The sequence below is a fragment of the Streptomyces sp. NPDC048442 genome (assembly GCF_040651475.1).
In the GTDB taxonomy this organism is placed as follows: domain Bacteria; phylum Actinomycetota; class Actinomycetes; order Streptomycetales; family Streptomycetaceae; genus Streptomyces.
In genome coordinates this window covers 57,672-113,505 of record NZ_JBEZKB010000028.1, presented here as the reverse complement: position 1 = coordinate 113,505, position 55,834 = coordinate 57,672, and the positions used below count along the sequence as shown (strand labels likewise).

At 71.4% G+C, this 55,834-nt stretch carries 54 protein-coding genes, 1 tRNA gene and 5 pseudogenes (1 of these 60 running past the window's edge); 31 read left to right on the top strand and 29 right to left on the bottom strand.

Annotated features, from left to right (window positions below; translation table 11 throughout):
* Window positions 1-579: the 3' portion of an LUD domain-containing protein gene (locus AB0D18_RS32800; RefSeq protein WP_362426894.1), read on the top strand. The gene continues 87 nt to the left of window position 1, outside the view; only the last 579 of its 666 coding nucleotides appear in the window; the start codon falls outside the window, past its left edge; the stop codon is at window positions 577-579.
* A 124-nt stretch (window positions 580-703) separates the two neighbouring features.
* Here AB0D18_RS32800 and AB0D18_RS32795 read toward each other — a convergent pair whose 3' ends face one another.
* Both AB0D18_RS32795 and AB0D18_RS32790 read right to left on the bottom strand, forming a co-directional pair.
* Entirely contained in the window at window positions 704-1,192 is a 489-nt protein-coding gene (locus AB0D18_RS32795) for a DUF309 domain-containing protein (protein ID WP_362426891.1), read from the bottom strand.
* 48 nt (window positions 1,193-1,240) lie between these two features.
* Window positions 1,241-2,578 carry a DUF6777 domain-containing protein gene (locus AB0D18_RS32790; protein WP_362426888.1) on the bottom strand — a complete coding sequence of 446 codons (1,338 nt, stop codon included), beginning with the start codon at window positions 2,576-2,578 and terminating at the stop codon, window positions 1,241-1,243.
* Between the two features lie 164 nt (window positions 2,579-2,742).
* Between AB0D18_RS32790 and AB0D18_RS32785 the strand changes: the two genes are divergently transcribed.
* Entirely contained in the window at window positions 2,743-4,044 is a 1,302-nt protein-coding gene (locus AB0D18_RS32785; protein WP_362426885.1) for a streptophobe family protein, read from the top strand.
* Window positions 4,045-4,056: 12 nt separating this feature from the next.
* Here the strand turns inward: AB0D18_RS32785 and AB0D18_RS32780 are convergent, their stop codons facing one another.
* The 4 genes from AB0D18_RS32780 to AB0D18_RS32765 all read right to left on the bottom strand — a co-directional run bounded on the left by AB0D18_RS32780 (window position 4,057) and on the right by AB0D18_RS32765 (window position 8,536).
* Window positions 4,057-5,073, bottom strand: coding sequence for a serine/threonine-protein kinase (locus AB0D18_RS32780; protein ID WP_362426882.1), 1,017 nt, complete (start codon window positions 5,071-5,073; stop codon window positions 4,057-4,059).
* Window positions 5,073-5,969: a hypothetical protein gene (locus tag AB0D18_RS32775; RefSeq protein ID WP_362426880.1), complete on the bottom strand. Its 897-nt coding sequence runs from the start codon at window positions 5,967-5,969 to the stop codon at window positions 5,073-5,075. Before AB0D18_RS32775 ends, AB0D18_RS32780 begins: the two co-directional genes overlap by 1 nt.
* An 11-nt stretch (window positions 5,970-5,980) precedes the next feature.
* Window positions 5,981-8,347, bottom strand: a complete 2,367-nt coding sequence (locus AB0D18_RS32770; protein ID WP_362426877.1) for an FHA domain-containing protein — start codon at window positions 8,345-8,347, stop codon at window positions 5,981-5,983.
* 115 nt (window positions 8,348-8,462) lie between these two features.
* Window positions 8,463-8,536, bottom strand: a tRNA-Pro gene (locus tag AB0D18_RS32765).
* 263 nt (window positions 8,537-8,799) lie between these two features.
* Between AB0D18_RS32765 and AB0D18_RS32760 the strand changes: the two genes are divergently transcribed.
* Entirely contained in the window at window positions 8,800-10,263 is a 1,464-nt protein-coding gene (locus tag AB0D18_RS32760; protein ID WP_362426925.1) for an aminotransferase class V-fold PLP-dependent enzyme, read from the top strand.
* 28 nt (window positions 10,264-10,291) lie between these two features.
* Here the strand turns inward: AB0D18_RS32760 and AB0D18_RS32755 are convergent, their stop codons facing one another.
* The 4 genes from AB0D18_RS32755 to AB0D18_RS32740 all read right to left on the bottom strand — a co-directional run bounded on the left by AB0D18_RS32755 (window position 10,292) and on the right by AB0D18_RS32740 (window position 14,282).
* Entirely contained in the window at window positions 10,292-11,236 is a 945-nt protein-coding gene (locus AB0D18_RS32755) for an ABC transporter permease (protein ID WP_362426874.1), read from the bottom strand.
* 6 nt (window positions 11,237-11,242) lie between these two features.
* Window positions 11,243-12,013: an ABC transporter ATP-binding protein gene (locus AB0D18_RS32750; protein WP_362426871.1), complete on the bottom strand. Its 771-nt coding sequence runs from the start codon at window positions 12,011-12,013 to the stop codon at window positions 11,243-11,245.
* Between the two features lie 48 nt (window positions 12,014-12,061).
* Entirely contained in the window at window positions 12,062-13,144 is a 1,083-nt protein-coding gene (locus AB0D18_RS32745) for a mechanosensitive ion channel family protein (protein WP_362426868.1), read from the bottom strand.
* A 217-nt stretch (window positions 13,145-13,361) separates the two neighbouring features.
* Complete coding sequence (locus AB0D18_RS32740; protein ID WP_362426865.1) at window positions 13,362-14,282, bottom strand: amidohydrolase family protein; 921 nt, start codon at window positions 14,280-14,282, stop codon at window positions 13,362-13,364.
* A 226-nt stretch (window positions 14,283-14,508) separates the two neighbouring features.
* Between AB0D18_RS32740 and AB0D18_RS32735 the strand changes: the two genes are divergently transcribed.
* Window positions 14,509-15,651, top strand: coding sequence for a serine hydrolase domain-containing protein (locus tag AB0D18_RS32735; protein ID WP_362426862.1), 1,143 nt, complete (start codon window positions 14,509-14,511; stop codon window positions 15,649-15,651).
* On the opposite strand, the gene AB0D18_RS32730 is transcribed toward AB0D18_RS32735, so the two are convergent.
* Together AB0D18_RS32730 and AB0D18_RS32725 are read right to left on the bottom strand one after the other, a co-directional pair.
* Window positions 15,648-16,967, bottom strand: coding sequence for an MFS transporter (locus AB0D18_RS32730; protein WP_362426859.1), 1,320 nt, complete (start codon window positions 16,965-16,967; stop codon window positions 15,648-15,650). The two genes, AB0D18_RS32735 and AB0D18_RS32730, sit on opposite strands and share 4 nt — an antisense overlap.
* On the bottom strand, window positions 16,964-17,608 hold the full coding sequence (locus AB0D18_RS32725; protein WP_362426856.1) for a helix-turn-helix domain-containing protein: 645 nt from the start codon (window positions 17,606-17,608) through the stop codon (window positions 16,964-16,966). The genes AB0D18_RS32730 and AB0D18_RS32725 overlap by 4 nt, the downstream gene beginning before the upstream one ends.
* Before the next feature lie 84 nt (window positions 17,609-17,692).
* Between AB0D18_RS32725 and AB0D18_RS32720 the strand changes: the two genes are divergently transcribed.
* Window positions 17,693-18,283 (top strand): GNAT family N-acetyltransferase, encoded by a 591-nt coding sequence (locus AB0D18_RS32720; RefSeq protein WP_362426853.1) that lies wholly within the window; start codon window positions 17,693-17,695, stop codon window positions 18,281-18,283.
* Between the two features lie 118 nt (window positions 18,284-18,401).
* Window positions 18,402-18,638 (top strand): hypothetical protein, encoded by a 237-nt coding sequence (locus AB0D18_RS32715; RefSeq protein ID WP_362426851.1) that lies wholly within the window; start codon window positions 18,402-18,404, stop codon window positions 18,636-18,638.
* Here AB0D18_RS32715 and AB0D18_RS32710 read toward each other — a convergent pair.
* Window positions 18,596-18,832 (bottom strand): annotated as a pseudogene (locus AB0D18_RS32710) (alpha/beta hydrolase); the annotation flags it as partial. The gene AB0D18_RS32715 and the pseudogene AB0D18_RS32710 sit on opposite strands and share 43 nt — an antisense overlap.
* A gap of 209 nt (window positions 18,833-19,041) precedes the next feature.
* Between AB0D18_RS32710 and AB0D18_RS32705 the strand changes: the two are divergent.
* From AB0D18_RS32705 to AB0D18_RS32690, 4 genes are all read left to right on the top strand, one after another.
* On the top strand, window positions 19,042-19,908 hold the full coding sequence (locus AB0D18_RS32705; protein WP_362426848.1) for a GNAT family N-acetyltransferase: 867 nt from the start codon (window positions 19,042-19,044) through the stop codon (window positions 19,906-19,908).
* A gap of 177 nt (window positions 19,909-20,085) precedes the next feature.
* A complete protein-coding gene (locus AB0D18_RS32700) occupies window positions 20,086-21,339 on the top strand; it encodes a metallophosphoesterase (protein ID WP_362426846.1) in 1,254 nt (417 codons plus the stop codon).
* Complete coding sequence (locus AB0D18_RS32695; RefSeq protein WP_362426843.1) at window positions 21,336-21,521, top strand: hypothetical protein; 186 nt, start codon at window positions 21,336-21,338, stop codon at window positions 21,519-21,521. The genes AB0D18_RS32700 and AB0D18_RS32695 overlap by 4 nt, the downstream gene beginning before the upstream one ends.
* Window positions 21,522-21,596: 75 nt before the next feature.
* Window positions 21,597-22,310: a hypothetical protein gene (locus AB0D18_RS32690; protein ID WP_362426840.1), complete on the top strand. Its 714-nt coding sequence runs from the start codon at window positions 21,597-21,599 to the stop codon at window positions 22,308-22,310.
* Between the two features lie 12 nt (window positions 22,311-22,322).
* On the opposite strand, the gene AB0D18_RS32685 is transcribed toward AB0D18_RS32690, so the two are convergent.
* A complete protein-coding gene (locus tag AB0D18_RS32685) occupies window positions 22,323-22,619 on the bottom strand; it encodes a DUF6355 family natural product biosynthesis protein (RefSeq protein ID WP_362426837.1) in 297 nt (98 codons plus the stop codon).
* Window positions 22,620-22,730: 111 nt separating this feature from the next.
* Window positions 22,731-23,854 (bottom strand): annotated as a pseudogene (locus tag AB0D18_RS32680) (MerR family transcriptional regulator).
* Between the two features lie 103 nt (window positions 23,855-23,957).
* Here AB0D18_RS32680 and AB0D18_RS32675 point away from each other — a divergent pair.
* The gene (locus AB0D18_RS32675) at window positions 23,958-24,827 is read left to right on the top strand and encodes a hypothetical protein (protein WP_362426922.1); all 870 of its coding nucleotides are present in this window, start codon (window positions 23,958-23,960) and stop codon (window positions 24,825-24,827) included.
* Window positions 24,828-24,868: 41 nt separating this feature from the next.
* Here AB0D18_RS32675 and AB0D18_RS32670 read toward each other — a convergent pair whose 3' ends face one another.
* Window positions 24,869-25,540, bottom strand: coding sequence for an HAD-IA family hydrolase (locus AB0D18_RS32670; protein ID WP_362426834.1), 672 nt, complete (start codon window positions 25,538-25,540; stop codon window positions 24,869-24,871).
* A 30-nt stretch (window positions 25,541-25,570) separates the two neighbouring features.
* Window positions 25,571-25,810, bottom strand: a complete 240-nt coding sequence (locus tag AB0D18_RS32665) for an AAA family ATPase (protein ID WP_362426832.1) — start codon at window positions 25,808-25,810, stop codon at window positions 25,571-25,573.
* A gap of 321 nt (window positions 25,811-26,131) precedes the next feature.
* Here AB0D18_RS32665 and cqsA point away from each other — a divergent pair, with 321 nt between their 5' ends.
* The 8 genes and pseudogenes from cqsA to AB0D18_RS32625 form a co-directional block, all read left to right on the top strand.
* A complete protein-coding gene (gene cqsA / locus AB0D18_RS32660) occupies window positions 26,132-27,322 on the top strand; it encodes an alpha-hydroxyketone-type quorum-sensing autoinducer synthase (protein WP_362426829.1) in 1,191 nt (396 codons plus the stop codon).
* 62 nt (window positions 27,323-27,384) lie between these two features.
* On the top strand, window positions 27,385-27,633 hold the full coding sequence (locus AB0D18_RS32655) for a phosphopantetheine-binding protein (RefSeq protein WP_362426826.1): 249 nt from the start codon (window positions 27,385-27,387) through the stop codon (window positions 27,631-27,633).
* Window positions 27,634-27,791: 158 nt separating this feature from the next.
* Window positions 27,792-29,015 (top strand): beta-ketoacyl-[acyl-carrier-protein] synthase family protein, encoded by a 1,224-nt coding sequence (locus AB0D18_RS32650; protein ID WP_362426919.1) that lies wholly within the window; start codon window positions 27,792-27,794, stop codon window positions 29,013-29,015.
* Window positions 29,016-29,041: 26 nt separating this feature from the next.
* Window positions 29,042-30,145 (top strand): beta-ketoacyl synthase N-terminal-like domain-containing protein, encoded by a 1,104-nt coding sequence (locus AB0D18_RS32645; RefSeq protein WP_362426824.1) that lies wholly within the window; start codon window positions 29,042-29,044, stop codon window positions 30,143-30,145.
* Window positions 30,146-30,913 (top strand): 3-oxoacyl-[acyl-carrier-protein] reductase, encoded by a 768-nt coding sequence (gene fabG, locus AB0D18_RS32640; RefSeq protein WP_362426822.1) that lies wholly within the window; start codon window positions 30,146-30,148, stop codon window positions 30,911-30,913.
* Entirely contained in the window at window positions 30,897-32,585 is a 1,689-nt protein-coding gene (locus tag AB0D18_RS32635; RefSeq protein ID WP_362426819.1) for an NAD(P)/FAD-dependent oxidoreductase, read from the top strand. The genes fabG and AB0D18_RS32635 overlap by 17 nt, the downstream gene beginning before the upstream one ends.
* 95 nt (window positions 32,586-32,680) lie before the next feature.
* A complete protein-coding gene (locus AB0D18_RS32630) occupies window positions 32,681-33,184 on the top strand; it encodes a DUF2834 domain-containing protein (RefSeq protein WP_362426817.1) in 504 nt (167 codons plus the stop codon).
* Between the two features lie 469 nt (window positions 33,185-33,653).
* Window positions 33,654-34,196 (top strand): annotated as a pseudogene (locus tag AB0D18_RS32625) (FABP family protein); the annotation flags it as partial.
* Window positions 34,197-34,275: 79 nt separating this feature from the next.
* Here AB0D18_RS32625 and AB0D18_RS32620 read toward each other — a convergent pair.
* The 4 genes and pseudogenes from AB0D18_RS32620 to AB0D18_RS32605 all read right to left on the bottom strand — a co-directional run.
* Window positions 34,276-35,943: a GMC oxidoreductase gene (locus AB0D18_RS32620; RefSeq protein WP_362426814.1), complete on the bottom strand. Its 1,668-nt coding sequence runs from the start codon at window positions 35,941-35,943 to the stop codon at window positions 34,276-34,278.
* A 168-nt stretch (window positions 35,944-36,111) separates the two neighbouring features.
* Entirely contained in the window at window positions 36,112-36,786 is a 675-nt protein-coding gene (locus AB0D18_RS32615; RefSeq protein ID WP_362426811.1) for a maleylpyruvate isomerase N-terminal domain-containing protein, read from the bottom strand.
* Window positions 36,787-36,837: 51 nt separating this feature from the next.
* Window positions 36,838-38,319 (bottom strand): oleate hydratase, encoded by a 1,482-nt coding sequence (locus AB0D18_RS32610; protein WP_362426808.1) that lies wholly within the window; start codon window positions 38,317-38,319, stop codon window positions 36,838-36,840.
* Window positions 38,309-38,770 (bottom strand): annotated as a pseudogene (locus AB0D18_RS32605) (oleate hydratase); the annotation flags it as partial. The pseudogene AB0D18_RS32605 and the gene AB0D18_RS32610, both read right to left, overlap by 11 nt.
* A gap of 227 nt (window positions 38,771-38,997) precedes the next feature.
* Here AB0D18_RS32605 and AB0D18_RS32600 point away from each other — a divergent pair.
* From AB0D18_RS32600 to AB0D18_RS32590, 3 genes are all read left to right on the top strand, one after another.
* Window positions 38,998-39,852 carry an alpha/beta hydrolase gene (locus AB0D18_RS32600; protein ID WP_362426805.1) on the top strand — a complete coding sequence of 285 codons (855 nt, stop codon included), beginning with the start codon at window positions 38,998-39,000 and terminating at the stop codon, window positions 39,850-39,852.
* Between the two features lie 740 nt (window positions 39,853-40,592).
* Entirely contained in the window at window positions 40,593-41,234 is a 642-nt protein-coding gene (locus AB0D18_RS32595; RefSeq protein WP_362426802.1) for a hypothetical protein, read from the top strand.
* Between the two features lie 111 nt (window positions 41,235-41,345).
* A complete protein-coding gene (locus AB0D18_RS32590) occupies window positions 41,346-42,791 on the top strand; it encodes a PepSY domain-containing protein (protein ID WP_362426799.1) in 1,446 nt (481 codons plus the stop codon).
* Window positions 42,792-42,930: 139 nt separating this feature from the next.
* Here the strand turns inward: AB0D18_RS32590 and AB0D18_RS32585 are convergent, their stop codons facing one another.
* The 3 genes from AB0D18_RS32585 to AB0D18_RS32575 form a co-directional block, all read right to left on the bottom strand.
* Entirely contained in the window at window positions 42,931-43,791 is an 861-nt protein-coding gene (locus tag AB0D18_RS32585; protein ID WP_362426796.1) for an aminoglycoside phosphotransferase family protein, read from the bottom strand.
* A 75-nt stretch (window positions 43,792-43,866) separates the two neighbouring features.
* Window positions 43,867-44,322, bottom strand: coding sequence for a VOC family protein (locus AB0D18_RS32580; protein ID WP_362426793.1), 456 nt, complete (start codon window positions 44,320-44,322; stop codon window positions 43,867-43,869).
* A gap of 47 nt (window positions 44,323-44,369) precedes the next feature.
* The gene (locus tag AB0D18_RS32575) at window positions 44,370-45,119 is read right to left on the bottom strand and encodes a TetR/AcrR family transcriptional regulator (RefSeq protein ID WP_362426790.1); all 750 of its coding nucleotides are present in this window, start codon (window positions 45,117-45,119) and stop codon (window positions 44,370-44,372) included.
* Between the two features lie 108 nt (window positions 45,120-45,227).
* Between AB0D18_RS32575 and AB0D18_RS32570 the strand changes: the two genes are divergently transcribed.
* The 5 genes from AB0D18_RS32570 (at window position 45,228) to AB0D18_RS32550 (ending at window position 49,327) form a co-directional block, all read left to right on the top strand.
* Complete coding sequence (locus AB0D18_RS32570; protein ID WP_362426787.1) at window positions 45,228-46,319, top strand: alpha/beta hydrolase; 1,092 nt, start codon at window positions 45,228-45,230, stop codon at window positions 46,317-46,319.
* A 330-nt stretch (window positions 46,320-46,649) separates the two neighbouring features.
* Entirely contained in the window at window positions 46,650-46,976 is a 327-nt protein-coding gene (locus AB0D18_RS32565; protein ID WP_362426784.1) for a nuclear transport factor 2 family protein, read from the top strand.
* A 109-nt stretch (window positions 46,977-47,085) separates the two neighbouring features.
* Complete coding sequence (locus AB0D18_RS32560) at window positions 47,086-47,340, top strand: hypothetical protein (RefSeq protein ID WP_362426781.1); 255 nt, start codon at window positions 47,086-47,088, stop codon at window positions 47,338-47,340.
* A 138-nt stretch (window positions 47,341-47,478) separates the two neighbouring features.
* On the top strand, window positions 47,479-48,414 hold the full coding sequence (locus AB0D18_RS32555) for a phosphotransferase (protein ID WP_362426778.1): 936 nt from the start codon (window positions 47,479-47,481) through the stop codon (window positions 48,412-48,414).
* Between the two features lie 601 nt (window positions 48,415-49,015).
* Window positions 49,016-49,327, top strand: coding sequence for a hypothetical protein (locus tag AB0D18_RS32550; RefSeq protein ID WP_362426775.1), 312 nt, complete (start codon window positions 49,016-49,018; stop codon window positions 49,325-49,327).
* A 244-nt stretch (window positions 49,328-49,571) separates the two neighbouring features.
* Here the strand turns inward: AB0D18_RS32550 and AB0D18_RS32545 are convergent, their stop codons facing one another.
* The gene (locus tag AB0D18_RS32545; RefSeq protein ID WP_362426772.1) at window positions 49,572-50,054 is read right to left on the bottom strand and encodes a MarR family transcriptional regulator; all 483 of its coding nucleotides are present in this window, start codon (window positions 50,052-50,054) and stop codon (window positions 49,572-49,574) included.
* 133 nt (window positions 50,055-50,187) lie between these two features.
* Here AB0D18_RS32545 and AB0D18_RS32540 point away from each other — a divergent pair, with 133 nt between their 5' ends.
* Together AB0D18_RS32540 and AB0D18_RS32535 are read left to right on the top strand one after the other, a co-directional pair.
* Window positions 50,188-50,532: an EthD domain-containing protein gene (locus AB0D18_RS32540; protein ID WP_362426769.1), complete on the top strand. Its 345-nt coding sequence runs from the start codon at window positions 50,188-50,190 to the stop codon at window positions 50,530-50,532.
* Window positions 50,533-50,668: 136 nt separating this feature from the next.
* Window positions 50,669-51,532 (top strand): class III extradiol ring-cleavage dioxygenase, encoded by an 864-nt coding sequence (locus AB0D18_RS32535; RefSeq protein WP_362426766.1) that lies wholly within the window; start codon window positions 50,669-50,671, stop codon window positions 51,530-51,532.
* 147 nt (window positions 51,533-51,679) lie between these two features.
* Here the strand turns inward: AB0D18_RS32535 and AB0D18_RS32530 are convergent, their stop codons facing one another.
* A complete protein-coding gene (locus AB0D18_RS32530; RefSeq protein ID WP_362426763.1) occupies window positions 51,680-52,942 on the bottom strand; it encodes an MFS transporter in 1,263 nt (420 codons plus the stop codon).
* A gap of 101 nt (window positions 52,943-53,043) precedes the next feature.
* Entirely contained in the window at window positions 53,044-53,460 is a 417-nt protein-coding gene (locus AB0D18_RS32525) for a hypothetical protein (protein WP_362426760.1), read from the bottom strand.
* A 427-nt stretch (window positions 53,461-53,887) separates the two neighbouring features.
* Here AB0D18_RS32525 and AB0D18_RS32520 point away from each other — a divergent pair, with 427 nt between their 5' ends.
* Window positions 53,888-54,502: a hypothetical protein gene (locus AB0D18_RS32520; protein ID WP_362426757.1), complete on the top strand. Its 615-nt coding sequence runs from the start codon at window positions 53,888-53,890 to the stop codon at window positions 54,500-54,502.
* 241 nt (window positions 54,503-54,743) lie between these two features.
* Window positions 54,744-54,902, top strand: a pseudogene (locus tag AB0D18_RS32515) (carboxylesterase family protein); the annotation flags it as partial.
* Between the two features lie 238 nt (window positions 54,903-55,140).
* Here AB0D18_RS32515 and AB0D18_RS32510 read toward each other — a convergent pair.
* Window positions 55,141-55,449, bottom strand: coding sequence for a hypothetical protein (locus AB0D18_RS32510; protein WP_362426754.1), 309 nt, complete (start codon window positions 55,447-55,449; stop codon window positions 55,141-55,143).
* 2 nt (window positions 55,450-55,451) lie between these two features.
* Window positions 55,452-55,706 carry a hypothetical protein gene (locus AB0D18_RS32505; protein WP_362426751.1) on the bottom strand — a complete coding sequence of 85 codons (255 nt, stop codon included), beginning with the start codon at window positions 55,704-55,706 and terminating at the stop codon, window positions 55,452-55,454.
* Window positions 55,707-55,834: the final 128 nt, after the last annotated feature.

Here is a 55,834-nt window from a genome sequence, read left to right as displayed (position 1 = left end):
GAGCCCACCCGCGCGTACGCCACCAGTCACACCCCCGACGACCCGGCAACCGTCCTCGACCTCCTCCACGAGAACCTCGCCGACTACCGGGCGGTCGTCCACCGCACCACCGAGGACGGCATCGCCGACCTCCTGAGGAGCCTGCTCGCGAAACGCGGCTCGGCCTCCGTCCTCGTACCGCCGCAGCTGCCCGCGCACTGGCTCTCCGCCGACGGCCCCACCCGGATCCAGGACCGGGCGGACCTCACCGCCGCCGACCTCGACCAGGTCGGGAGCGTCGTCACCGGCTGTGCCCTCGCCATCGCCGAAACCGGCACGATCGTCCTGGACGGCAGCCCCGACCAGGGCCGCCGCCGAATCACCCTCGTTCCCGACCACCACATCTGCGTGGTCCGCGCCCCCTCCCAGGTGGTTGCGTCCCTCCCGCAGGCCATGGGCCGCCTGGACCCGGCCCGCGCGCTGACCTGGATCTCGGGCCCGTCGGCGACCAGCGACATCGAACTGGACCGGGTCGAGGGCGTACACGGCCCGCGCACCCTGGAGGTGGTCCTGCTGACTTCGGCCCCGCCCAGCGGGTGAGGACGTACGGGTGAAGCCGTGCTGGGGACGCACGGGTGAAGCCGTGCCGGGGACGCACGGGTGAAGCCGTGCCGGGGACGAGCGGGTGAGGCCGTGCCGGGGACGAGCGGGTGAAGCCGTGCGGTTACCGCGCCCGGAGTCGGGGGGCCTCCTCGGCGGCGTCCACCGTCCGGGCGCCGGGCACGGCCACCCGGTCGGCCAGCTTCCGCGCCCACCGCACGAGCGCGCCCAGATCCATTCCGTGGACCGTTCCCGTGTGCTCGTACGCGTCGAGGCCCGCCGCCCCCCGTCGCAGCAGCCGCGCCCCGCCCGCCGCATTGCCCCGCGCCGCATGCGTCAGCCCCACCGCCAGCTGCGCCAGGCCCCGCCACAGCGCGGCTTCCTCCTCGGGGCCCGACTTCCACGCGTCCTCGAACACCTCATGTGCGTGGAACGGCATCCCCGAGTCCAGCAGCCGCTGCGCCTCCCGCACGGTCTCCACGGGGGAGCGCACCACACCCTCCGGCTGCCGCTCCACGCCCGGGGTTCCGTACGGCAGCGGGCGCCCGAGCCCGTCACGGGGGCGTGCGTTGCGCGCACGCCCTTCGGCATCGCGGTCCCGCTTCATGTCCATGGCGCCCATTGTCGCTCCCGCAACCACCCGGCCCCTGGGTCACGGACTTCACTCCGTCCCGGGGTACGAGGGCGGTGGTGCGGGCCCGGACGACGCGGGCGACCCCTCCATGGCCGAGGAGGGGGGCCGCGAGGCGGTCGAGGAGGAAGGGGCGGACGGCGGGCCCGACGCGGGCGGGCAGGGGCTCGCCGAGGACGTGCCGGCGGAAGTGGAGAGCGAAACGCACGGCAACGGACTGTTCGTCGAGGACGACTCGTCGGCGGACGGCGAGTCGGACGGCGAGTCGGACGGCGAATCGGACGGTGAGTCGGACGGTGAGTCGGAAGGGTGCGAGGAGGGGTCGGTCACCGGCGGCTTCGTCAACGCGTCGCCGGTGCCCGTGTCGCCCTTGTGCCGTTCGAACCAGGCACCGCTGTCCGGGTCGTACACGACGAACTCGTTCACCACTCGTACGGCGGGCGCCACGACCACGACGTTCGACGACCGGTACCCGGGCCACGCCTCTCCCGTCCGCTTCGGTGTGCTCTTCTGCGCGACGGGCGGCAGCAGCGGGTTGCCGCAGGCACAGCGCACCCGCGGCAACCCGCGGTCGTCGACGAGTACCGCGGTGCCGGCCTGCAGCACGGCCTGGTAGCCGGTGGGGGCACCGTCGCGGTAGCCGTGGTTGGTCACGCGGGTGTCCAGTCGCAGCTGCACGGGAGTGAGCGCGCGCAGATAGCCGGGCACGCCGGACGGTTCGATGCCGAGGACGGAGGCGAACGCCTTGTTCTTGGCCGGGTCCTTCTGGAGCGCGCCGACCTGTTTCTCCACGTCGCAGCTGCCGACCTTCCGCGTTCCGCCGTAGAGGCCGGGTGCGGCGCCGTCGACACCGCGCGTCACATTGGCCGAAGCCGACGAGCTCGGCAGCGCGCTCGGGGGAGGCGGTGTGGAGTCCTCGCGGGCCGTCGACTCGGTGAAGGGGTCGGGTCCCGACTTTCCGACGGGTTGGAGGAGGACCTCGCTGCCGGCCTCGGGCGAGCCGTCGGGGCGAGTGAGGACGACGGTGAGCACCACTGCCGCCACCACGACGGCGGAGATCGCCGCGACGCGGGGCGCGGACTTCCACCACGGGCGGGCAGGCCCGGGGGACGCGCCGGAGCCCCCGTCCGGCTCATCGGGCCCGCCGCCGTGCCCACCGCCGCCGGCCGGCCCGCTCGGCGGGCCGCTGCCCGGCGGCCCCGACGGCCGTCCGGCCCCCGGAGGCGGCGTCGAGCCGGCGCGAGTCCCGCCCGCCCGGGTGTCGCCCGCCTGAGTGTCGGGCCCGGAGGGGCTCTGCTGCGAAGGGCCCGAGAGCGGGCCCGAAGGCGGTCCTGTGGGGCGTCCTGACGACGGCGGCTCGACGCTCACGAGTGCTTCTTCCCTGCGTAGGGGGATCTGGCGTAGGAGGAACTGAGGCGTACGTTTTATTCCTTTGCGCGCCCATTGTGTGCATTGGCTCACGGGGGCCCGCAAGCTGACGCGGTCGGCCCTCCCGACGGGCGAGCCGGTCCGTCGCTGCTTAGCGTGACCACGTGAGCGAGCAGACACCGCCCCGGCGGACAGCGGCACCACGCGCGGAGCAGGGCCGACGGGCACCCCACGGATGGCCCCACGCCCTGGTGGCCGTGCTCGCCTCCCTGGTGGCCATGGCCGTCGTCGCCGGGCTCGGCCTGTGGGCCGCGGGCGCCGCCGACCTGCCGGACGGGGCGTTCCCCAGCGTCGTGGCGGCCGTCGTCGTGATGGCGGCAGGCGGTTCCGTGGGGCTCTCCGGTGACGCGGGGACGATCGCCGAGACGAACGCCGCGCTCTCCGTGCTCCCGCTCTCCGTCAGCCTCGCCGGGGCTCTGGCGATCGCCGCCGGATTCCTTAGGCCGCTGCGCCACCGGGCCGTCGCCGACGCGAAGGAAGTCACCGGCTGGGCCGCCCGGATCGCGGTGCTCTGGCTCCTGCTCCTCATCGGCCTCGGCCTGCTGGCCCGGCACCGCTTCACGATCCCGCTCGGGGACGGCCCCGTCGGCGACATCGGCGATGTCCTGGACGCCTCGCCCGAGGTCGGGTTCGAGACCGACCTGCCGCTGACCCTCGTCTTCGGACTCCTGTGGCTCGTGGGCGTCCTCGCCGTGGCCCTGCTCGTCTCGCGCGGGGCGCCGCTCCCCGCCCGCCTGCTGCGCTTCCAGGAGTCGGTACGCCCCGCGGCCTTCGCCATGGTGGTCCTGCTGCTGTCGTACGTCGCCCTGGGGTTCGTCATCGGCCTCGTCGTGGCGGTGACGCGGGGACATGCCGCCGAGACGCTCGCGGTACTGCTGCTCGGACTGCCCAACCTCGTCTGGCTCGCCTTCACCCTCGGCCTCGGCGCGTCCTGGGAGGGCCGGGTGGACGGACCGTTCGGGCTGCCCATGCCGCGGGTCCTCGACGACGTACTGCGCACACCGGACGACGCCACGCTCAGCCTGAAGACGCTCGCCGACCACGACGGCCGGGTGTGGTGGCTGCTGGCCGTCGCGGCGGCCCTGGTGCTGGGCGCCGCTTTCCTGATGGCGGCCCGGTCCCCGGTGCGGATGCGGGCCTGGCAGCACGCCGTGCACATGGCGGTGGCGCTGACTCTCACGGTGCTCGCCGTCTGCCTCCTCGCCGGCGTGTCCGCCCGCTACGGCCTCTCACTCCTCGGCATCGGGGATCTCGGCGGCGGTCTGTCCGGGCTGGTGGAGCTGCGGCCCCGGCTGTGGCGGGCCCTGGTCCTGGCTGTGGCCTGGGGTCTGGTCTCGGGGTTCCTCGGCGGCCTGTTCGCACGGCGGGTCCAACGGCGGGGCGAGGTGGAGGCAGGCCCCGCCTGAGCCGGGCGCGGGTCAGCCGGCCAGGCCCCGGAAGACCGGCCGGGCCCAGCGGGGCGGCTCGGGAGGCGCGCCGGGATCGGCCGGCACTCCCACGACATGGCGGTCCACCCGCGTCGGAGGGTGGCCCGTCGCGGTGCCTGCGGTGGCCGCGGCCCGCAGCGCGGCGGTGAATTCGAGGCAGGAGCCGTACCGGTCCTCGGGACTCTTGGCCAGCGCCCGCGCGAGGACCCCGTCGAGCGCGGCGGCGACACCGGGCCTCTTCTCCGTCAGGCGGGGCGGTTCGGCGTACTGATGGGCCCAGAGGAGGGCCATGTCGTCGTCGCGCTGGAACGGCGGCCCGCCCGCCATGGTCTCGTACACGACACAGGCGAGGCTGTAGACATCACAACGGCCGTCCACCGGGCGGCCCGATATCTGCTCAGGGGCCACGTAGTCGAGGGTCCCGACGAACTGGCCCACGGTCGTGAACCCGGTCAGCGAGAGCGACTTCTTCGTGAGGCCGAAGTCCGTGAGGTAGGCGTGCTCCGGGTGGTCGCTGTCCGTGCCCTTGGCCACGAGGATGTTGCCCGGCTTGACGTCGCGGTGGACCAGCCCGTGGTCGTGTGCCGCGTCGAGCGCGGACGCGACCTGCGTGGCGATGCGGAGGGCGGCTTCGACGGAGAGGGGGCCCGCGTGGTCGAGCAGGTGGCGCAGATCGCGCCCCGGGACGTACCGCATGGCGATGTAGAGCACCCCGTCCGTCTCTCCCGCCTCGAAGACCGGCACGATGTGCGGGTGCTCGATCGCGGCGGCCACGCGTGACTCGTACGTGAAGCGCTGCCGGAAGGTGTCGTTGCGTGCGAGCTCGGGGGCGAGCAGCTTGAGGGCGACGGTCCGGTCGAGGCGCAGGTCCTTGGCGCGGTAGACGACGGCCATGCCGCCCCGGCCGATCTCGGCCTCGACCCGGTAACCCGCGATCTGCTTCCCGATGAGCTCGGAGGGCCGCCCGGAGTGCGGGCTCGGGCCGCTCTCCCCCGGTGCGGGTGCCATCAGCCGTCACCGGGCCGGAACGGGGAACCGGGATCGGCTGTCCCGGGCGGGGGGAGCGGATCGGGGCCAGCCGTCCCGGGCGGGAGGAGCGGAGCGGGTTGCCCGCCGTGCGGAGTGTGTTGCCCACCGTGCGGGGCGGGTCGCCCGCCGTGCGGGGCGGGAGCCGCCCCCGGATCGGCCGCGGCTGCGACCACCTGCGTCGGTTCGGGCTTGGCCCCACCACCGGCACCCGCGCCGAACGCACCCGGGCCGCGCCGGTCCGGTTCCTCCCCGACCGCAGGACGCACCGTCCCGGCCGTCGTCGCCTCGACCACCCGCGTCTCTCCCGGCCCCGCCGCACCCCCGACACCCACACCCCCGTCAGCCCCAGCCCCGGTCCCCGCCCCGTCCCCACCACCACGCCCCTCGACGCTCGGCCCCGCGCCCGCCGCGTACGTACTGAGCCGTGCCCCGTCGCAGTACACCCACCGCTCGTGTTCGGAGTCGTACAGCCATACCGATTCGCCGTCCACGACCACCCCCACCCGCAGTCCGCGCGTCCGGCGCCGGAAGGACTCCCCGTCGGCGCTGCCGCCCGCCAGGTCCTCCGCCGCGCGCCGGTAGCCGGCGACGGCGTCCTCGGCCCTGGCCAGGAGCGGGCGCGGGTCGGCCGTCCGGGTCAGCGGCCCGCCCGCGCCCGGCGGATCCCGGGGCACCGCGACCAGGAGCCGGCCGTCGACCCACGCCGACCAGCCGTTGGCACAGACGATCCGGCCCCAGTCGCCGAGCCGGTCGACCAGTTGCACGGGCAGCAGCGCGTCCAGCGGCGTCGTCGGACGGTCCACGTCCGGTGCCTCCCAGGCGGGCAGCCCGTCCTGGGGGACGACATGGGTGGGGCGGAAGTCCGCAGTGGTCATCGCCGGCGCTCCTACTTCCGCATGACGGCGGGTTCGTGGCGGCGCAGCATCCTCACGACCGCGAGTCCGAAGACGACCGAGAGGGCGGCCAGCATGCCCATGTTGAGCAGCCAGACACCCGCGGAGTGCTCGAACAGCGGGTCGGAGGTCAGATCACCCGGGACGATCCTGCCGAGGCCGATGGTCCCCGCCATGGCGCCCAGCGCCCAGCGCGACGGCACGAGCCACGCGAGCTGCTCGACGCCGGGCACCCCGTTCAGCTTGAGGAGTGCGCCGCAGAACACCACCTGGACGATGGCGAGGAGCACGAGCAGCGGCATCGTCACCTCCTCCTTGCGCACCAGCGCCGATACGAGGAGCCCCAGCATCATGGCGGTGAACGCCAGCAGGGCCACCGCAAGGGTGAGTTCCACCAGCGGTGGCAGGAGTACGCCTTCGCCGCCGGGTGCGTGGAGGTCGACCCCGAGCAGGGCGACCAGGGTCAGCACGACAGCCTGCAGCACGGTGATCGTTCCCAGTACGACGACCTTGGACATCAGGTACGCCGATCTGGAGAGCCCCACCGCCCGTTCCCGCCGGTAGATGACGCGCTCCTTGACCAGCTCCCGGACGGCGTTGGCGGCACCGGTCAGGACTCCGCCCACGCAGAGGATGAGCAGCGCGTTCAGCGCCGTCTCCTGCGTCAGTCTGCTCCCTGCGAGGGCGCGCGCCATGGCGCCCATCACGAAGGGCAGCGCGATCATGATCGCGAGGAACGTCCGGTCCGCGCCGAGCGCGGCCGTGTATCGCCGCACCAGTGTGCGCAGTTGGGACCCCCAACTCTGCGGCTTCGGCGGCGGCGCGAAGGACGCGGGAGCGGCCGTGCCGCTGCGCGCGAGGGGCCCGGGGAACGGCTGCGCGGAGGAGTCGGCGATGTACCGCTGGTGGAGCGGCGATTGCCGGTACTCCCGGGCCCAGTCCCGCTCACGGTCCCCTTCGAAGGCTTCGAACGCCTCCGGCCACTGCGTGAAGCCGAAGAACGGGAGCGCGTCCCCCGGCGGGCCGTAGTAGGCGATCCTGCCGCCCGCGGCGAGGACCAGGAGCCGGTCGCACACGTCGAGGCTGAGCACGCTGTGCGTGACGACGATGACCGTACGGCCGTCGTCGGCGAGGCCGCGCAGCATGTGCATCACCGAGCGGTCCATACCGGGGTCGAGCCCGGACGTCGGCTCGTCGAGGAAGAGCAGCGACGGTTTGGTGAGCAGTTCGAGCGCGACGCTCACGCGTTTGCGCTGGCCGCCGGAGAGGCTGTGGATGGGCTGGTCGACGCGTTGTTCCAGGCCGAGTTCGCGGATGACCTCGTCGACCCTGGCCCGGCGTTCCGCCTTCTCGGTGTCCTGGGGGAAGCGGAGTTCGGCGGCGTATCCGAGGGCGCGGCGCACGGTCAGCTGGGCGTGCAGGATGTCGTCCTGCGGTACGAGACCGATGCGCTGGCGGAGCTCCGCGTAGTCGCGGTAGAGGTCGCGGCCGTCGTAGAGGACGGTGCCGCCGTCCGCGGGGCGCAGCCCGGTGAGAGCGTTGAGCAGGGTGGACTTCCCCGCGCCACTGGGCCCGACGACGGCCAGCAGGCACTTCTCACCCACGGGGAAGGAGACCTGGTCGAGGAGTGTCTTGCGGCCCCGGTCGACGGTGACCGTCAGGCCCTGGACATCGAGCGACACCTCGCCCGTGTCCACGTACTCCTGCAGCTCGTCACCCACGAGGCAGTACGCGCGGTGGCCGACGCCGACGATGCCCCCCGGCGCGACCGGGGCGCGGGCCACCCGCTGGCCGTTGAGGTAGGTGCCGTTGTGGCTGCCGAGGTCGACGATCTCGTACGTGCCGTCCGCGAGGACCCTCAGTTCGGCGTGCCGACGGGAGACGACCAGGTCGTCGACGACCACGTCATTGTCGTCGGCGCGGCCGATACGGACCGTGCGGGCGGGCAACGGGCGCACGGTCGTCGGCTGCCGGAAGGTGCCCGTGGCAGCGGGCATGCTGACGGAGGAGGGGCGCTCGGCGGCGACCGGCCCGGGAGGGGCACGGCCGACGAGCACCGCACGGGGGCCGTCCGAGGCGTTGCCGAAGCGGATGACGCTGCCCGGCCCGATGTCCCACTCCTGGATGCGCCGTCCGTCGGCGTACGTGCCGTTGGTGCTGTGCTCGTCCTCGATCGTCCAGTGATCGAGCTCGGCATGGAGGACGGCGTGATGCCACGAGACGCGGGCGTCGTCGAAGACGATGTCGCTCAGGGGGTCGCGCCCCACGTGGTAGTCGCGGCTCGGACTCATCACCGTGGAGCCGGTGTCCGTCTCCAGAACGAGTTCGGGCGCAGTCGCCGCACCTGGCCACTTTCCCATGGCCCGAATTCTACCTATTCGCCCACTTTCCCGCCTGGGCCGGAAGTGGCGGGAGACGCATCAGGGCCGGTATCGGATCTCTCCGACACCGGCCCTGATCTGCGACTCTTTCGAGTCGGGACGACAGGATTTGAACCTGCGACCCCTTGACCCCCAGTCAAGTGCGCTACCAAGCTGCGCCACGTCCCGGTGCGCGCCTGACCTGGGCTTTCCCCTGGCTGAGCGCGCATGAGAACAATACCCCAACCTGGGCGGCCCAAAGAACCGCATGCCGCACGGCCACCTCCCGGAGAGGCGAAGAGGGGTGATGCGCGCAGGCTGGAGAGGCGGAGGATGGAGGGAGAGGCAGGCCGAGGGCGGCATCCCGAGGAGGCGTCGTGGACAGGACCCGTACGAACGGTCAGGCGGACGGCGGGGCCCAAGGCGCGCCGGGCGGAGCCGGCGCCCCCACCGTGCCCCCGCCGGACGGCGCTGCCGCAGACTTCTTCGCCGCCCTGCGGACTGCCGAATTCGGCCGGCTCGACGAGGGCGGGCACGTCTACCTGGACCACACGGGTGCGGCGCTCCCCCCGCGCTCCCTGGTCCTGGCGTCGGCGCAGCGGGTGGTCGGCGGTTGTTACGGCAACCCGCACTCCGAGAGCCCGGCCTCCCGGGCCTCCGGGCTGCTGCTCGCCGAGGCGCGCCAGGCGGTGCTGCGGCACTTCCACGCGGACCCGGCGGAGTACGCGGTGATCTTCACACCCAACGCGACGGGCGCGCTGCGCCTGGTCGGCGAGGCGTACCCCTTCACCTCCCGCGACCGCCTGGTCCTGCCGCTGGACAACCACAACTCGGTCAACGGGCTGCGCGAGTACGCACGGGCCCGGGGCGCCAGGACGGTGTACGTCCCGCTGGGCGGGCCCGGACTGACCGTCGACGAGAAACAGCTGAGGGCCGCCCTGCCCCCGCGCAGACGCAAGGGCGGGGCGGGGAGGCGGCGCGGCCTGTTCGCGTATCCCGCACAGAGCAACTTCACCGGGGTGCAGCACCCGCTGGAGTGGGCGGCGGCCGCGCAGCGCCGCGGCTACGACGTCCTGCTCGACGCCGCCGCCTTCGTCCCCACCAACGTCCTCGACCTCGGCCGCCACCACCCCGACTTCGTCGCGGTCAGCTGGTACAAGGTCTTCGGGCACCCCACGGGGGTGGGCAGTCTGATAGCCAGGCGCGAGGCGCTCGCCCGGCTGTGCCGCCCGTGGTTCTCCGGCGGCACCGTCCACGCGGTGAGCGCACAGGCGCAGTGGCACGTCCTCGCCGCGGACGAGTCCGCCTTCGAGGACGGCACGGTCGATTTCCTCTCCCTTCCCGACGTGACGGCAGGACTGGAGTGGATCAATGGCATCGGCATGGACCGCGTCCACGCCCACATCGCCGTCCTGACCGGGCGCCTGCTGACCGGGCTGCGCACCCTTCGGCACAGCGACGGCTCACCGCTGGTACGGCTGTACGGGCCGGACGGCGGCGGGGTCCCGTACGGCGATGTCCCGGACGGCGGCCCGTACCGCGCTTCCCCGCGCGGCGGGACGGTGGCGCTGAACCTGCTCGGGGCGGACGGGCAAGTCGTCGACGAGCGGATCGTCGCCCGCGACAGCGCGCGGCGCGGGATCTCCCTGCGCACGGGCTGTTTCTGCAACCCGGGCGCCGGGGAAGCCGCCTTCGCCCTGCCGCCGCGCCGGCTGCGCAGGGCGGCAAAGCGCCAACTGAACTCGCTGGAGGACTACTTGGAGCTGTTGCGGCTGCCGTCCGCAGGGGCGATCCGCCTCTCGCTGGGCCTCTCCTCGCAGCCTGCCGACATCGACGCGTTCCTGACGTTCGCGGCCGACACCTACCGAGACCGGACGCCCACGACTGCCGGTCTTGCCCCGCGCGAGGGGTGCTGACGAGGGGTGCTGACGGCCGTAGCGGGAGCTACCGTCCGGCCCGCCCGGTCGCCGTCCCCCGCCGGCACTTGCGTACCAGCACCGCCCAGGCCGCCACCAGGAAGAGCAGCGCGAACCCGGCCAGGATCAGCCACCCCCGGGACGCCGGGTGTGCGAAGGAGTCGCCGTACGAGGCCAGCAGGGGCGGGCCCAGCGGGGAGGCGCCGTCGCGCCACAGACCCTCCAGGCCGACCGCGCCGCCCAGGGCTTCGTACGCCCACCGGTTGGTCATCGCCAGGCTGAGCACCTCGCCGGCGAGCGTCATCCGGGGCACCGGCACGAACGCCCCCGAGAACAGCACCTGCGGGAAGCACAGCAGCGGCAGCATCAGCGTCGCCTGCCCCGGCTCCGACACGGCGGCCGAGGCCAGCAGTCCCAGCGCGAGCGCCGCCGCCGAGGCGAGCAGGCTCGTCGTGAAGAGCGAGAGGTAGGTGTCCCAGCCCGCGGCGGGCAGCCGGTCGAGCACGCGCAGCACCGCGAGGAGCAGGGCGTCGGCGAGGGCCAGGACCGGCAGTACGAGCGTGAGCTTGGACGCCACGTACGGTCCCAGCCGCAGCCCCGCCAGCCATTCGCGGCGCAGCACGGGCAGTTCGGTGCAGATCTGGAGCAGCCCGTACGTCAGCCCGAAGAAGAACGTGCCGAACGCGATCCAGAACATGATCATCGCGCTGGAGCCGGGGTCGGGGGCCGCCGGATCGAAAGCCCCCGCCCGGAACAGCACGGCGAACATCGCCACGATCATCACGGGCGACCCGGCGAGCACCGCGACCGACAGCCGGTTGTGCAGCAGAAGCGCCGCTCCCCGCCGCGTCAGCAGCGCCCACTGCCGCACGGGGCCGACCCGGGGCCACGCCGCCGGAAAGGCACTCTGGCGCGAGCCCGATTCCGGCTCCGGGACCGGTGGTGCGGGTGCCGCCTTCGCGCCGCCCGCCACGGCTCCCTACACCTCCTCCAGGGCGGTGACCCCGAACGCCGGGCACAGTGCACCGGGTTCACCCGCGTAGGCGAGCTCGCCCCCGGGTGCGAGGAACACCACCCGGTCCGCGCGCGGGAGGTCGGCCAGGGCGTGGGTGGTGAGGACGACGGTGGTGCCGGCTCCCGTCAACTGCCGCAGGGTGTGCAGCAGTTCGGCGCCGGTGACCGGGTCCAGGCCCGAGGTGGGTTCGTCGAGGAAGAGCACTCGGGGCCGGGTGAGCATCTCCGCCGCGATACCGGCGCGCTTGCGTTCGCCGCCGCTCAGGTCCCGCACCCGCGTCCTTGCGCGGTGGGCCAGGCCCAGCGAGGCCAGGACCCGCCGCACCGCGGCGTCCACCGCGTCGGCGGAGGTCCCGGGCTCCATCCGCAGCCCGGCCGCGTACCCGAGGGTGTCCCGCAGCGGGAGTTCGAGGTGCAGGACGTCCTCCTGCGGTACGAAGCCGAACTCCCGCCCCGGGGCGCCCGGTTGGGCCCCGTCGTGCCGCACCGTTCCCGCGCTCGGGGTGTTCAGGCCGGCGAGCGTGGTCAACAGGACGGTCTTGCCCGCCCCGCTGCTGCCCGCGATCACGGTGAGCGAGCCGGGGGCGACGTCCAGGGACACGTCGTGCAGGACGCGGCCGGCCCCTTTGACCTGCTGGGTGACCCGGCGGGCCGCGATCCGCAGACCGGCCTGGCCGGGCAGAGGGGGCTGGCCGGGTGCCGGGGGAGGGGATGCGGCGGAGGTGTGGGGGCGCATGGGGGCAGCATGACAGGAATCGTCCCCCAATCGCCCCCATCGCCCGCGCTAGTCCTCGCTCGACCGCTGCCGGGGGATTCCCGGCATGACGTCGCCCGGGACGCTGCCCTGAACGACCGTCACATTGCGCGCCGGGGCCGGGACCCGGATGCCCTCCGCCCGGTACCGCTGGTGCAGGAGCTTGATGAACTCGTGCTTGATCCGGTACTGGTTGCTGAACTCCCCGACGCCCAGGATCACGGTGAATCCGATCCGGGAGTCCCCGAAGGTGTGGAAGCGGACGGCGGGCTTGTGCTCGGGGAGTGCGCCGACGACGTCCCGCATCACCTCGGCGACGACCTCGGACGTCACCTTCTCGACCTGCTCCAGATCGCTGTCGTACGAGACGCCGACCTGGACCGAGATCTCCAGGTCCTGCGCGGGGCGGCTGAAGTTCGTCATGTTGGTGCCGGCCAGCTGCATGTTCGGGATGATCACGAGGTTGTTGGAGAGCTGGCGCACGACCGTGTTGCGCCAGTTGATGTCGACGACATAGCCCTCCTCGCCGCTGCTCAGCCGGATGTAGTCGCCGGGACGCACCGTCTTCGAGGCGAGGATGTGCACGCCCGCGAAGAGGTTGGCGAGGGTGTCCTGCAGGGCGAGGGCCACCGCCAGACCGCCCACGCCGAGCGCGGTGAGCAGCGGGGCGATGGAGACGCCGAGGGTCTGGAGCAGTACGAGAAAGCCCATTGCCAGCACCACGACGCGGGTGATGTTGGCGAAGATGGTCGCCGAACCGGCCACGCCCTGCCGGGACTGGGCCACCGACCGGACCAGGCCGGTGGTGATCCTGGCCGCCGTGATGGTTCCGGCCAGGATGAGCAGCGCGGTCAGTACCCGGGTGACGTTCTGCCCGGTCCGCTCGGTCAGCGGCAGGGCGGCGGCGGCCACGGCGAGGCCGGAGGCGACAGCCGCGACCGGGACCAGGGTCCGTACGGCGTCGACGATGACGTCGTCGCCGTTCCACCGCGTACGACTGGCCCGCTCGCCCAGCCAGCGCAGCACGGCCCGCAGCAGCAGGGCCGCGACGAGCCCGGCGGCCACCGCGATACCGGCGACGACCAGATCACTCAGTACGAGGGATCGTTCCATCAGCGTGATCCCCCGGACGTGAGGGGTGCGGGAAGTGAAGAGGGAAAGAAATGCCCCTGGGGGCGGCATATGTGAGGTGTAGTCACCTTTGGGTACCTGCTCATTCCGGGTTGCGCGGTCACGCCGGTCGAACATGTGTGTCCTCCGGCGCGAGCGTCATCCTGCCCCATGAACCGGCTGCCTCCGTCAGTGGCCGGGTCCTGTCCCGCACATCGGGTCACGGCAGCCGCGGCACGCTCCACCGGGTGGAGAATGCCCGCGCCGGGTTGGCGACGAAGACGCGCTCCGCCGCTTCCTCCCCGAGCGCCTTGACCAGGGACGGCCGCAGGGTGTCGAGGAGGTGGGCGGCCCGGCCCGGGGCCGCCCGTGACGTGGTGGTGTCCGCACCCAGGAGCAGCCGGTCGCCGTACCCGGCCCCGGCGAGCGTGACGAGTGCGGCCAGCACCCGCTCGTCGGTGGTGCCGTACACGGCGGAAGGGCCGTCCAGTACGAGATGGGCACCGGTCGCGGCGGCCCGCAGCCAGGTGTCGGCGTCCGCCGTCCGGCCCAGGTGTCCCAGCAGGATGCGCTCCGGCGGTACCCCGAGCTTCCCGGACAGCAGCGCGACCGCGTCCTCCGCGTGGTCGGGACGCTCCAGATGTACGCCGACGGGGCACCCGGTCGCGTGCTGCGCCTCGGCGGCCGCGGCCATGACGCGGCGCGTCCAGGGGTCCAGGCCGTCGGTGCCGTGCGGCCCGTCGGGCCCGGTGGACACCTTGATCAGCCCTGCCGGGACCTCGGCCGTGGTCAGGTCGGCCACGAAGTCCTGGGCCGCACGGTCGAGGAGGGCGTGCCCCTGCCCGTATTGCCGGGCCTGGTGCAGCCCGGTCGCGGCGACGAGCCGGACCCCGGAGGTACGGGCCAGCCGCACCAGCGACTCGCGGCGCCGCCCCATCGCGCGGGGCGTCCACTGAACGAGCGCGGCGCCGCCCGCCGCACGGAAGGCCCGCAGCTCGTCCGCGGCGCGCGCCTCGTCGTCGAGTTCCTGCCCGGTGAGGTGGGGCGAGCGCAGGAAGAGGTGGTCGTGCGCGTCGCAGACGCCGAGCGCGGCCGGCGCGACATCACCAAGGACGGTACGAATGGCAGGAGTTGAAGGCATGAAGATCCCCTCGGCGGTCGAGCGCGGGCCGGTCGCCGATCCGGCCCACGGCGGTGCGGTACGCGGCCCATCCTGCCCCTGTGCCACCCGGACCCTCCGGCGGCGCGGCACGAAAACCGCTGGTGGCGGGGCGGCGGGCCCGCATAGCGTGTGCCGGTCAACCGGCGGCGGGGCACGACTTCCCTCCCGTACGGGCCACGTACCACGCGACGGAAGAGACAGCACCGTGCAGCTCAACGGATGGGCCGACCAGCGATTCGGACCGGTCGCCGACACCTTCGCCCGCAACTTCGAGGACTTCGGTGAACTCGGCGCCGCCGTCACCGTGTTCGCGGACGGACACAAGGTCGTCGACCTGTGGGGCGGCACCGCGGACGAGCGCACCGGGCAGGCGTGGCAGGAGGACACCGTCGTCCCCGTCTTCTCCTGCGCCAAGGGCATCGTCAGCATCTGCGTCCAACTGCTCGCCCAGCAGGGAAAGTTGGACCTCGACGCACCGGTGGAGCGCTACTGGCCCGAGTTCGCGCAGGCGGGCAAGGAAGAGATCACGGCACGCATGGTGCTCGGCCACCGCGCCGGACTCCCCGTCCTCGACCGCACGCTGAGCTTCGAGGAGATCACCGCCTGGACCCCGGTGGTCCACGCCATCGAGGAGCAGAAGCCCCTGTGGGAGCCGGGCACCACGTACGAGTACCACGCGCACGTCTTCGGCTTCCTCCTCGGCGAACTGATCCGGCGCATCACCGGTCTCACCCCCGGCGCGTACTTCCGCAGGGCCGTCGCCGACCCGCTCGGCCTGAGCTGCTGGATCGGCCTGCCCGACAGCGAAACCGGCCGCCTCGCCCGGCTCGTCGAGGCGCCGGGCCGGCCTCCCATGCCGGGCCCCGAGTCGATGCTCACCCGCATGGTCACCATGAACGGGGCGTTCGTCTTCCCCGGCCTCGACGCACCGCACGGCTGGAACGACCCCGCCCTGCTGGGCGCCGAGATCCCCGGCGCCGGTGCGGTCTCCTCCGCACGCTCCCTGGCCGCCCTGTACGCGGCCGCCGCGACCGGCATCGACGGCGGGCCCCGGCTGCTCACGGCCGACAGCGTCGCCGATGCCGTACGCGAGCAGTCGGCGGGCGAGTCGTGGCTGGGCTTCGATGCGGGGGCGCGCTGGGGATCGGGCTTCCTGCTCGACTCACCGTTGCGCCCCACGCTCGGCACGCGCAGCTTCGGCAACGACGGAGCAGGGGGCCAATTCGCCTTCGGTGACGACGAGTTCGGAATCGGCTTCGCCTACACCGGCAACCGCATGATCGGCCACGGCGACGCCCGCGCCGGCCGGCTGATCGCGGCGGTGGGGGAGTGCCTGGGCCAGCGCTAGGCGTCGACCGGGGACGGGGTGGGTGCGACCGGGGTGGGTACGGGCGCCGGGCGCCGTACCCACAGGGTCGCACCCACCAGCAGCGCCGCGCAGCCGAACAGCCAGGGGAGCGGGCCGACCGGTAGGGCGCTGACCGCCAACCCGCTGAGCGCACAGATGAGTTGAAGCGCGAGTGACTGTACGGAGAGGGCGGTGGCACGCTGTCCGTCGGCCACGCGGCGGTGCAGCAACTCGTTCTCGTTCGGGCTCGCCGCACCCAGGCCCAGATAGAACAGGAGGAACCCGCCCACGGCGACGGCCAGCGACAGCGGCCCCGAGGACGTCGCCGTCACGGCGAGCAGCAACAGGCCGCCCGCACTCACTCCCAGTCCCGCCAGTACCGCACGCTCGCCGCTGCGGGTCAGCCGGGCGGTGAGCGGCGCGAGCGCACTGCCGAGCCCCGACGTGGCGAATCCGGCGCAGGCCAGCGCGGCGAAGAGCACCGCACCCGACTCGGCCGTACCCGAGACCCCGGCGGCACGGCCGGGCATGAGCAGCTCGATCGTGGCGAATGCGGCCCCGGCAGCCCCCGCACTCAGCAGAACACGACGGAGCGTCAACTCACTCACGCTCAGGCGCAGTCCGGCACCGATGGTGCCCGGGACGCCGCGCAGGACGCTGCTCAGCGTGGCGGGCTTGCGCGGAGGTTCCCGCAGCGCGGTCAGGACGTACAGCACGAAGACAACACTGACTGCGGCGCCGATCAGCACGGGCACGGACAGCGGCAGTACGAGCCCTCCGGTGGCCTCGCTCAGCCGGGCACCGAGGTCGGGGCCGAGCCCCAGCAGCCACGGCACCGCACCGCCGACCAGGGTGCCCACCGCCAGTGCGGCGGAGGTTGCGGCGCTGCCCCGGGACAGGCCGGTGCGCAGGTCCGCGGCCGGCCCCGCGTGAGCCTGGACAGTGTCGACGTACCAGGCCTCGGCGGGACCGCTGGACAGGGCGCGGGCCACACCCTTCAGCCCCATGCCGACGGCGAACGCGGCGAACGTACTGCCCAGGGCCAGCAGTGTGAAGGCAGCGATGTCGAGCAGCCCGGCCGCGGCCAGCACCGAGCGGCGGCCCAGGACGTCGGAGAGACCTCCGGTGGGCAGCTCCAGTGCGGCGGCGGTGAGCGAGTGTGCGGCGAAGAAGGCTGCGACGGCCGTCAGGCTCATGCCGCGTTCGGTGTAGAGGAGCACGGCGGGGCTGAAAGCCAGCCCGATCGGCAGCCAGAAGAGCACACAGACGGTCAGGTAACGGCGCCTGGCGGTGCGCAGGACGGGGGGTCCCGTCATGACTCACCGTCAGATGCCTTGGAAGTGCCTTTTGCTGATGCGGAGTTGCGGGAAGCAAGCGGCAACCCGGCCACGTAGACAATGACCTGCTCGGCGCGCGGATCCTTCTCGTCGCGAGCGCCCAGCTCCGCCACCTTGGCCTCCACCACCTGCCGCAGCTCGCCCAGTGACTCCGGAGTCAGCCGCTGCATCATGTCCCCGATCCCGGACGGCTCCACCCACTCCGGCCCGAGCCGCCCGGCGGCAAGGTCCTCCTCGTGCTGACCGAGTATCTGGTCCAGGATTCCCACCTGCTGCCTGCGTACGAAGTCGAGGAAGGCGCGGCCCTGCCTGGTGGTACCCATGCCCTCATTGCTCCACGACGTGATCGAGTGCACCGACTGCCAGCGCCGCTCCCGCCCGTCCCGGTGCTCGGCCTCCTCGACGAACGCGTACTTCGCCAGTACCCGCAGGTGATAGCTGGTGGACGCGGACGACTCGCCCGTCAGGGCCGCGAGTTCACTCGCCGTGGCCGGACCGTCTTTCCGCAGCATTCCGAGCAGCCGGATGCGCAGCGGGTGGGTGAGGGCCTTGAAGGCGGCCGCATCCTCCTCGGGATCGAGGACGCGCTTGTGCTGCTCCGCAGGAGTCTTGTCCGTCATGAACGGGAGCGTAGAGCGACAGCACCCTTCTCCAAAAGTATTTTTGCAGAATATTTTTGGGGAAGTGCTGGCTAGTGTCTCCTCATGCGCTTCTATCGATCAGACATAGCCGATGTATCGGACGAACTGGCTGCCGCCTACGAGGAGGTGTTCACCGCGCCGCCCTGGAGCGAAGAGCCGGGCGCGTCAAAGGAGTTCACGGACCGCCTCGCCGTCGACCGGCTGCGCCCCGGCTTCCGTGCGGTGGTCGCACCCTCACCTGCCGGGGTGGACGGGTTCGTGACGGGCTGGATCACGCAGGCCCCCTTCCCGCACGGACGCTCGTACGACAAGGTCGCGGCGCAACTGGGCCCGCACACCCGCCAACTCGTCGTCGGCGCCTACGAGATCAACGAAGTCGCGGTACGCCCCGGGGCCCGGCGCACCGGACTCGGCGGCCGCCTGCTGGCCGCGGCCGTCGAAGCGGCGGCCCCCGACGGCCGCGCCTGGCTGCTTACGGCCCGCTTCGCGACGGACACCGTGAACTTCTACCGGCGGCGCGGCTGGCACGAGATCACACCGCCGCCCGGCGCGGACAGCGGTGCCGGCAGCATCGCCGTCTTCCTGGCTCCGGACCACCCCGAAGTCCCCGCGCACCGGGAGCTCTTCACCCGGTCCACCGGAATCAACCGGTAAGGACCTTCCGCAGCGCCTCCGTGAACTCCTCCGGCTGCTCCACGAAGCCCCCGTGGCCGCCGGGGAACTCCGCCACGGGCGTACCAAGTGCCGGAGTTCGTGCGCGAAGAAGCGGGCGATGTCGGCCAGGTCCTGCGGCGACGCCTCCTTCGGCGCGGCCGCCGGAGCCCCGCCGTCCGCCTCCTCGGAATCGAACCCGAAGGCGTGCGCGAACTTCCCCCAGGCGGCCCCCATTCCCTCCCTGTGGAACGTCGCGACGATGTCCTCGACCCCGGCGTGCCGGGCGGCCGCGTCCGGCAGCAGCCCGAGCAGCGGCGGCTCGTGCGCGACGAGTGTCCGCACCCGCCCCGGATGACGTACCGCCAGTGCCAGCGCGGTGACCCCGCCCCCGCTGCTGCCGAACATGTCGACGGGCGCATCGGCCCCGAGCACGTCGAGCAGTGCGGCCACGTCGTCCGCCCGCAGCTCGGGGGTGGAGTCCTCGTCCGGGTCGTCCAGCGTGCTGCCGGAGATGCCACGGGGGTCGTGGGTGACGACGGTACGGTCCACGGAGAGGGCGTCGGCCAGCGGCGCGAAGGCGGCGGCCTCCAGTCATGGCCGGTGTCCTTCCGCAGGGAGTCGCACGCGTGTGGACAACGAAGGGGAGAGGACTGCCGTTCCCGCGAGAACACACCGCCGACAGCCCGGCGTACGGAAACCGGGTGCGGAATGAGGGGCGTATCCCAGCGCCCCGACCCCCGGCTGCATAGGCTCCCTCCATGCCGAGCCCCCAGCCGAGCCCTCAGCCGAGCCCTCAGCCGAACCCCCAGCCGAACCCCCAGTCGAGCCCCCGATCGAGCCACCACCCGAACCTCGCCCCCGAAGTCCCGCGGATCAACGCCTTCTTGGCCGCCTTCGACCGCCGTCAGGCCGCCCGTACCGTCGAGTTCCCCGGCGGCTTCGCCGTCTTCGACGAGAGGTATCCGGAGTCCCACGGCAACAACCACCTCGTCGTCGACGGCATACCGGACGACGCCCTGTCCCTGCCCACCCTCGCCGACGAGATCCTGGGCCACCTGCCGCACCGCATGATCTGCGTCCACGACGAGGCGACCGCCACGGCGTGCGCACCCCCGCTGGTGCTGGCCGGATACCGCCACAGCGCCGACCTGATCATGCTCTACACCGGTCCGGAACCGGCCGACTCGCTCACGCGGCTGGCGGCGCCGGTCGGCCTCGACGCCTTCCGCGAGCCCCTCGCCCGGCGCTGGCGCGGTTTCCTGCCGGACGCCCACGAGGAGGTCGTACGCCAGCTCGTCGATCGGCGCGAAGCCAGGTACCGCGGCGCCGACACCGTCCACTTCATCGGCTCCCGTGCGGAAACAGGAGACGTCGCCTCCTGGGCCGACCTCTACGCGGACCCCGCCATGGGCATCGCCCAGATCGAGGACCTCAACACCTCGGAGGAGCACCTCCGCCGCGGCCACGCCGACGCGGTCGTGGCCACCGCCCTGCGCCTGGCGGCCGAAGCGGGCTGCGACACCCGCTTCCTGATCGCCGACGCCGAGGACTGGCCGCGCCACTGGTACGAGCGCCGCGGCTTCACCGTCATCGGCCGCTCCCACTGCTTCGAACGCGACAACTGACGCACCACCGTCGAACGCGGCGACCAGCCGGCCACCCCGGATGCCGGGGACGCCCCCGGACGCCCCCGGACAAACCAGCCCCGCCCCGGAGCCGACCACAAAGTCGACCCCATACCTCCGCCCCCTGTTCGCTCTTTCGTCTTCCCCCCTTCCTCCCCGGTGTGGGAAAACGCATCCATGTGCGACGACGACCTGACACCGCCCCGCGCGGACCTGACCGAAGAACAGTGGCTGCGCGCCGAGCCCGAGCTCGCCGATGGGCAGGTGGGCGACCGCGTGCGCGCCATGAGCACGGTACGCAGGCGAGCCCTGCTGGGCGGTGCGGTCGCCGGCGCCGCACTCGCGGTGCTGCCCGGCTCCGCCGCCGCCGGGGCCCGCCCGACGGGTACGGCGCCCCGGCCCCGCGGGGCCGAAGCGGAGAAGTTCCCCTTCCCCCAACGACCCGGCTCCGAGGGCGAGTTCAGCGTGCTGATCACCGGGGACGCGGGCACCGGCAAGGAGGCCCAGCACGCCGTGGCCGCCGCCGCCCGGCAGGTCTGCCGTACCGAGGGCATCGGCCTGGCCGTCGGCCTCGGCGACAACATCTACGAGAACGGCCCCGAGTCCGACCACGACTCCGAATTCCAGACCAAGTTCGAAGAGCCCAACACCGGCATCGACGTCCCCTGGCTGATGGTTCTCGGCAACCACGACTGCTCCGGCCTGATCCCCGGCAGCGGCGGCGACCCCTCCCGCGGCGACCGCGAGGTCTCGTACGCCAGATCCTCCCGCCGCTGGTACATGCCCAGCCGCTACTACGCCGCCGCCCTCCCCGCCGGTGGCGGCGATCCCGTCGTCGAGTTCTTCGCCCTGGACACCAACCCGGTCGCCTCGACCGTCGCCCAGCTCGACCCCCACTACCAGTGGGACGGCCCGTACATGCGCGCCCAGCGCGAGTGGCTCGACGGCGCGCTCGCCGCCTCCCGGGCCCGCTGGAAGGTGGTCATCGGCCACCACCCGTACCTCAACAACGGCAAGCACGGCAGCGCGGGATCGTACGACGGCTTCCTCGTCGGCCACTACACGCGCGGCATCCACCTCAAGGAGCTGTACGAAGAGGTCGTGGTCGGCCGTGCCGACCTGATCCTCTCCGGCCACGACCACACGCTGCAGCTCCTGGAACCCACCACCCGCACCGCCGGAACCCGCCAGATCGTCTGCGGCGCCTCCTCCAAGTCCGGTGACGGCACGGCCCATTCGAGCCATCCGGCCGCCTGGCAGAACTTCTCCGACCACGGCTTCATGGTCCTCAAGGTCTCCGAGACGGCAATGACCGTGGACGCCTACACGGTCGACGTTCCCACCCGTACCGCACGCCTCGCCCATCGCATCAGGACCACCACCCCCGTACGCCCCAAGGAGGTAGAGTCTGCCGGAAAATCGTATGCGTGAGCGACAAGGAGTCCTCGGACGGCGTCCACGGTCCGGCACATCACCTTCGCCCGCACCGACCCCCACGAGCCGTACGAGACGCGGGTGAACCCCTGCCCGCCTCGAAGGCCGTCGTCCTGCGCCGCACCGACCCGAGCGAGCAGGAGTCGGTGCACCTGCTGACGGACGGCGCCTCGGCCTGACCCGAGGTCGTGGGGGCACGCGGGTCGTGGCCCCGGTGGATCTCGGGTCACTGGCTCCGGGGCAGAATGCGGGCCATGCCCACACGCCCCACCACCGGCACGCGCCTCGCCGCCACACGCCCCGCCACCGGCACGCCCGCACCCCCGGCCGCGGAGGACGTCCACCCCGTCCCGTACTACTCCCAGTGGGCCTCGCCCGAGCTGGTCCGCGAGATCGTCACGGGTGGCCTCTCGGCCACCGAGGACCCGAAGTGGCAGTCGTACGGGGCGAGTTCACCCGAGGAGTACGACTGGTGGTCGTGGCGGCTGTGCGGGATGGCATGCCTGCGGATGTGCCTCGCCCACTGGCGGCAGCCCGTCCCCACCGCCATGGAGCTGGCCGCCGGGTGCGAGCGGGCGGGCGCGTACGTACGACGGGAGGACGGCGGCCTCGACGGCCTGATCTACGCACCTTTCGCCCGGCATGTCGAGGCGAACTGGCCCCTGACCGCCGAGTGCCGCCCCGGACTCCCCTCTTCGGAGATCCCCCAACTCCTCGCCCGGGGACGGCTGTTGATGCTCTCGGTCCACCCGTCCGTACGCGAACTGCACCCGTCCCCGCCCGGCCGGGGCGGCCACCTCGTCCTCGCGGTCGGCGCCACCCCCGGCGCCCTGCTGATCCACAACCCCTCCGGATTCCCCGGCGAGTCGCAGGAGTACGCCCGCATTCCGTGGGACGACCTGGACCGCTTCTACGCGGGACGCGGCATCGTCCTCGGCCTCAAGGACCGGCCCAGGCCCACTGCGTGAGCTGCGACGGAATCAGCAGAGGCGCCCGGTGTAGTACGCACCGTCGATCTTCTTGGCCCCGCCCAGCCACGTGTTGCCCGGGTACACGCAGCGCTCGTAGTCCGGGCCGAAGTTGACTTCGACCTTGATGACGATGTGCGAACCGTCCGTCGTGCAGTGGTGGTAGAAGGCGTCACTGCCCGTCTCGTAGAAACCGCACGGGTTCATCGCGGCGCTCTGCGCGCCGGGAGCGGCGGTCGCCGCGGTGGTCGTGCCGAGGAAGAGAGCGGCGGCGCCGACGGCGGCCAGCAGGGAGCGGGGAACACGCATGGGGCATCTCCTAGGTGAGAACAACGGTGCGCGAGTACTGATCACCGCGCACCTGGAGACCATCGCGCCCGTCCGGCCGCACCGTCACGCCCTCTCCCTCCCACGGGTGGTTCAACACCCCGAATGGAGCACGTCGGCGACCACGCAGCTGACGTTGTCGGGCCCGCCGGAGGCGTTCGCCAGGGCGACCAGCTCGCGCACCGCCTCGTCGGGCCCTTCGGCCGACGTCAGCACCGCACGGATCTTCTCGGCCCCTACGACCGCGGACAGCCCGTCGGAGCACAGCAGATAGCGGTCCCCAGGCAGGGCGTCGTGCAGCTTCGTCTCGGCCGCGACCGGACCCGCGTCCGTATCGGCCGTCAACGCCCTTGCCAGCAGAGCCCGTTGAGGGTGCGAGGCTGCCTCGGCCGGAGTGAGCCGCCCCTCGTCGACCATCGACTGTACGAGGGTGTGGTCGTGGGTGATCTGGAAGAGGCCCCCGTCGCGCAGGAAGTAGGCGCGGGAGTCCCCGATGTGCACGAGGGCCAGCTGCGAGCCGGTCCACAGCATCGCGGTGAGAGTAGTACCCGTGTCCCCGTATGCCCCGTGTGCCCCGTCTGCCCTGCCTCCTGTGTCTGCCGTGCCTCGCCGTCGGCCGCCCCGTGCACGGCGTGCCGCGCCTGCTCGACGGCGTCCTCCAGCGCGTTGAGCAGACTGCCCGCCAAAACGCCGTCGGTTTCCAGTCGCTTGAGTACGTCGACGGCCGCGGCAGCCGCGGGAGCGCCGCCGTACCCGAACCCGTCGGCGACGGCGAGCAGCCGCGCCCCGGCATACGCCGCGTCCTGATTGGTGTCCCGTACCAGACCGGAGTCGGACAGGGCTGCGTAACGGATCTCCAGAGGAGGTGCGGTGGTCATGACGGTGTCCTTCCGTGACAGTTGGCCGACGAGGAAGGAAGCGAGGTCCCGGCGGACCGCGGTGTCGGCCTCGACCTGAGCCCAGTACGCACGCACTTCCCGGGCAGCCCCGGCCGTGTCCAGCGCACACACCTGCCGGATCCGGGCCAGCGGCATGTCCAGGCGCCGCAGCCAGGCCACCAGCCGGGCCCGCTCCAGCTGCTCGGGTGCGTAGAAGCGGTAGCCGGTCGTCCCGTCGACGCGCGCCGGCGGCAACAGCCCCAGCTCGTCGTACAGCCGCAGCGCCTTCGGCGACAGCCGCGACGCCTTGGCGAACGCCCCGATGGTCAGCAGCCCCATGCCCGTTCCCCCACGCTTCTTCCTCGTCGTACCGGGCCTGCAGCCCGGCCCCACCGATGCTGTGCTCTGCCCCAGGGGCAAGGTCAAGCAGCCCCTCGATAGGATGATCGTCCGCCATTCGAGGAGTTCCACCGTGCCCGCCCACCCCCGCCGCCGGCCGCGCATCCTGTACGTCACCGACCTCGCCTATCCGGCCCGGGGCAGGCGCTACTGCGACGAGGACATTTTCCTGTCCTCTGGCCTGCGCGAGGAATTCGACGTCGCCCTGTGCCACCCGCTGGACGCCGCGGCCCTGATGGACGGGTTCGACGCGGTCGTGGTCCGCAACAGCGGCCCCGTACTGCACTACCAGCGGGAGTACGACGCTTTCCGCGCCCGCGCCCTCGACGAAGGCATCCGCGTCTACAACCCGCTGAACGGGCGCGGCGACATGGCCGGAAAGCAGTACCTGACCGACCTGACCGCAGCCGGCTACCCCGTCATCCCCACCGCCGACCGCCTCCAGGACCTGCACGTCCTCCCGGCCACCGAGCTGTACGCGGTCAAGCCGAAGGCGGGCGCGGACTCCATCGGCCTGCGCTTCGTACCGCGCGCGGACCTGCCAGGCCTGGGGTACGGCGACATCCTGGTCCAGCCCCGCATCGACTTCCGCTACGAAGTCTCCTTCACCTACGTCGACCACACCTTCCAGTACGCCCTGTACGCCCCGCACCCCGACCGCCGCTGGGAACTCGAACCGTACGAACCCACCGAGGCGGACCTCGACTTCGCCCGCCGCTTCATCGACTGGAACACCCTCGACCACGGCATCCAGCGCGTCGACGCGTGCCGCGCCCCGGACGGCGAGCTCCTCCTGGTCGAACTGGAAGACCTGAACCCCTACCTGTCCCTGGACCGCGTCCCCGACGCGACGCGCGACGCCTTCGTCACCAGCCTGAAGACCTCACTGCGAGGATTCCTCACCACCTCGTAGCGGCCACACCCCGCAGGCCCGGTCACAGGGCGTGGGGCCCGTCACACCCCTGCGCCGGACCTGCCGGACACCCCGGTCCCGCCGGTCCTCAACAGGCCGTAGGCGCCGACAAGTTCACCGACCTCCCGCAGTGACGCCACGCACCGGTCCGCCTCTCCGAGTGCCCCCGCCGCGTGCGTGGTGGTCAGCCCCACGACGGTGCACCCCGCGTCCCTGCCCGCCCGTACCCCGGCAGGCGCGTCCTCGACGACCAGGCACGCGGACGGCGGGACGCCCAGTCGCGAGGCGGCCAGCGCGAAACAGTCGGGGGCGGGTTTCGCCCGCTCGACATCCGCCCCGTACACCTGCACCCGCGGCAGCGGCAGCCCGGCGGCACCGAACCGCCGCCGCACGGACACCATGTCGCCCGACGTCACGATCGCCCACGCCCCGTCGGGCAACCCCGCCAGCAGTTCGGCCGCCCCCGCGACCGGCGGGAACGAGCCCTCCTCCCGCGCCAGCAGCCGGTCCAGCGCCACCCGCTCGACGTCAGGATCCAGCTGCGGAGCCACCTCCCGCACGGTGTCCTCAGGCCGCCGCCCGAACGTCAACTCCCAGACTTCCTCGGCGTCCAGCCCCCGCATCGCCGACCACGCGTCCCACACGCGGCGGTGGGCGGCGGTCGAATCCAGCAGGACGCCGTCGACGTCGAAGAGCACAGCGGTGATCGGCATACGCCCATGATCGCAAGTCCGCTGCGGCCCTCAGAAGCCCCCGGGCGCGCCCACCGCACGCACCGCCTCGGCGAACAATCCGCGATCGGCCCACGGCAGCGCGCGCCCGCCGACGGCCCGCTGGGCCTGGATGACTCCGCGCCCCGCCTCTTGGGTCCTGGCGAACCCCGCCTGCGCCAGTCGTTCGATCAGGGCGCTCCTGCCTGAGCCGGGGCCTCCCGTGATGACGACGAACCGCTCCGGGGCCGTGGTCGAGTGCGTCACTGTCATGTACGTAACCTCCCTTGGCCGGACGGCCGGTGCCGCGTTTACAACGCGACGAACGTCGTCCTGACCGCCTCGGTTTTGGTCATGGTCCGACCGGGGGGAGCCCGAACGGAATCGTTTGCGCATCCATGGGGGTGAAGTGTGGGCGGAGCCAAAAGCAGTAACGATTCTGCAGAGGCGTGTCTGAGCTGCAACGATCATGCATTTGCCGCCAATGTGGACACATGTTCTAAGGATTCCCTGGCGCATGGAGAATCCCTTTCGCACCTAAAGTCTTGCCGGTCTTGTCAGTTCGGCAAAATCTGTCCACTCGTGTGAGGTGCCGTGTCCGGTGAACTCTCCTATCTCCAACAGCGGTTGAAGGACTGGGAAATCCGCAGGGAGAACTGGGGCGGTCCCCTGTACCGGGGCCGGGCCACCCCGCGCAGCACCGACATCACCCTCATGTCCAACGACTACCTCGCTCTCGGCGGCCACCCCGCCGTGCTCGAAGCCCAGGTGCGCAGCCTCCGCACCCACGGCAACGGCGCCCTGATGTCCGGGGCCTTCACCGGCGACACCGACCCCCTGCGCCGGCTCGAAACGGAACTCGCCGACTGGCTGGCCGCCCCGGCCGTCATGCTCTGCCAGTCGGGCTGGGCTGCCAACGTCGGCCTCATCCAGGCCATTTGCCCGCCCGGCGGCCCCGTCTACGTGGACGAACTCGCCCACGCCTCCCTCTGGGAAGGCATCGCCGCCGCACGGGCCGTCGCCCGCCCCTTCGCCCACAACGACACCGAGCACCTGGAACGCGCGATCCGCCAGTACGGACCCGGTCTCATCGCCTTCGACACCCTCTACAGTGTCACCGGCGATCTCTGTCCGCTCCTCGAACTGACCGCGGTCGCCGCCCGCACCGGCAGCGACCTCATCGCCGACGAGTCCCACACCCTCGGAGTCGTCGGCCACCGGGGAGCCGGCCTGGTGACCTCCCTCGGCCTCACCGACAAGGTCGCCTACCGCACCGCCAGCCTCGCCAAGGCCTTCGCCGGCCGGGCCGGACTCGTCGCCTGTACGGAAGAGATCGCGGGCTACCTCCCGTACCACGCCCTGGGCGCGGTCTTCTCCTCCACCCTGCTGCCCCACGACGTGGCGGGCCTCACCGCCGCCCTCGACGTCCTCGTCCACGCCGACGACCGCCGCAAGCGCCTGGACGGAAACAGCCGCATCCTGCGCGAGGGCCTCACCGCACTCGGTTACAACGTCACCCCGAGCGAGAGCCAGATCATCCCCCTGCGGCCCGGCACCGAACCCGGCGTACGCCGCCTGCAGCAGGCCCTGGACGCCCGGGGCGTGTTCGGCGCCGCCTTCGTCCCGCCGTCCGTGCCGGCCCGCCGGTGCGTACAGCGCCTGTCCGTGCACTCGGAGCTGACCGCCGCCGACCTCGACAGGATCCTGGCCGGCTGCGCGGCCGTACGCGACGAAGTCGGCCTGTGGGACTGGAAGTCGACCCGCCGGCCGGCCGCTCACCGCTGACCCTCTGCGCCGGATCCCAGACCTGCACACCCCAAGACACGTAGAAGAGAGCCTCCACCGCCATGCAGACCATCGACCTGCGCCAGACCCGCATCACCGACATCGTGTGCGACCGCCTGGAGCTCGAATCCGACGAGATCACCGAGACCGACCGGTTCGTCGAGGAGCACGGTGCGGACTCGCTCGCCCTCATTGGCGTACTGGCAGCCCTGGAGAAGGAGTTCAAGGTCACCATCGACCAGGGCGAAATGCCGCGCATGGCCCATCTCCGGGGCGTGCGCCAGGTCCTCGCCGAGACGGCGGGCTGGTAACCGCGATCGTGTCCTTCCGCTCCTCCTGTTCTTCCCACCCGTCCAGCCTCGCCCGTGTCGAAGGGACCCCGTGGACCTCGTTCGCGGGGTCCTGCCCCGGCACCTTCCCCAGCGCTCTCCGCAGCACCTTCTCCGGCGACCGCCCCGAAACCCGCCGCGTGGTCGTCACCGGCCTCGGCGCCCTGTCCAGCATCGGCACCGGCACCGAGGAGTTCACCGCAGGACTGCGCGCCGGACGCAGCGGAGTCAGCCCCATCACCGCGTTCGACACCACCGGCTTCGCCCACGCCAACGGCTGCCAGGTCCCCGACTTCGACCCCGCCCGCATGCTGCGCCGCCTGGATCCTGGCGCGTACGGGCGGGCCGCCCAGTTCTCAGCAGCCGCTGCGCGCATGGCAGTTGAGGATGCCGGGCTCACCGAAGGCGACCTGCGCTCGGTGCGCTGCCAGATCTCCGTCGGCACCACCGACGGCGAGTCGTACGACCTGGACCGCGTCACCGAGGCCCACCTGCGCGGCGGGCCGCCCGCCGTCACCGGCCGGGCCGCCCGCCGTATCCCGGCGTCTCTCCTCGGTATCGCCGCCGCCCGCGAACTGCGCCTGACCGACGCCGAAGTGCTCACCATCGGTACCGCCTGCTCCGCCGGCAACTACTCGATCGGCAACGGCCTGGACGCCATCCGGCACGGCGACGCCGACTTCGCGCTGTGCGGGGGAGCGGACGCCTTCTGCCGAAAGACATTCGCCGCGTTCTACCGGCTCGGCACCATCGCCCCCGACTGCTGCCGCCCCTTCGACGCCGACCGGCAGGGCATCCTCACCGGCGAAGGCGCCGGAATGCTCCTCCTCGAAAGCCTCGAATCGGCGCTCGCCCGCGGCGCCCGCATCTACTCCGAAGTCCTCGGCTACGGGCTCAACTGCGATGCGTACCACCCCGTCGCCCCGCAGGAGGACAGCGTCGCCCGCTGCCTCCAACTCGCCCTGGACGACGCCGGGGTGAAGCCCGGCGAGGTCGACCTGATCTCCGCGCACGGCACCGGCACCAAGGCCAACGACGTCACCGAGAGCCGCGCTGTCCGCCAGATCTACGGCAGTGCCCCGCCCCGGACGATCTCCCTCAAGTCGATGCTCGGCCACACCATGGGCGCCGCCAGCGCGCTCGGCGCCATCGCCTGCTCGCTGGCGATCACCCACGGCTTCATCCCGCCGACCATCAACCATCGCACCACCGACCCCGAATGCGCCGTGGACTGCGTACCCAACCAGGCGGTCGAGGCGGACCTGCGCATCGTCCAGAACAACGGGCTCGCCTTCGGCGGGAACAACGCGGCCGTCGTCCTGGGCCGTTACGACAACAGGCCCGACCCCCTGGCACCCGTGTGACCCCTGGCCCCCGTGCCGCCCCTGTCATGACCCTCGCGAGGAACGACCACCCCATGCTGCACATCACCGCCTGGTCGGCGCTCTCCCCCTACGGGCACCACGCAGCCGACTTCACGGCAGGAGTACGAGACCGCCGCCCCACGTTCGCGCCCGTACCCGGACAGGAGGGCCAACTCGGCTGCCTGGTACCGCACTTCGAGCCCCGTACCGTACTCGGCAAGAAGGGCACCCGGGACATGAACCGAGTCACCGCCCTCGCCGTCGCCGCGGTCGGCGCCGTCCTCGACGACGACACCGCACCCGGCCCCGACACCGCCCTCGTCCTGGGCACCACCACCGGAAGCGTGCAGTCCATGACGGACTTCACCCGCTCGTCCCTCACCGGCGAGCGCCCGTACGACGTCGAGCCCGGCGTCATCCCGAACAGCGTGATGAACTGCGCCGCCGCCCAGTGCGCCATCCGCCACCGCATCCAGGGCCCCAACACCACCCTCGCCGGCGGCCGGGCCGGAGCGCTCCTCGGCCTGCTCTACGCCCACCGCCTGCTGCGCGCCGGCCGCGCCCGTACGGTCCTGTGCGGGGGAGCGGAGGAGTACTCGACGGCCCGCGCGTGGCTGGAGGCGCGCAGCCGAGACGAGGCCCCCGCGCTGATCGGCGGGGTCCCCGGACTGATCGGCGGGGTCCCCGGACTGCTCGGTGAAGGCGCGGCCGTCCTGCGCCTGACCGACGGCACCGCCCCGTCCGCGAAGCCGCCGCCGGCGTCGGTCCTGTCCGTGCACACCCGGCAGACCGCGGAGGGGTCCGACCCGGCCGAGACGGTACGCACCACCGTCGCCGAGGCCCTGAAACGCGCCGAAATCGCCGCCCCTGACGTGTGGGCGGCGGCCGGAACCGGCCTCGACCCCGCCGAGACCGAAGCCCTGGACGCGCTCTTCCCGCGCCAGGCACGCGAAGAACTGCCCGCGCTCGGCACGCTTCTCGGCGACACCGGAGCAGCCTCCGCAGCCCTGCAACTCGCCTCCGCCGTCGCCTCGGCGCACCGCGCACCGGGCGGACACGCGGTGATCACCTCGGTCGACGGACAGGGACTGGTGGCCGCCGCCGTCCTGCGCATGGGAGAGGGCAACTGAATGAGCACCGACCACACCGGCACCCACGGCAAAAACAGCAGGATCGCGCTGGTCAGCGGCGGCTCCCGGGGCATCGGCGCAGCCGTCGTACGACGCCTGGCACAGGACGGCTGGGACGTCGGCTTCTGCTACCGCTCCGACGAAGAGGCCGCCCGCCGCGTCGAGAAGGAAGCCGGTGAACTCGGCGTCCGCGTCCTCGCCGTCCGCGCCGACGTCTCGCACGCCGCCGAGGCCAAGGCCTGGGTGTCCCGCACCGAGGACGAACTCGGCCCCGTCACCGCCGTGATCGCCAACGCCGGCGTCACCCGCGACCGCCCGCTGGTCCTGATGTCCGACGACGACTGGCACCAGGTCATGGACACCAACCTCGACGGCGTCTTCCATACCTGCCGCGCCGCCGTCTTCCCCATGCTCAAGCGCCGCAGCGGCTGCGTCGTCACCCTCTCCTCCGTTGCCGGAGTCCACGGCAACCCCGGTCAGACCAACTACAGCGCCGCCAAGGCCGGAATCATCGGCTTCACCAAAGCCCTGGCCAAGGAGGTCGGCGCCCACGGCATCCGCGCCAACGTCGTCGCCCCCGGCCTCATCGACACCGACATGACCGAGGCCCTCTCCAAGAAGGACCGCGACCGGCTGCTGTCGGCGGTGGCCATGCGGCGCTTCGGGACGGCGGAGGAAGTCGCGGACCTCACCGCGTTCCTGGTGTCGGACCGGGCCTCGTACATCACCGGAAGCATCCTGGAGGTCCACGGTGGCATTGCACTCTGACACCGGCCTGCCCGCCCACTCGTCCTCGTCCTCCTCCGGTTCGTACGACGCGGTGATCGTCGGCGGGGGTGTCGGCGGCCTCGTCTGCGCCGCCTACCTCGCCGTCTCAGGGCGCCGCGTCCTCCTCGCCGAACAGCACGACGTCACCGGCGGAAACGCTCAGGTCTTCCGCCGCCGCCGCGCCTACGAGTTCGACGTCGGCATGCACTACGTCGGCGACTGCGGCCCCGACGGCCTGCTCCCCGCCATCCTCTCCGGACTCGGTATCGGCGCCGACCGGGTCGCATTCCGCCCCCTGAACGCGGACGGCTTCGACCGACTCATGCTGCCCGGCACCACCGTCGACGTACCGGTCGGCTGGGACGCGTACCTGAAGAGGCTCTGCGCCGCCCTCCCCGCGGAACAGGCGGGCCTGACCCGCTGCGTCCGCACCCTGCGCGACATCGCCGCCGACCTGCGCGGCGGTATGACCACCGCACCCGGCGCCGGCCGCGCCCCCATGTCGAAGGCGCTGATCTCCTGGGGCTGCCGCACACTCGGCGACCTCTACGCCGACTGCCAACTCGGCCCGACTGCCCGCACGTTGATCGCCGCACAGTCCGGGAACTACGGAACCCCGCCCTCCACCACGCTCAACTCCACCCACGCCACCATGCTCGACCACTACCTGCGCGGTGCGTACGCCCCCGTCGGCTCAGGCCAGACGATGATTGCCACCCTCGTCGAGGTCATCGAGGCACACGGCGGCCGGGTCCGCACCCGCTGCCCCGTCGAGCGGATCCTCGTCAGCGACGACCGCCGGGCCGAAGGCGTTCGCCTCGCCACCGGCGAAACGATCCACGCGCCACTCGTCATTTCCAACGCCGACTACCGCCGCACCGTCCTGGACCTCTGCGGCGGCCAGGGCTTCTCGTCCTCCGTCGTCGAACGCACCCGCCGCGCCACCATGCGAGCCGCCGTCGCCACCGCCTACATCGCCCTCGATCGTCCCCTCGACCTCCCCAACACCAACATCTGGTGGTGGGCCCACACCAACATCGAAGCCGCCTACGCCCAGGCCCTCGAAGGCGACGGCTCCGACCCCACCTTCGCCTTCCTCTCCTTCGGCTCCCTCAAGGACCCCGACAGCCGCACCGTCTGCCCGCCGGGCCACAGCAACTTCCAGATCATGACCCTGGTGCCACCCCTCGAAGGCCCACCGGGCCGCTATCGCCGCGACCCCGCCTACGAGGCCGTCAAGACCCGCCTCCGCGACAACCTCCTCGACATCGCGGAAGCCGCCGTCGGCCACCCCGTCCGCCCCCACCTCACCCATCTGGAAACGGCCACCGCCCACACCAACCACCGTTACATCCAAGGCGGTTCGGGCACCCCGTACGGCTTCGACGACTGGGGTGGCCACGGCCGCCGCCCCAGCATCCGTACGGGAGTACGCGGGCTGTACGCGGTCGGCGCCAACTCCAGCTTCGGCGCCGGAATCCTCGGCACCGCCCTCAGCGGCATCTCCGCCGCCGGCCGGATCCTCGACCGCCCTCTCCTCTCCGAAGTCTGCGCAGGCACCACCCTCGCGGACCCCTCCCAACTCCCGCCCCGCACCCCGGACTTCGACCCGCTGCGCATCTCCAGAGGCCGCGCCCGCCAGAACGCCCGCGGCCTGGCCCGCATCAACTGACCGCCCCGCCCCTCCCTGCCGCCGCGGAGGGGCCCGTTTCCCCTGTCCCCGCCCGCACAGCATTCGTATCCTTCGGGGAAACGGGAGGGGCACACATGGGGGACCGGCCGAACAGGACACCGGACGACCACCAACCACCGGACGGACACACCACACCGATCGGCCACCAACACCCGGGCGGTTACGGCTCGGTGCCGGACGACCACACCGCGTCGCCCGGTCCCGAGGCACCGGCCGGCCGCCTGCGCCGCATCACGAAATCCACGGAGGCGGCCTATGCGGTCCTCCTGGCAGCCGGCATCGCCCTGCCCTTCGCGCAGGCCGTGCCCTGGCTCGCCGAAAACGGCCCCGCCCTCGGCCGACTCCTCGATGAACTGTTCGCCACCCGCATCAGCAGCTTCTTCGGCTGGGACGTGATCGTCACCGTCGTCGCGCTGCTCTTCACGGTGACGGTCGTCGACACGAGCCTGACCAGAGCGCAACGCACCCTCACCGTCCTGGCCAGCCTCCTCGGCGCCTCGGTCGGCCTACCGCTCTACCTCCTCCTACGCCAACGCAACCTACGCCTCACGGCGACACGCCCCCCGCCCCACGCTTGACCTCTGCCGGCTGCAACCCATCGAGAACGGCCCCACCGCCTGCCGTCCCGTGTCGGACGCCGCCGCCCCGCACGCAGGCGCTGCCTCGGTCCTGCGTCGGTCCCGCGACTGCTCTGCGTCCGCGCGTTACCGCCGCCCCCTGCCCACCGAACGGAGCCGCACCTCTCACCCTCGACCGACGGGGCCACACCCCTCACTTCCGACGGGGCCACACCCCTCACATCCGACGGGGCCACACCCCTCACATCCGACGGGGCGACACCCCTCACTCCCGACGGGGCCACACCCCCACCAGTGGCGGGGCCACCCCCCACCACTGGACCTTGCACCCCTCACCCCACCCCCGCGTCGCTCCCGCGCCCCTGCTCAACCCCTACGCTTCCCCCAAGCACCAACCCACCCCCACCCCAGGAGCACCCCCGCCCCACAGCCCCCGCCCGCACACCCGACCCCGGCCCCGAACCCACACCCGAGCCCCTACCCCTACCCCTACCCCGAGTCCCACCACCCGGAAGATCCCCCTGCCCCGCACCCCCTCCTCGCCCCCGTTCTCCCCCTCCTCGGGACCTGGTACGGCCAGGGAGCCGGTCAATACCCCACCCTCGACGAGGACTTCACGTACGCCCAGGAAGTCACCTTCGCCCACGACGGCCGCCCCTTCCTCCGCTACGAGGCCCGTGCCTGGCTCATCGCCCCCGACGGCACGCCGCTGCGCCCGTCCGCCCGTGAGAGCGGCTGGTGGCGGATCCAGCCGGGCGGCCGGGTGGAAGCCCTGATCACCCAGCCCACCGGCATCGCCGAGATCGCGGTCGGCACCGCCACGTCCGCGCCCACCACGGTCGACCTCTCCACCCACGAAGTGGCCCTGACCCCCACTGCCAAGAAGGTCGACGCCACCCGCCGTCGCTACACCCTGACCGACGACGGGACACTCACCTTCACCCACGACCTCGCAGCCGTCGGGCAGCCCCTGCAGCACCACCTCTCGGCGCGGCTGCACCGCCGACCGTGATGCCCTGGGGGCAACGGCAGGTGGCGAGGCCCGAGGCCTCGCCACCCTTTGCCGCCCACGGCCCCTCACCGCGCGCTCGCTACAGATCGTCCGCGATGATCCTCTCGATGTTGCGCTCGGCGAGCGCGGTGATCGTGACGAACGGATTGACGCTGGTGTTGCCGGGGATGAGCGAGCCGTCCATCACGTACAGCCCCGGATGACCGTGCAGGCGGCCGTAGTTGTCGGTCGCCCGGTTCAGGACCGCGCCGCCGAGCGGGTGGTAGGTGAGGTGGTCGCCCCAGATCTTGTACGCGCCGAAGAGATCGGTCCGGTAGATCGTCCCCTCCTTCTTGTTGATCTTGTCGAAGATGGTGCGGGCGGCGTCGATGGACGGCTGCTTCCAGGCGGTCTGCCAGTCGAGGTCGACCCGGTTCGCCGCGGCGTTCCAGGTGAACTGGGCCCGGTGCGGGTTCTTGGTGATCGACAGGTAGAAGGAGGCGTACGTCTCGATGCCGGTGGGCAGCGGGGCGACCTCGGCGAACGCCCCGCCCGCGTCCCAGTTGTCGATGCCGGCCGTGGGCATGGAGGCCTGGAGCTTGCCGGTCGCGTCCCACATGTGGTTGGCACGCCCGCACATGACGTTGCCGTTGTCGCCCCAGCCCTTGCCGATCTCGTCGTTCAGCCGAGGCAGTGCGCCGGTCGCCTTCAGCCTGGTCAGCAGCTTGCTGGTGCCGACACTGCCCGCCGCGAAGAACACCCGGTCGGCGGTCACGGCCTTGGTGGCGATCACCGCGCCGGCGGTGTCGAGCTGCTCGACCACGACCGTGTAGCCGGCGCCGCCGCTGGCCACCGGACTCACCGAAGTCACCTTGTGCAGCGGTGAGACGGCGACCCGTCCGGTCGCGGCGGCCTGGGCGAGGTAGGTCTTCTGGAGCGTCTTCTTGCCGTGGTTGTTCCCGTACAGCACTTCGCCCGTCAGCGCGGACTTGGGCACCGCGCCCGTCGCCTCCCGCTTCATGTACTCCCAGTCGTACACGTTCGGTACGAAGACGAAGGGGAAGCCGGAGCGCTCCGCGTGCTTGCGGCCCACGCGTGCGTACTGGTAGCACTCCGCGGACTCCCACCAGAGGGGGTCGATCTCGGTCACGCCGAGCCCCGCGTTGGCACGCGGGTAGTAAGTCCCGTACATCTCCTCCGTGTTCACGGACGGGAGCACGGCGCTGAATCTCTCCCTGCGAGGAGTCACGGCCATCCCGCCGTTGACGAGCGAACCGCCGCCGACGCCCCGCCCCTGGTAGACGGTGATGCCGGCGAACTCCTCGGCGTCCAGGATTCCGGTGTGGCGCGGGACGTCCTTGTCGAGCGGGAAGCCGAGGAAGTTGCTCAGTGGCTGCTTGGTTCTGGTCCGGAGCCAGTAGGAGCGGTAGTCGGGCCGGGTGGTGTTGGCGAAGATGTTGCCGTCCGGACCGGGAGTGTCCCAGGCCATGCCCATCTCCACCATGTGCACGTCGACCCCCGCCCGCGCCAGCCGCAGGGCCGTGACGGAACCCCCGTACCCGGTGCCGATCACAAGGGCCGAAACCCGCTCCCCGGGGACGAGCGCCGCCCGCGCGGGGGCGGCCTGGGCCGAGGCGGCGGAGAGGGGACCTGCCAGGGCGGCGGCGCCCAGAACCGAACCGGTCCCGGCCAGGAATCGCCGCCGCGAGACGCTGCGGGCGTCGGTGCCGTGAGAGGGGGGAGGGAGGGGAGAGGAGTAGTGGGTCATCCGAGGTTCCTCACTCTTGTGGGAGGAGGGAGTTCTACTGCCGCGGGCATACGAAGTCACTGCATACCTATAGGTAACTTATGCCCGATCTTGGTACGTATGGGGGTCCTGGTGCGAGATGCATCAGATGTCCGAACGCCGGGTACGGGACGCCGGACTCGCGGGACCTCACCCGAGAACGATCGGGATCCGGCCGGCCAATGCACCGAACTCGCCCGAAGCGCTCAACGCGGCCGCCTCCACATCGGTCGGAGCCCGCCGCCCGGTCCCGATCAGCAGCGCGTCGGTGTCGGAGAACGACGCGGGGAAGGAAGCCCCCGCGATCGTCTCCAGCATGTCGCGGGTCCGGGCGAGCCCCTCCGCGGGCGGCGGCGCCACATCCCGGAGATGTGCGACCAGGTCGAGGTGGTGCAGCGTCCACTCCAGAACGTACGCGCCGAGAAAGTCGCCCGCGGTGAGGACAATGTCACGCGTGCCCACCCGCAGGGCCGGATCGGCGAATTCGGCGGCCCGGCCTGCTGCGGACCCGACGTCGTCGAGATGGAACTTCAGGAGCCACGGCTCCTGGTAGGCGGCGGCCAGCCGGACAGTCAGCGCATCGAGCGGATCGTCACCGGTCGGCAACGCCTCTGCGACCTCCCAGTAGGTCACCGAGTCGCGGGTCGGCTCCGTACCGGCGGGGGTGGCGAGAGTGATCAGGACGTCCTGGGCGTCGATGACCAGATGACACACCAGGTCCTGCACGAGCCAGCCGGTGCAACCGGACGGCTGCGCAAAGTCCTTGTCCGAGAGCCCGGCGACGGCGGCCCGCAGTGCCGACCAGGAGCGCGAGAAGAGATCCATCCGAGCACGCTAGTGGGGCGCCGGTGGGACGGACAACTGCGTGCCGGGCGGTCAGTCCTCCTTCAGCAGGCCGAACTCCTCCAGGAGCGCGCCGACCTCCGTGGACTCCAGCCGGTGCAGCAGCCGCTTGCGCACGAACTCCCCTCCGGGTAGCGCCAGGTGCGCACCGTCGCGCAGCCGGCTGGTCGCATCGAGCAGCGCCCGTACGTCATAGGTGGAGCCGAACACCTCGGGAACGCCGCGCTCCACACCGAGGAGCCGGTAGGCCGCTTCCATGCCGGTGCGTACGGAGTACTCCGTGGTGAAGATCGTGTCGCGGGTCGTCTCGGCGAACTGGCCGATGAACGCGAAGTTGACCGCCCCTTCGGGCACCACATCCGGGCGGTCGCCCGCCCGCCGGGGCAGGAAGAACGACGTGATGTACGGCATCATCACCGGTACGCAGCGGGCGCCGGCCGACGCGAGCTCCGGGATCTCCGCCACGGGCACACCGAGGTGGTAGAGCCACTCCTGGGTGATCTCCTCGCCCGTGCACTCCTGCATCGGTTTGCGCACGTAGTCGCCGGGCCGGTCCACGAAGAGGGAGTACACCCAGACGACAATCTGGTCCTGCGGCTGCTGCTTGAAGTGGGGCTGGCGGTTGACCGTCCAGCTCAGCAGCCAGCTGGAGTCGCGGGCGGTGACGATGCCGCCGGTGACCACCCCGCCGCCGAACGGGTCGCGCCGGGCGATCTTCTGGATGTGGCGCGGGATGCGCGGGTCCAGCGTGGTGACGGTCGCCGACTCCCACTTGCTCTGCGGGATGTTCCCGCAGAACACCTCGGGGCGCCCGAAGGACGGGTCCTTGGCGGCGATGCGCCGCCACAGGTCCCAGGCCGGGGCGGGGCCCTCGTCGAGCCGGGCCGGGGTGTGCTGGCCCCCGTTGTCGGAGTTTTCGGTGAGGGAGCCGATGGTGGTGAAGACGAGGTCGTCCTCGGTGAGGTCGGCGCCGCCCGCCTGCCCGTCGGAGACCCAGTGGATCCGGGTGGCCAGCTTGCGTTCGGGGGTGAGGTCGAAGTCGATGTCGGTGACCTCGGTCTCGAATCGGAAGGTCACCCCCTGGTCGATGAGCCACCGGGTCAGCGGCAGGACGAGGGACTCGTACTGGTTGTACTTGGTGAACTTCAGCGCGGACAGGTCCGGCAGGCCGCCGACGTGGTGCACGAAGCGGTGCAGGTACAGCTTCATCTCCAGCGCGCCGTGCCACTCCTCGAACGCGAACATGGTGCGCCAGTACAGCCAGAAGTTGCTGTCGAGGAAGTCCCGGCCGAAGACCTCGTCGATGCGTTTGCCCTCCAGCTCCTCGCGGGAGGCGAGGAAGACCTTGACCATGTCCTTCTGGGCGCGGTCGTTGAGAGCGAACAGGCCGTTGGTTCCGGCGTCCTGGCCCTGGCGTGGTTCCGGCGTCCTGGCCCTGGCGTTCGGTGACCCGCTGGAGCGAGTAGTTGGGGTCGTCCTTGTTGAGCCAGTAGAACTCGTCCAGTACCGAAGCACCGTCGATCTCCAGCGAGGGAACCGAGCGGAACAGGTCCCACAGGCACTCCATGTGGTCCTCCAGCTCGCGCCCGCCCCGGATCACGAAGCCCTTCTTCGGCTCCTTGATCCCGTCCAGTGCGCCGCCGGGCAGCTTCAGCCGCTCCAGGACGGTGATGCGCTCCCCCGGCACTTGGGCGTCGCGTACGAGGAAAGCCGCCCCGGCCAGCGAAGCGAGCCCGGCGCCGACGAACCAGGCGCTCTTCCGGTCGGCCCCCTCCGGCTTGCGCGGCCTGGCGAACGCCTCGTAATTCCCGCTGCTGTAGTACACGCCCACTCCCTCGGATCGCCGAAGCGCCTGCTCTTCCCGGCCTGCGGTCCCGTCCCGCTCAGGGCCTGCGGTCCCGTCCCGCTCAGGGCCTGCGGTCCTGTCCTGCTCAGGGCCTGCGGTCCCGTCCCGCCGAAATTCCATTCACCCGCGCCCACCCGCCGTCCGCACCCGCCGAACGCCGAACGGGTGACAGACCGCCGCGCCCACCCACCCACCGGCCACGGCAACTTCCTGGCCGGCGCGCACCTTGCGAACTCCTGCCCGAGCCATGCCACTTGCCTCTCCGGCCCCGATCTGCGTGATCATGGACAACCCCTCCGCCCACAAGGGCGTCAACGCCAAAGGCACCACCGAGAGGAACAGCACCCGTGAGTGAATGGCAGCTGACCGAGACTTTCCGCAGCACGTCGGGCGACGTCCGCTGGGGCAGCATCGGGCAACCCGGCCAGGACCCGGTCGTGCTCCTTCACGGCACACCCTTCTCCTCGTACGTCTGGCGCGCCGTCGCCCGCTCACTCGCCCGTCATCACCAGGTGTTCGTGTGGGACATGCCCGGTTACGGGGCATCGGAGATGTCCGCAGGCCAGGACGTTTCCCTGGCCGCTCAGGGCAGGGTCTTCACGGAACTCCTGGCGCACTGGGACCTGGCGGAACCCCTGGTGGTCGCCCACGACTTCGGCGGCGCCGTCTCCCTGCGGGCGCACCTGCTGCACGGCGCCCGATACCGCGCGCTCGCCCTGGTCGACCCGGTCGCGCTGGCGCCGTGGGGGTCCCCGTTCTTCCGGCTCGTCGGGGAGCACTCGAAGGTCTTCGAGCAGCTGCCGCCCCCACTGCACCGCGCCCTGGTGCGCGAGTACGTGAGCTCCGCCAGCAGTCCCGGACTGCATCCGGCCGTCCTCGACCGACTCGTCCAGCCCTGGCTCGGCGACCTCGGGCAGGCGGCCTTCTACCGGCAGATCGCCCAGGCCGACCAGCGCTACACCGACGAGGTGCAGGACCGGTACGGCGAGATCGGCATTCCGACGCTGGTCTGCTGGGGCCAGGACGACACGTGGATTCCCGCCACGAAGGGACACGAGCTCGCCGCTCGTATCCCGGGCGCGCGACTCGAACCGATCGCCGGCGCGGGTCATCTCGTCCAGGAAGACGCGCCCGCCGAACTCACCGCGGCTCTCCTCGCCTTCCTCCGGAACTCGAGCCGGGGTGCGACAGCGGGAAGTTAAACGAAGCTCTGGTCTTGGTTGAACGAAGCTCATGGTCTTAACCGGGCGACCAGCGTGCGCAGCCAGTGGCGCAGCCTCTGCGGCGTGTGCGGGTTTGGCTGCGGAACGCGGGCGTTCGAGGGGAGCCGGAGAGCGGCGCAACGGGCGGCGTGCAGGTGGCGCAGCTGTTCGGGGTGCAGAGAATTCATGGTGGTTTTCCTGTCAGGAGGCAGAGGTCACCCAGGGGCAGGCACGGAGACCTGTAGGCGATCTTTGGGAAGGGGGCCACCGTAGGACGGCGACCGGGTGCGGCGCGAGGGAATTTATTCAGTCGGCCTGGGCAACAACTGCCTTGGCCCGCACAGGTGATGGACGGGCTGCGGTCGATGAATTGCTGACCCGCACGCCCGCCCCGGCGCAAGGTGCAGCGCACCGACGCAAGGTGCAGCGCACCGGCGCGACTCTGCGCGCAGCGTACGAGGAGGCACACAGTCCTGTTCCTGGGCCTGTGGGTTCCACGACTCGTCGCCTCTTGAGGTCCAGAAGTGACACCTTTGTCCCCTTTAATCCTTCTGTGATTCGCCCCACTGGTCGTGGCTCGCACCTCATTCCTGGCGTGGCGCCCACCACCCCTCATCGGGCAACGACCCGCGCCAGTACGGTCCCTGGCAGCCCAGCAGGCCTCTTCGCCCTGCCCGGCTGAGAAGGGGAGTGCTGCGCAGCGGGTCGGCAGCCGGGAAAGCGATGGATATCTTGTGGCGGTGCACAGACGGGGGAGCTGGCCGAGACGGGCCCGAGGCGGGCTGCTCTGCGCTTCCGCATGCCTGTCGCTGGGCGCACTGAGCCATGTCGCCGCCGGCGGCAGCCTGCCCGGCCCGGGGCCGCTCGGGCTGCTCTTCGCTGCGTTGACCGCTCTGGGAACGGTCCTCTTCGGCAGCCGCAGGTACCGCTTCGACGTCGTCACGCTGATTCTCGGCGGGACCCAGTTCGCACTGCACCTCGCCTTCCACCGCCTGACCATGGGGAGCCCGCACGGGCATCCACCGTCCCCGGCGGGCGGCGGCGGCACCATGCACCACGCCATGGCCGGCCGGCCTGCGGGCATGGGCGCCGCGGAGACGGTCGCCCCCGGCGCGGGGCACTCGATGGGCACCGCGATGACAGCCGCGCACGCCCTGGCCACCCTCGGGACGGCCCTGTGTGTCATCCACGGGGAACGGGTCCTGCGCCGGCTGGCCGCCCTGGCTCTGCCGCGCCTCGTCACCACCGCCGTCCCGGCAGCACCCCCGGTGCTCCCGGAGCTTCCACCGCTGCCGCCGTCCACGGACGGCTGCCTCCGTTTCGGCGTTCTCCTCGCCCGTTCCTGCCCGCGGAGAGGCCCTCCCCGAGTGAAGTCCGCCTGATCGCCCGTCACGCGATCACGACACCCGCCCGCCGCGGCGGTCCCTTCACTCATCGGCTTCTCCGCACGCGCGTACCGAGGTCCCGCGTGCGCTCCCACCGAGGAATCACGCATGTCTTCCACGACGGAACAAGCACCACCGACAGACCCTTCCGCAGCCGTTGATCCGCCACCACCCGGGCGCTCCTGGCAGGGAGTACGGGCGCTGCTGGCCCGGCTGCACTTCTACGCCGGCGTGTTCGTCGCACCGTTCCTTCTCGTCGCCGCCCTCACCGGTCTCGTCTACGCCTTCACCCCGCAGCTCGACCAGCTCGTCTACGGGGACCAGCTGCGCGTCGAGCGGGTGGGCGGCGAGCCACGTCCGCTGGCGGAGCAGATAGCCGCCGCCCGCACCGCGCATCCGGAGGGCACCCTGGCCTCCGTGATCACCCCGCCCGAGCCCGAAGACACCACCCGCGTGGTGCTGTCCGTGCCCGAACTGGGCGACAAGCAGCGCACCGTCTTCGTCGACCCCTACACCGCCGAGGTCCAGGGCGAACTGACCACCTGGTCCGGGTCGACGCCCCTGACCACCTGGCTGGACGACCTGCACCGCAATCTGCACCTGGGCGAGACGGGGCGGCTCTACTCCGAGGTCGCCGCGAGCTGGCTGTGGGTGATCGCCGCCGGCGGTCTCGTCCTGTGGCTCAGCCGCAGCCGCGGGCAGCGGGCGAGCACCGTACGGGGAGTCGTGCTGCCCGACCGCTCCGCCCGCGGGGTGCGGCGTACCCGCAGCCGGCACGCGGCGGCCGGAGTCTGGCTCGCCCTGGGACTGTTCTTCCTCAGTGCCACCGGGCTGACCTGGTCCCAGTACGCAGGCGAGCGGTTCGGCCAGTTCCTCGACGTGGTCAAGGGAGGCGCACCGAAGCTGGACCCGCGCCTGCCCAGCGCGCCGCCCCCGGCGGGCGGAACCGGGGAGCACTCCGAGCACGCCGGGCACGGGGGTGCCGGGCAGAGCGCGGCGGTGGACCCGTCCGACTTTGACACGGCCCTCGCGGCAGCCCGTAAGGCGGACCTCGACGGAACCGTCACCCTGACACCTCCGGCCGACGCGTCCAGCGCCTGGGTGGTGGCGCAGAGCGACAACGTCTGGCCGGTTCACTACGACAAGGTCGCCGTCGATACCACCACGGGCGACGTCACCTCGCGCACCCGATGGGCCGACTACCCCGTGACGGCCAAGCTCAGCAAGCTGGGCGTACAGGGGCACATGGGTGTGCTGTTCGGCCTCGTCAACCAGATCGTGCTCGCGCTCGTGGCGATCGGGCTGATTCTCGTGACGGTCTGGGGCTACCGCATGTGGTGGCAGCGCAGGCCCACCCGCGAGGACCGGAAGGCCGCCCTGGGGAAGCCCCCGGTGCGGGGCGCCTGGCGGCGGCTGCCGCTGCCCGTTCTCGTGGTGGGGGTTCCCCTGGTGGCCGCACTTGGCTGGGCGTTGCCCGTGCTGGGCGTCACCCTGCTCGGGTTCCTCCTGGCGGACGTGATGGCAGGACTGGTCGTACGGCGGCGAAAGGCGTAACCGACCGTGGGGGGGGGCGCGTGCTGACGCGCCCTCCCACATCGGCCAGGTCCCTGAGCTCACCGCCGCTCGGACACCGGACCGGACCGCGCCGCGCGGCGATCGTCTTGCGCCTCACCTCACCTGTCTCGCCGGGCACTCACGTCACTGGCAGATTCCAGCCGGCCGAGCGCTCCAGCCAGGCGGTCGTCGCGACGACCACCTTTGCCACTTCCTGCTCCGTCGCGTTGTTGAGGATCGCGAAGGCGACTTGTTCGAGGCCGAAGGTGAGGGCCCAGACAAAGGCACGGTGGAGCGTGTGCGTGTCGACGGCGCCCCGGACCTTGTCCCAGCCGTGCCAGGACAGGCAAGCGGCATCAAGGCCCGGATCGAACGCAGAAGCAAGATCCCAGTCCAGGACCCCGACCAGCCGTCCACGGTCGTCCCAGTGCATGTTCGACCCGGCCAGGTCGCCGTGGACCAGGGACGACTGCTCCCAGTGCAGGTCCAGGGCCGCCTGAATGCGCCGCTGCCCCTCCGGGCGCCATGCGTTCGGCAGCCGCGGAACGACCTCCTGCAACATCACCTCTGCCCAGCGGGCGCCGCCCGCGTACTCGTGCGGAACGCCGAGGACCTCCGCAAGGGGGCCGCAGTCGACATCACGCAGGCTGCCCAGCAGACTTGCCAGCTCTTTCGGCTCACCGCCCGCCCCCTTGGGACATGGTTTCCCGTCCACCCAGGAGAGGACCACGGCAGTGCGGCCCTCGACGGTCCTCACCTCGGACAGGGGAGCCGGGACGGTGAACGGCAGGTCGAGGTCCGCGAGGCGGCGCAGGAGCTCGGTGCGACGGGGCAGAGCGGCAAGGGCAGTGGAGTTGCTCGCGATGCGGACCGCCGCGATTCCGGGTAGCAGAACAACCTCATGAGAGCCCCCGCGCGCGAGCACCGCCGCAGCCAGGCTCTCTCCTGGAAGCATGGCACCGGCAACGGCCAGCAGTTCCTCGGGGATTCGATCACTCATTCGGGCAGGTTATCGAGGGCGGCGAACCGTCGTCGACTGTGGGCTGGAGTACTTCGAGGCGGCGGCGTTCGACCCCTAGACAACGCAGAACTCGTTGCCCTCCGGGTCCTGCAGCACGACGGCGTAGTGCCCCATGTCCGGCTCGTCCGTGGTCCGAAGCACGCGAGCACCGGTTTGGACGAGTCTTTCCACCGTGGCGCTGACCCGCTGCGTGCGGACCGCCAGCGGGACGTCGCGCCCGCCACCGACCTTCAGGTCGAGGTGTATTCGGTTCTTGACGGCCTTGAGCTCCGGAACCTGCTGGAACCACACCCGCGGCCCCTGCCCTGCGGGATCGACGATGGACTCCGGGACGTCTCCCGCACCGGCAGGCAACTCCTCCTCGGGCACCCCCGCTGCTGCCCAAAAATCCCGCCACGTGGCATGGCCGCCCGGCGCAGGTTCGGGCACGTATCCCAGTGCCTCGCTCCAGAACGCCACCAGCCTCTGCGGGTCGGCGCAGTCGATCGTCAGTTGCAGCGTCATCTCCATACCCGGAGCCTGACAGACACCTCTGACATTCCTGCGGGACCGACCGCTCACTGAGGGATCAGGGCCGCCATCCCGTCAAGGATCCGTTCCAGGCCGAAGTCCAGCGGATCCCCGCCCTGCGGGGCGAAGGCACCCGCTGCGACCGCTGCCGTCAGGGCCGGAAAGCGTTCCTTGTGCCGCTCCAGGACCTCGGCCGTCAGATGTGCCCACTCGGCGTTCGCCACCTCGTCGTTGTCGGCGTACTGCTGGGCGATGTTGCGGACATGGCTGACGAGCAGCAGGAAGGTGTCGTGCTGCTGAGTGGCCGGCAGCCCCGTTTCGGCCAGTGCGGCCAAGGCCGTGTCCAGCCAGCCGAGTTGATGAGGGCCCATGATCTGGCGGCGCATGCCGGTCGCCGCCAGGATCCAGGGGTGGCGGCGGTACATCGCCAGGCACAGCCGGGCCCACTCCGTCAGCCGCGGCCGCCAGCCGCCGGGGACGTCGGCGACCTGGGCCGGGGGGCCGATCGCGAGGTCGACCATCAGATCGAGGAGTTCCGTCTTGCCGGGAACGTACCGGTAGAGCGCCATCGCGGTGACGCCGAATTCCTTGGCCACCCGCGCCAGCGAGACCGCGTCCAGGCCCTCTTCGTCGGCGATCTTGATGGCCGCCTCCGCGATCCGGCCCGCGGTGAGCGAGGGCTTCGGACCCCGGCTCGGCAGCTCCTGCTCACCCCAGAGCAGCGCGAAGCTCGCCTTCACGCTGCTCTGCTTCCCGGCCTTCTTCGCCGCTGTTTCCGCTGCCGTCTTCGCGGCCATCTTCATCTCCTCCGCCGTTCCCCGTTGACACCCCACCCTAACTGTTTATAGCGTATAGCCAACCGCTTACGGCATATACAGTTTCGCCGTGGACCCCAGGGAGTCGTCATGATCGCCACCGTCGTCGCCACCTCCGCAGCCGCCCTCCTCGCCGCTCCGGCGGCCGGAATTCTCGGACACCGCGCCCTCAGGCGTTCCCGCAACGCCTCCCTGATGAAGATCGACACCCCCCACGGCATCGACGAGCAGGGCTTCGTCCGCATCGGCGGCATCGAGCAGTGGATCTCGGTCCGCGGCGAGGACCTGACCAACCCGGTCGTCCTGGAACTGCACGGCGGCCCCGGAGCCTCGACCGCGATCTTCGGACCGCGCACCAGGTCCTGGGAGAAGCACTTCACGATCGTCCGCTGGGACATGCGCGGCACCTGCAAAACCCTCGGCCGCAGCGGTCCGGAAGGCCAGGGCGAGATGACCTTCGGCCGGATCTACGCGGACGCGATCGAGGTCACCGACCACATCCGCACCCGCCTGGGCGCCGACAGAATCGTCCTGCTCGGCCACTCCTACGGAAGCGCCTTCGGCCTGCGGCTCGCCCGCGAGTTCCCCGAGCGCTACTCCGCGTACGTCGGCACCGACCAGAACATCCACGACGCCGGCCGCGACGACTCCGTACGCCAGGCCCTGCTCACCCGGCTCCGCGCGGCCGGAAAGCACAAAGAACTGGCGGCAGTCGAGGCGCTCCACCCCGATGACCAGCAGTGGACCGCCCGCGAGCGCGCGATGCACGCCAAGCTGCTGGCCACCAGCGACCCACTGACACTGGACACGATGAAGAAGGTCGTCATGGGGTCCCTGTGGCTCTCGCCGCTGCACTCACTGCGCGAGTTGCCGCACTTCCTCAAGGGCATGACCTTCTCGGAACAGATCACCCAGGCCACCGCCGGGTTCGACGACTGGGCGGACGGCACGAAGTTCGAGCTCCCCTTCTTCATCTTCCAGGGCGAGAAGGACGTCCTCACGTCGCCGGAACTCGCCCGCCGCTTCCTTGACGACGTCCAGGCGCCGGTGAAGGGCTTCGCTCTGATCGAGGACTGCAGCCACTTCGCAGCGTTCCGACGGCCGGAGCGGTTCCTGGAGCTGCTGCTGGCCGAGGTACGGCCGGTGGTCACCGGCCGGTCGACTGCCGCAGCGAGGATCTGATGAGCGGGCTTGGGTGCCACTCCGAGCGGGATGTGGCGGGACGTGGGGAGATTCGCGGGCGGTGTGCCGTTGCAGGGGGGTGATGCCGCCGGGTCGGCCGATTCCGTACTGGTCCCCGGCTTGACGGCGCATCGGGACGGCAACCTCGCGACCGGCAGGCCGTTCACCGGGTACGCCAGGAACGTCGTGCGGTCGCTCCACATACGGGCGATCTCGGTGTAGGCACGGGCGATCCCCGACCTGAGCACAGTGCTTCGCCGCGTCATCCCGGTCGGCAGATGGTCCCGGTTTTCCCTGGACGGGCGGGGGAGCACCCTGCATGATCAACTGGTGACCACCCCAGAGACCGTCGTCGAACGCCAGCTCGCCGCCTACAACAGCCACGACCTCGAAGCCTTCGCGGCGACGTACGCCCCCGACGTCTGCATCAACCGCCGCAGCGGCGACCGCCTGCTAGGGCGCGACGCCGTGCGGGAGGCGTACGCCGACCAGTTCGCCAAGGGTCGCTGCCGGGCCGAGATCGTCGGCCGGCTCACCGAGGGCGACTGGGTGGTGGACCACGAGATCGCCCACGGCATCAAGGACGACCCCCTCCGCGTGCTGGTCGCCTACCGGGTCCGCGACGGCCTGATCGACCAGGTCGACTTCATCGGCTGACTGCCGAACCCCCGACAGCCGTGGACACTCCGGGCTCGGATGTGTCCGGCGGGTGCGCGCAATTCCGGCTCGGGGTGCGGTTCCGTACGGTCCGGACCACGCTGGGAACATGACTGTGATCACCGTGCACCGGTTGGTGGAGGACGCCCGGAAGGTCACCGTCCAGGCCGGGCCCGGCGGCGCCGCCCACGACCTCGGCCGGGTCTACAACGACGCCGACCTGGTTGAGGCGCTGCGCCGGGCGGGCCTGGAGGACGCGGAGGACCTGCTCGCCGATGCGGGCGCGGTCCGCTGGGAGGGCGAAGGCCCGCACGTGTGGGGCAGTGAGCAGCCTCGGCCTCCGGGTGGGCGCCCTGGGGGCTGACGTCCGAGCAGAGCAGCGTTGCCGTAGCTTCCCACGAAAGCCTTGGCGCGTGACTCCGTCCCTCCGTCCGGATGATGAGGTGGCACGGTGAACAACCACGAAGAGCCGGGGTCCGTCCGGCCGTCGACACTGGCTTGGGTGAGCCGGCATCTGGAGGCCGGCGAACGGATCGTCAGAACCGAGGCGCTGCACGGCGGCATCACTGCCGAGATGCGACGGTTGACCGTGGGCACGCGGGACGGTGGCACCCGTGAACTGGTGCTGCGGAGCTACGTCGCCCCGTTCTCCGTGGAGCACGCCGTGGAGCACTCGGAGGAGCACGCCGAGGACTGGCTGGACAGGGAGGCCGGCGCCCTGACCCTGCTCATGGGGACCGGTGTGCCGGCTCCTGGCTTGGTCGCGGTTGATCCGACCGCCGCGCATTGCGAGTATCCGTCGCTCCTGATGACACATCTGGCGGGCCGGACGGTCCTCGACGATGAGGGAGTGGAGACGCGCGTCCCTCTGCTGGCCCGTCAGCTCGTGGCGATCCACGCGCGGCGACCCGCAGAGCGGCCCCGTAAGTACGTGGCGTGGACGACCGCCGACACCGTCGTGGTTCCGAAGGGCGCCGACGCGGGGGCATGGGCCGCGGCGATCGACGTGATCCGCAAGCCCGCGCCGCCCTATGAAGGGCGATTCCTGCACCGGGACTTCCAACCCGGCAACGTGCTCTTCGACGTATCGCCTTCAGGCCCGGCAGCTCTCCGGATCACCGGCGTCGTCGACTGGGCGGCCACCTCCTGGGGCCCTGCGGATCTCGATGTGGCGCACTGCTCCACCAATCTCGCGCTGCTGCACGGCCCGGCGTGGGGTCTGCGGTTCGCCGAGGCGTACGAGGAGGCCGGCGGAGTGCTGGCCGCGGCCGCGAGTGAGCGGCTGTACTGGCGGGTGCGGGATGGGCTGGCGTGCTCGGAAGAAGTGCAGGCGGTGTCGCAGCCGTGGCGGGAGGCAGGGAGGCCAGAGCTGACTGCGCGAGCCGTGGAGGAGCGGCTGGATGGCTACGTCACCGCCCTGATGGACGTGCTGGGCTGAGCGGGAGCAGCTGGGGACGCGGGCACGGCGGCAGAGCGGGGCCGGGCTGCCACGGCCGGCAGCGGAGCCGGTCGCACACCCGCACAGAAGCATCCCCGCACACCCGCACAGAAGCATCGCCGAGTGGGGGCAGCTCCCGGTCGGCGGGAAGATTGCCTCCTGAGGGTCAGCGTTGCGCGGCGACCATGCCATGAGCCGGCGGTTCTCCGGCTTGCCGGGGTCCTTCATCGCCGCGTCGACCTGCGGCTTGGTGCTCATGCGGCGTGCTCATGAGGCTGGGACCCTGGCCTGCCCGCCGTACGGCCCTGGGGTCACCGGCATTGCGGCGGAGGGGAGTTGGGCTCTGTGGTGCCGGTGGAACCCTCTGTCGAACCCGGTCGGACGGCCGCCCTTGCCGGCGCACCGTAAACGTCGAGCCAAGAAGCCGGGCAGGAGACAACGCGTTCCGTGGTGAGGTGGGGGAGACCCATGGGAGGGAAGTCCATGACCAGGACGAAGAAGACCAGGATGACGGCGCTGGGCCGCAGGGGGACCGTGATTGGTGCGCTGTGTCTGGCCTCTGTCGCTCTGTCCACGGTGCCGGCACTCGCCAAAGGGCGGTGTGGACATCACGGCCCCGCGCACGGCGAAGGTCGGAGGGACGTTCGTTGTCGAGGCGCACGGGAACGACGATGCCGCCGGCTACCTGCGGGTGTGCCTGGAGAGCCGCAGCAGTGAAAAGGCGTGGCACCAGGTGACGTGCGGAGCCGTGGTCGACATCTACGGCGGCGAGGCGCAGGTTGCCGCACATGTCAGGGCCGAGCACAGGGGCGTACAGGAGTGCCGGGCGCTCGTGTACGGCCTGACCAGCCCGAACGACAAGCACCCGGTACGACAGAGGACTTCTGCCCCGGTGAAGGTGAACGTTCGCTGAGTCCGCCGGACCGCGGCCGTACCGCATGCTGCCGGCCTGAGCCTGTCTGACCTCGATCTCGCCCACGCCCAGCGGCGTACGCAGAGACGCGCTGAGCACTCTCGCTCACCGCACAGGGTGGGACAACGCTTCTCCCAAGGGGGTAGCGGCCCCCTTGGGAGCCCCTCCGGCGCAGGTGCATGCACCGAACTCCACGCGGCCTGCGCCGCGCGCCGAGCGGGTGGTGAGCGCGCGCCGAGCGCATTCACGCGGCGGGACCACCGGCCGCCTCCTGCCGTACGGTCTCGGCGATCCTGGAGAGTGCAGCGCCGAACTGACGGCGCTGCACAGCGGTGAGAGGGTCGAACACGAGTCGGCGCACCTGTGCGACATGTCCAGGCGCGCTGTCGATCACCTTCTGCCGACCCTTGTCGGTCAACGTGGCCAGGGTGTAGCGGCCATTGCTCGGGTCGATGCGGCGAACGGTCCACTCCCGAGCCTCAAAGCGGTCCATCAGCTTCGACAGCCGCGGGAGAGTGCTGTCGCAGTCCCGGGCCAACTCGCTGAACCGCATGGTGACCTGAGGTGCCATCGACAACCGGGCGAGGACGCTGTACTCGAAGTTCGAGATGCCCGCGTCACGCTGCAGCTGACGGTCCAGGGCCGCGGGCAGCGCGATCACGACGGTGAGAAGGTCCTGCCAAAGTTCCTGCTGCTCGGTGTCGAGCCACGGTGACGATTCATCCATGTGACCCATCCTACTTGCCCAGGCAAGAGACATCTGTTGCCTGGGCAAGTGAATGAGGTCTACCTTGTGAGTTGCCCAGGCAAGTCAAACAGCAAGTCGAACGGCAGCCGACCGTGGCCTCAAGGAGCCCCCTGTGATCAAGCTCAGCATCTTCCTGACCCGACGGGCAGACCTCTCCCACGAGGAGTTCGTGGACTACTGGACGAAGAAGCACACCCCCCTGCTCTCGAGCCTGCCCGGGGGAGAGGTCCCGGTCCGCCGCTACGTCCAACTCCTGCCCACCGACGACGAGATCCCCGGCATAAGCACCGCCGTCTACGACGGTGTCGCCGAGGTGTGGGTCGACAGCATCGCCGACGCCGCCCGCTGGTTCACCTCCGACACCTACACCACGACCGTCGCCGCGGACGAGGAGAACTTCCTCGACCGCTCCCGGACCCGTTTCCTCTACGCCACCGAGAACCCGATCTTCGGCTGAGTACCGCCGCCGCGACGACTCGCGCCCGGGGCAGGCAACCAGCCCCGGATGAATCGCGCGGAACGAGCCCCGGGCGGCCCTGACGATCAGGCCGCCCGGGTCGCGCCCGCCCCCGTTCGTTGAGGAGCGACACGCCATGACCGCCTTGCACACACCCCACACCCCGGCCGGGGCCTACGACGACCACCTCGCCCGCGTCCTGCCTCGCGCCCGCGAACAGCGGCTCTGGGTCTCTGCGGACGGGGCTCTCCCGAGCTTGTTCATCAGCCACGGTGCGCCCTTCACCCTCGACGATCCGCAGTGGCTCGACGACCTGTTCACCTGGGCGCACACTCTGCCCAAACCGAAAGCCATCGTGATCGTCTCAGCTCACTGGGAAGACGCACCGGCCGCGATCTCCGGCGCTGCGGCGGGCACCCCGCTCCACTACGACTTCAGCGGATTCCACCCCCGCTACAAGACCCTGCCCTACGCGACCCCGGACGCGACCGACCTCGCTCGTCGGCTCGCAGCCACGCTGGGTCCGGCGACCACGGTGCACGAGCGCCCTGACAGAGGGCTCGACCACGGCGCGTTCATCCCCCTCATGGCCATGTATCCCGCGGCCGACGTTCCGGTCGTCCAACTGTCGATGCCCAGCCTCGATCCCGCTGCACTGCTTGAGTTCGGGGCACGTCTGCGATCCCTGCGCGACGAAGGCGTCCTGGTCATCGGCTCGGGCTTCATGACCCACAGCTTCGAGGTCTTCCGCCGTCCGGACCTCGCCGCCCACACCAGAGCCTTCGACGAGTGGGCCGCCGACGCACTCGCGCGGGGCGACGTCGATGCCCTCACCGACTACCGGCGCAAAGCGCCCGGCGCCGCGGTCGCCCACCCGACGGCCGACCACTATGTGCCCCTGCTGGTCGCAGTCGGCGCGGCGAACGACCCCTCCAGCGCCACCAGCACGAACGCCCGCATGGTCATGGGCAACTCCATCCGCTCGGTGCAATTGAACTGACGGCCGGACCGCCCGGCGGCCTCACCCCCTTCTTCCGTGTGCATGTGGGAGGCATCCACACGCGAGGGTCGGCCCGTACAGGCGAGGGCACTCGCCACGTCTGGTCGCGGACCATGCCGCGTACCAGGTTGGTGATCATGCCCCGGCTCACTCGTCGCGGGTGGCCCGGGAAGCGACCGCGGCGCGGATGGCGTCCTCGCGGATGACCCGTAGGAACGGGATCAGAAGTGCGGCGCAGGCCAGTGCGCCCAGGGCGAAGACCGGGCGGGGGCCGACGGTCTGGGCGAGGACACCGGCCACGGCGGCCCCCAGCGGCATGCCGCCCCAGCCGATCAGCCTGCTGGCGCTGGACACCCGGCCGAGCAGCTCGTCGGGGACCAGTTGCTGGCGCAGGGTGACCACGGTGACGTTCCACAGCCCGCTGCCGACCCCGCCGAGGAAGGTGGCGGCGCCGACCAGCCAGGGCTGGGTGGTGAACACGGGGGTGGCCAGCATGACCACTCCGGTGACCACGTCTACGGCGAGCAGATTGCGGGTGCCGAGCGCACGCCGGATGGGCCCCGCCATGAGGGAACCGAGGACGCCGCCGAGCGCGAGCGCGGTCAGGAGGAGGCCGTACGCGGTGCCGCTGAGGCCCATCGGCCCAGGGGAGACCGCGTACAGCACGAGCACCGCGCTCCAGCCGCTCCAGGCGGCCGCCATCACGCACACCATGAGGGCGAGGTTGCGCAGCAGGCGGTGCCCGCGCAGATAGCGCAGCCCTTCGGTGAGTTCGTCCCGGATGCGCGGCTTGGCGGCGGGGGCGGTCGCCGCGCCCGGCCGCGGGTCGTACCGGCGCCTGAGGAGGAGCATCGCGCCGGCCGCCACCAGGTAGAGGCCGGCGGCGCTCAGCGTCGCGAAGACGGCGCCGACGGCGACGAGGAGGCCCCCCAGTGGTGGCCCCACGAACTCGTTCAGCGAGGAACGGGTGCTCTCCAGGCGGGAGTTGGCGCCATCGAGGCGGTCCCGCGCCACCATCATGGGCAGTACGGCAGTGGTCCCCAGGTCCGCCACGAGCTCGGCCGTGCCCAGTAGGAACGCCACCGTGTACAGAGTGACCAGCGGGGCGACCTCGCCCGCGAGAGCGAGCGCGAGCAGCACCAGCGCGACGACCCGGGCCAGGTGGGCCCACCGGATCAGACGGCTCCGCTCGACCCGGTCGATGAGTACGCCGATCGCCAGCGTGCACAGTACGTACGGCATCGTCTGCGCCCACCGGACACCGGCGACGAGACCGGGGGACGAGGTGAGGGTGAGGGCCGTCAGCGGCAGCATGATCACCACCAGGCCGTCCCCGAGGTTGCTCAGACCGTAGGACGCCCACAGACCCGCGAAGTCGCGTCGGCCCGCTCGTCGTGCCTCTGTGCTCACCCGGTGTTCTCCTCGCAGCTGAGTGTGGAGCGTCGTCCCGACGCGGGGCGGCCGCCCCCGGCGTGCCGGGGGCGGCCGTCATGAGTGTGCCGGGGACTTCGTCAACACAGCAGCGCGCACGTGGCGCGTACGAACGTCTCCTTGCCGTGCGCCCGTACGGTGTGGGCGAACGCGGCCCGCGGGTTGGCGGGAGCCGGCACGGTCCCCTGTGACGTCATGCCGAGGGGCGCGAGGACGGCCCGCGTCTGCTCTCCGACGCAGTGCACTCCCTTGTTGGAAAGGATGGTGTCGGCGAGCCGGCCGCCGAGCCCGTCGAGCTTGCTGCCCGACCAGGTCGACACCGTGTAGCCGTCCGCGGACTGCTCGAAGAAGCGGACGTCGGCGCTCTCCGCGCTCTCCGTGAGAAGTACGAAGATGCGGCGGCTCGGGAGTTCCATGTCGAAGCCGTCCATCTTGCGGAGGATGGCCTCGGGGTCGCCGTAGAAGTCGTGCACCTCGGGCGTCCAGGAGAACGTCACGCAGCCGAGGGCGGCTTCGGGTACGGCGGTTTGCGCTGCAGCTTGCACCGATGTGCTCAAGACATGCTCCAATCTACGGGTGCCGCGGATCGGCACCGAGTGGGCAGTGCGCGCCAGTCCATGCTTGTCGAACCCCACCTGAAATGGCAGCCCGGATTCCGTCGTTGACCCCGGCGTCGTTGTGCACTCGGGGGACAGGAGGGAAGCGGTCCGGCCGCCCGCACGCTCGTGCGTCCCTGTTCCGGGGGCCGGGCGGTGGAGACGCGTACATCGGGAGCGGTGGCCGGAAGCAGGAACCGTCCCCGGGTGCCCGCCCCCGGCGCCCGGTGTCCGGCGGAGCGGAGCCCTGGACGTCGAGTACGGAGGGAACCGCAGGTCAGTAGGGTCATCGGTGACAAGCCGCCATCCCCTGTGCAGGAGAGACCCCGTGCCCGCGCCCAACCCGCCGCTCCACCCCGCCCGCCGAGCCCTCCGTGCACCCTTGCTCAGGCGCGCCGCCGTACATGCCGTGGCCCTCCCGACCGTCCTGCTCGCGCTGAACATCGGACTCGGCACTGCTGCCCATGCGTACGAGCCCGCCACCGCCGTCGCGCACACGACGGGCCGCCCGACGGCACCCGACCGTGCGACGGTGACGGAAGGTCAGGTGCGGGAGGTCGCCCCCGGGGGCGTGCTGACCTACCCGAGCGTCACCAGCTGCCTCACGGTCACCGTGCGGCTCAGGGACGGCGGCCTGGTCGGCGCGCACGCCAGCCTGTTCCAAGTGCCGGGCGAGCTGCGCTCCGACGCGATCCTGACGGCGCTCGGCGAACTCGTGGGCCACCGCTCCGTGGCCGCCGTCCAGGTCAAGGGTGCTGTGGGTGCTTGGCACCCGAGCTACTTCACGAAGGCGATCGAGAGTTACGGCGAGGGCGAGCAAGTGCCGGTCCCGTCGGGCCAGGACGCCGCCGGGATCGGCCGCGAGGTGTCCCGGGGACTCGGTCTGCCCCCTTCCTCTGTCACCGTCGAGGACGTACCCGACGGCGACCAGGTCGTGAGCTGAACGCAGCCCAGAACAGGAGGCGGGTCGCTCGGCGTTCAGCGCTGGGACCAGCGGGATGTCGGGCGATCGCCCCAGCCACGGCCACGGCGATCCCGCTGACGGTGCGGGCCGCGCTGCCGCTGCTGAACCGGAGGTGGCGGACGGCCGGCTGCCAGGAGACCGGACCGCCCGACCGCCGCGAGACCAGGGCTTCCACCAGCCAGGGCGGCAGGGCGGTGACGCCGATGGGGACGGCCGGTGCGACGACGCTCCGGCCCACCGCGGCGTCCCCGACCAGATCGCGGCTCTGGAGTGGTTCGGCGGCGGCCCCGCCGGCGCCACCCTGTTCGGCCGGTCGGCGGGCGGCGGCTCGGTGGCCGCCCGGTCCGTCGCACCGTCTGCCCGGGGGCTGTTCCGTCGGGGTGATCGCGTAGAACGTCCGTACTTCTTCCGCAGCACGGACGGAGCCTTCTCAGCAGAACGATCCAGGAGGCTGCTGCCTGTTCCCGGCGTACTCCGGCTGCCCTCCTCCAAGGTCTTCGCCACGGCCTGCGAGGAAGCGCCGGCACTCCTGGAGAGCACCAGCAGCTGACCCGTCCCTCGCATGCCGACGGCCCGCCCCTGCCTCGGTGGGCGAGCCGTCCGCGCTGCTTCAGGGGTCAGCTGATGCTGTTGGCGCCGGGTGAGCCGTTGCTCATCCTTTGGTCCCAGAGGGTGTCGGCGTACCACTCGCCCCGCTTCAGGCAGCCGTACCCGTTCGCGGTGTCGTACGGCGTGCAGTTGGAGAAGCGCACGGTGGAGTAGCCGTATTCGATGCCCTTGTTCAGGTTGTAGGCGTACACATGGCCGGCCGTCGCCGCCCTGTATGCCGAGTCGCAGGCGGCCGACGCTTGGGCGGGTGAGGCGATCAGGAGTGAGCCGGCCGTGAGGCCGAACGCTGATACGGCGATTCCGATGGTGCGCTTCATGGTCAATCCTCCGTTCGCCCGTGGCCGTCTGCCACGGGAGCCGATGGGGTGACGAGGGTGCGGGCACGGGCAAGCGCGGTGTGCTCCAGCCGCCGGCCCGTCTCGGCGAGTCCCGACGGCCCGGCACAGGTCGCCTCGGCCACCGCGAGCCGTACCTCGACGGCGAAGGCCTTCTTCTCCGGCAGCCCCCGGACGAGCGCGGGCAGCGCGTTCTGGACCTCGGTCGGGGTCGCGCAGTGGTTCCCGGCCCGGCGCATGCAGGCTGCCCACGCCGACTGGGCAGCGGTGTACTCGGGTCCCGCATGAGTTTCGACGCGTACAGCGGGGTCAGGTCGGTGGCGATGCTAGCGCGACAGGACACCTCGGTTGAGCAAGGCAGGTGGGG

Bases quoted from the DNA above. Each gene is read 5' to 3' on its own strand.
- AB0D18_RS32670 (WP_362426834.1), bottom strand. From the start codon at position 25,540: ATGCCGATCACCGCTGTGCTCTTCGACGTCGACGGCGTCCTGCTGGAT.
- AB0D18_RS32665 (WP_362426832.1), bottom strand. From the start codon at position 25,810: ATGACAGTGACGCACTCGACCACGGCCCCGGAGCGGTTCGTCGTCATC.
- AB0D18_RS32770 (WP_362426877.1), bottom strand. From the start codon at position 8,347: ATGGGAAAGTGGCCAGGTGCGGCGACTGCGCCCGAACTCGTTCTGGAG.
- AB0D18_RS32630 (WP_362426817.1), top strand. From the start codon at position 32,681: ATGGGGGACCGGCCGAACAGGACACCGGACGACCACCAACCACCGGAC.
- AB0D18_RS32775 (WP_362426880.1), bottom strand. From the start codon at position 5,969: ATGACCACTGCGGACTTCCGCCCCACCCATGTCGTCCCCCAGGACGGG.
- AB0D18_RS32655 (WP_362426826.1), top strand. From the start codon at position 27,385: ATGCAGACCATCGACCTGCGCCAGACCCGCATCACCGACATCGTGTGC.
- fabG (WP_362426822.1), top strand. From the start codon at position 30,146: ATGAGCACCGACCACACCGGCACCCACGGCAAAAACAGCAGGATCGCG.
- AB0D18_RS32570 (WP_362426787.1), top strand. From the start codon at position 45,228: ATGATCGCCACCGTCGTCGCCACCTCCGCAGCCGCCCTCCTCGCCGCT.
- AB0D18_RS32645 (WP_362426824.1), top strand. From the start codon at position 29,042: ATGACCCTCGCGAGGAACGACCACCCCATGCTGCACATCACCGCCTGG.
- AB0D18_RS32590 (WP_362426799.1), top strand. From the start codon at position 41,346: ATGTCTTCCACGACGGAACAAGCACCACCGACAGACCCTTCCGCAGCC.
- AB0D18_RS32620 (WP_362426814.1), bottom strand. From the start codon at position 35,943: ATGACCCACTACTCCTCTCCCCTCCCTCCCCCCTCTCACGGCACCGAC.
- AB0D18_RS32705 (WP_362426848.1), top strand. From the start codon at position 19,042: ATGCCGAGCCCCCAGCCGAGCCCTCAGCCGAGCCCTCAGCCGAACCCC.
- AB0D18_RS32575 (WP_362426790.1), bottom strand. From the start codon at position 45,119: ATGGCCGCGAAGACGGCAGCGGAAACAGCGGCGAAGAAGGCCGGGAAG.
- AB0D18_RS32585 (WP_362426796.1), bottom strand. From the start codon at position 43,791: ATGAGTGATCGAATCCCCGAGGAACTGCTGGCCGTTGCCGGTGCCATG.
- AB0D18_RS32745 (WP_362426868.1), bottom strand. From the start codon at position 13,144: ATGGAACGATCCCTCGTACTGAGTGATCTGGTCGTCGCCGGTATCGCG.
- AB0D18_RS32780 (WP_362426882.1), bottom strand. From the start codon at position 5,073: ATGGCACCCGCACCGGGGGAGAGCGGCCCGAGCCCGCACTCCGGGCGG.
- AB0D18_RS32750 (WP_362426871.1), bottom strand. From the start codon at position 12,013: ATGCGCCCCCACACCTCCGCCGCATCCCCTCCCCCGGCACCCGGCCAG.
- AB0D18_RS32505 (WP_362426751.1), bottom strand. From the start codon at position 55,706: ATGCGCCGGGCCGGGAACCACTGCGCGACCCCGACCGAGGTCCAGAAC.
- AB0D18_RS32730 (WP_362426859.1), bottom strand. From the start codon at position 16,967: ATGACGGGACCCCCCGTCCTGCGCACCGCCAGGCGCCGTTACCTGACC.
- AB0D18_RS32580 (WP_362426793.1), bottom strand. From the start codon at position 44,322: ATGGAGATGACGCTGCAACTGACGATCGACTGCGCCGACCCGCAGAGG.
- AB0D18_RS32560 (WP_362426781.1), top strand. From the start codon at position 47,086: ATGACTGTGATCACCGTGCACCGGTTGGTGGAGGACGCCCGGAAGGTC.
- AB0D18_RS32725 (WP_362426856.1), bottom strand. From the start codon at position 17,608: ATGACGGACAAGACTCCTGCGGAGCAGCACAAGCGCGTCCTCGATCCC.
- AB0D18_RS32535 (WP_362426766.1), top strand. From the start codon at position 50,669: ATGACCGCCTTGCACACACCCCACACCCCGGCCGGGGCCTACGACGAC.
- AB0D18_RS32720 (WP_362426853.1), top strand. From the start codon at position 17,693: ATGCGCTTCTATCGATCAGACATAGCCGATGTATCGGACGAACTGGCT.
- AB0D18_RS32795 (WP_362426891.1), bottom strand. From the start codon at position 1,192: ATGGACATGAAGCGGGACCGCGATGCCGAAGGGCGTGCGCGCAACGCA.
- AB0D18_RS32545 (WP_362426772.1), bottom strand. From the start codon at position 50,054: ATGGATGAATCGTCACCGTGGCTCGACACCGAGCAGCAGGAACTTTGG.
- AB0D18_RS32615 (WP_362426811.1), bottom strand. From the start codon at position 36,786: ATGGATCTCTTCTCGCGCTCCTGGTCGGCACTGCGGGCCGCCGTCGCC.
- AB0D18_RS32690 (WP_362426840.1), top strand. From the start codon at position 21,597: ATGCCCACACGCCCCACCACCGGCACGCGCCTCGCCGCCACACGCCCC.
- AB0D18_RS32675 (WP_362426922.1), top strand. From the start codon at position 23,958: ATGATCGTCCGCCATTCGAGGAGTTCCACCGTGCCCGCCCACCCCCGC.
- AB0D18_RS32715 (WP_362426851.1), top strand. From the start codon at position 18,402: ATGTCGGCCAGGTCCTGCGGCGACGCCTCCTTCGGCGCGGCCGCCGGA.
- AB0D18_RS32740 (WP_362426865.1), bottom strand. From the start codon at position 14,282: ATGCCTTCAACTCCTGCCATTCGTACCGTCCTTGGTGATGTCGCGCCG.
- AB0D18_RS32510 (WP_362426754.1), bottom strand. From the start codon at position 55,449: ATGAAGCGCACCATCGGAATCGCCGTATCAGCGTTCGGCCTCACGGCC.
- AB0D18_RS32700 (WP_362426846.1), top strand. From the start codon at position 20,086: ATGTGCGACGACGACCTGACACCGCCCCGCGCGGACCTGACCGAAGAA.
- AB0D18_RS32685 (WP_362426837.1), bottom strand. From the start codon at position 22,619: ATGCGTGTTCCCCGCTCCCTGCTGGCCGCCGTCGGCGCCGCCGCTCTC.